Raw genomic sequence first — 55,877 nt, 5'->3', positions numbered from 1 at the left:
AAAGATCTTTCAGTTGCAAGATAGGTAAAATAAAAAAGGCAGTACGGAAAACTTGCGTTTTCTCGTCCTACCCTTTGACTGCATCCCATATTCGCTGCCCGCCATGACGCCAGTCATCCTCCGCAATGGTAAGCGGACTTTTTGAACGACCACATAAAATGAAGGTTCAAAAAGTTTGGTTTCCAGTGCCAAGAAGATGGGAAGAAGCTAGAAATCGAGGACCGGAGCGTAGTCTAAGCTACGAGAGGACCTCAAATGTTTCTGAAAGAAACATACTTCGTAAGCATTTGCTTATTTCGGCTGAATCCCATATTCGCCGCCCGCCATGACGCCAGTCATGCTCCGCAATGGTAAGCGGACTTTTTGAACTACCTCTCAATGGTATTTGGGGGTTTCGTCGTCGTCCTTGCCACCCTCTATAACCCGGAATGGGACAGTTTTGGAGCGCGGGCGGTCTCTGCGCGTTTTGCTGGATGTCGGCTTCTGGATAACCTGGGCGCGCCCTCCACGCTGTTTTGTAACAAAGGACGGCGGAAACTTGTAGAGCAGAAAAATAGCGCCAAGAATGACAATCGGAAGCCACAAGTTTTTGAGACTAAAAAATAATCCGATAACCAGCAATACCAACAGTACCATCTCAAGAGCCGAAACGCCTTTAACGTTTTTCATGGAATTCACACCTTTCGTTCCAAAAATGGACCACCTGTTTTCACCCGAGCATGGTTTAGCTTGCTTTAATGCCGGCTGATTCTGCCAGCTTGCCATCCAGCTCCAGCATGCGCTTGAAGGAAGCAATGGAAACTTCAACCTGCTCATTGTTAGGCTCTTTGGTGGTCAGCAACTGAAGCCAAAGTCCCGGATAACCAAGGAATCGAAGCACAGGAATATCACGGAGCGCGTTTGTAAAGCGCAGCACCTCATAGGAGATGCCCAATACGACAGGAAGCAGCGCAATCCGGATCAGGATGCGGTCCCACAGACCTTGCCAAACAAAAATGGGCAGGGAATAGAGAACAACGCCAACGATAACTGTAAATACGATAAAGCTGGAGCCGCAGCGATAATGAAGCCTGCTGTACTTTTGTACATTGGCGACCGTTAATTCCTCCCCTGCTTCGTAGGCGCTAATGACCTTATGCTCTGCGCCGTGGTATTGAAACAGGCGCTTGATAAGCGGTGTTAAGGAAATAAAGTAAAGATAACACAGCAATAATATGATTTTTATAAGGCCCTCCAGCAAATTATGACCGATCGAGCTTTCAAATAAGCCTTTAAACAGCATTTCCTCCAACGCCGCCGGAGCAGCGGTAAAAATCAGCTTGCCGAAAATAAACGACAAGACGCCTGCGACCGCTACGCTGACAACCATGCCCAGGCTAAAGCCGCTTTTTTTCTCCGCCTTTGGCGCTTCGACAGGCTTGCTGCCGTTTTTGGCCGCATCTTCTTCGGTTTCGTCCTCTGCATAAGCTTCCATTGAAAAATTCAAATGCTGCGAGCCTTTGGCGCTGGATTCGATTATGCCAACAACGCCCCGCAGAAGCGGTATTTTTTTGAGCGGCTGGACCCAGCTTTTAGTGGTGCGCGGCACTTCATAATATTGGATTTCTTCGTTTTTTCGGCGAACGGCCGTGACGTTGACATGTTTGCCGGCAAACATAACGCCTTCGATAACGGCTTGTCCGCCGTAAATGTTTCGGGATTCCTGAGGCAAGTGCTTGTCACCATCCTAATGTATACGTATTGTTTTCTTCTTATTGTACTTGATATGGCGGAGGTTTGCCAACGGAGAGGGCAAGGAGGCCGGTATGAACGGCGTATCAGCCTGCATTGCCTCATTCAGTTGGCGTGGGCCCATATCACCCGGAATTGTTTGCATTTCAAATGAAGAGCTGTCTGTTTTTGGATTATGAAACGCCTCAAAGCGTCATACTAAAGCGAGAGCGTAAAGCGCGACTGTAAAAAAGCCTGGCTTTTAGTTGCATGAAGACGGGATATAGATGAGGAAGGTGCATTGGTATGAAGGAGCAAAGTGGAGGAGAAGCATTAAAAGGCGGTACAAATCCTTTTGCATACAGCTTGAAGATCGGACTGTTTGCAGGGGTGTTCGGAGGTTTGTTGCGTTGGGCCTTTTATGAAATGAAGTTTACAACCATGGTGCCGGGATATATGCTGGAGCCTTTTTTTCGGCATAACTACCTGCATACGATATGGGGCATCGTTATCGGTTTTGCAGCTTATGTTTTGTTTTCTGCCGCTGCCGCGCTGCTTTATCAGTTTACGATGGGCAAGCTGCGCGGGCCATGGCCGGGTCTTGCTTACGGGGCGGTATGGGGGCTGATTGTTTTTGTGCTGGGCCCGATTTTCGGCATGATGGAAAAAATTAATATCATCGGTTGGAACACCTTGATTACAGAGTTTTGCGTTTTTCTTATATGGGGGTTGTTTATCGGTTATTCCATCGCCTTTGAGTTTACGGACGAGGCCTCTCGCGAGCCAATGGGCGCGAAGTAATAGTTGCTGCTTCTCAAGGTGCTGCCATTTGTGGTAAAATGTCTAATGATTCGGGGAGAGGTTGAACGGAGGAAGACTGGGAGGGGCAAGTGTGAACAAAATCGCAGTTTTAAACGGGCCCAACTTGAATATGCTTGGCATCCGGGAACCTGGCGTATACGGAAGCGAAAATCTGGCTTCCATTGAAGCGCTGGTTGCCGCCAGAGCTGACGAGCTGGGGGTAGAGGTGTCCTTCTTCCAGAGCAATCACGAAGGCGAGATGATCGACAGGATTCATGCCGCTTACGGCAAGGAAGACGGGATCATCATCAATCCCGGCGCATGGACGCATTACAGCTATGCTATTCGCGACGCGCTTTCAGCCGTTGCGCTGCCCATAGCGGAGGTGCATTTGTCCAATATCCATAAGCGGGAAGCATTCCGCCATGTATCGGTCGTAGCTCCTGTCGCTGTGGGACAAATCGCCGGCTTTGGAGCGCATGGCTATGTGCTGGCGCTGGAGGCGCTGTACTGGCGGCTTCAGGAATAATCCGGCTTTTAAGGAGAGACTGAGAATGACGATGGAACGAGTGGAAAAGCTGCGCTCGGCAATGAACGAAGCGGGAATTGAGGCCTTGCTGCTTGGAAGCCAGTACAACCGGCAATACATAAGCGGATTTTCGGGTTCATCCGGGTATGTGCTGATTACAGGATCAAAAAGCATTTTGTTGACCGATTTCAGGTACACGGTGCAGGCGGCAAGCCAGGCGGCCGGTTTTGAAATTGTGGAGCATGGCACAAGCCCGCTGCAAAACGTGCTTGAATTGTTGAAAGGCGAAGGGTTGTCCAGTCTTGCTTTTGAGCAGGATCATGTGACCTACGCCGAATATCTTTCCTGGAGCAAAACGCTGGAGGGCATAAAGCTTGTCCCTGCCGCCGGTCTCGTTGAAAATCTGCGGATGTTCAAGGACGAAGCGGAGCTGGCAATTATGCAGGAGGCGGCTGTATTGGCTGACCGTACCTTCAAGCATATTTGCGGAATTATTGCCCCAGGCATTTCCGAAAACGATGTAGCGCTTGAGATGGAAGTGTTTATGCGCAGCAATGGCGCAACGAGCTCCTCCTTTGATACAATCGTGGCATCAGGCGAACGCTCCGCGCTGCCTCATGGCGTAGCCAGCGATCGCATTATTGGCAACAACGAATTTGTTAAGCTTGATTTTGGCGCCTATTACAAGGGCTATTGCTCCGATATAACTCGTACTGTAGTTGTTGGAAAGCTAACCGACAAGCATCTTGAAATTTACAGCATCGTGCTGGAAGCGCAGCTTCATGCGCTGGAACATATCAAGCCTGGCATGACGGGCATGGAAGCCGACGCGCTTGCGCGCGACGTCATCGCCAAGTATGGATATGGCGACCATTTTGGCCACAGCACCGGTCACGGCCTTGGCATGGAAGTGCACGAAGCGCCGCGGCTGTCACGGCTTAGCGACACGATTTTAACCCCCGGCATGGTCGTAACTGTGGAGCCCGGCATTTACCTTCCCGGCTTTGGCGGCGTAAGGATTGAGGACGACGTCGTTATTACGGAATCCGGTATTAAAATATTAACCTCATCCCCGAAGGAGCTTATCACTCTGGGATAGGAATCATCACTCAGGAGGGAATCAGCAATGATTTCAGTTAACGATTTCAAGACAGGCTTGACCGTGCAAGTAGACAACGATATTTTTACCGTACTGGATTTCCAGCACGTTAAACCAGGCAAGGGAGCCGCGTTTGTCCGCTCCAAGCTGAAAAACCTGCGCAACGGCAACGTTGTGGAAAAAACCTTCCGCGCAGGCGAAACAATCGGCCGCGCCTTGATCGAAAACCGCGCCGTGCAATACCTGTACAACTCCGGTTCTGAATATTCCTTTATGGATAATGAGACGTTTGACCAATTTTCGCTGGACAAAAAACAGCTGGAATGGGAAGTTAATTTCCTGAAGGAAAACATGACGGTGAACATTACTAGCTATCAAGGCGAAATTCTGGGCATTCAATTGCCAAACAGCGTTGAGCTGGCTGTTACGGAAACCGAGCCGGGCGTTAAAGGCAATACGGCTCAAGGCGCAACAAAATTCGCAAAAGTGGAAACGGGCCTGAACGTTCAAGTTCCATTGTTTATCAATGAAGGCGATGTTTTGCTGATCGACACGCGCGAAGGCAAATACATTTCCCGCGCGTAGTATTTCTTTGAAAGCCGTCCGATACTCTCGGGCGGTTTTTTTTGTTGCGAGTCTGCATTTGATCTATACCCAAGTCAAGCATAATTGTGATATAATACGATCTTGTATGTATATGTCAGGGCTTAGGGAGTGAGACCGCTTTGTCTTTGATCGTGATGAAGTTTGGCGGCAGTTCTGTAGGGACGCCGGAAAGAATGGAAAGAGTTGCAAAACGTATTATTGATCGTCAGTCGGAAGGCCACGATATCATTGTAGTCGTGTCTGCCATGGGAGATACGACGGATGACCTGATCGATCAATCCAAAAAGCTGAATCCCAATCCGCCGGCGCGGGAGATGGATATGCTGCTCACCGTCGGCGAACAAATATCGATTGCGCTGTTGTCCATGACGATTCATGGATTAGGCGGAAAAGCCATGTCGTTTACCGGCTGGCAAGCTGGCATCCAGACAGATCAGGTGCACGGTAAGGCCAAAATTAGCGATATTGATCCGCAGAAGCTTCGCCAGGCGCTCGCGGACGGCAATGTTGCCGTTGTTGCGGGCTTTCAGGGAAGCGACGAAAACGGACAAATTACGACGCTGGGACGAGGCGGCTCCGATACGACGGCTGTTGCGCTGGCGGCGGCGATCAAGGCTGATCTTTGCGAAATTTACACCGATGTGGACGGCATTTACACCACCGATCCCCGCATCGTTAAAAATGCGCGCAAGCTGAATGAAATTTCCTATGATGAAATGCTTGAGCTGGCTCATCTTGGTGCGGCCGTTCTTCACCCGCGCGCAGTGGAATACGCCAAGCATTACAATGTAAAGCTTGTTGTGCGTTCCAGCTTTACCCAAAATGAAGGGACCATTGTGAAGGAGGAAGCAAATATGGAGCAGGGAGTCGTGGTTAGCGGAATTGCTTTTGAAAAAAACGTGGCCAGAATCAGTATTATGGGCGTAGAGGATGAGCCCGGGGTATTGGCGCATGTATTCGGCGCGCTTGCGGACCGCAGCGTCAACGTTGATATTATCGTGCAAAGCGGCGTTGAAGGCGGCAAAGCCGATTTTTCCTTTACAGTGTCCGGCGATGACCGTGAAAAGGCTATTGCAACAATCGAATCCATTCGCGAAACCGTGCCTTACCGTGAAACAACCTCGGAGGACGGCCTGGTGAAGGTTTCCATCGTTGGCGCCGGCATGGTCAGCAATCACGGTGTTGCGGCTACCATGTTTGAAACGATCTCCAATCTGGATGTCAGCATCAAAATGGTCAGTACTTCTGAAATCAAGGTATCCTGCGTCATTGCTTCGGAAAAGCTGAACGAGGTTGTTATTGCGCTTCATACCGTTTACGGTCTTGATGCCTCTGAGCAAGCTTTTGTCGGCGGTCCGTCTGAACGCAGATAAAGAGAGAGTTCTTTATTCATATGGAATGAAGCAATGCCCCCTGACTTCCAACTGGAAGCGCAGGGGGCATTTTTGTTGTGCTGCAGGGCGTATATGCAAAACTGCTTGAACAGCTTCGGGTTTGCATATACACCCTAGCAAAGGGGGGCAGCTGTCTGCGCAATCGTTCCCGGCAAACGCTGGATCAAGCTGCCGCCGTTTAAGTAGGGTACAGCTTGAAGCACGTTTATTTGACTGCAGCTGACAATATCCTCGCGTTGCCCTAGTCGCAGCAGCTTTTTACCGGTTTGGCTTTGGGCCAGCGTTTCCATAATGACGTTTGCTTTGTTCCGATACAGAGCTTCCATGGCTGAACCAAAGTCATCCACCTGCAGCATGCCTGAGCGATCATGCTGACGCAGGCAATGAACCAGCAATCCGGCGCATAAGCCATCCTCCAGCGCAAAGCTGTCCCGGCTTCCCGCACACAGGATAACAACATCGCGTCTAAGCTCCCATGCAAGCTGCGCGCATGCTTCGGCGTTCAGTAGGCTGGCGGCAATGATGTGGTCGGCTCTCATGGCTTTGCATAAAGCTCTGGTGCCGTTGGAGGTTGTCAAAATAATCCGTTTGCCCTCGATTTGCTTCCCTCTGTATTGCCCCGGCGAGTTGCCGTAGGAAAATCCCGAAATTTGTCGGCAAAAGCGGTCCCCGCCAGCAAGATCCCCCTCCTTTGTCAATTGTTTGGCATCCTGAACCGTTTCGGCCGGAATAACGCAGGACGCCCCCGCAGCCAAAGCTGTTGCAATCGTTGTTGTCGCGCGCAGGACATCAACCACAATGGCCGTTCGGTGTTGAAGCTTGCCGGAGCAGGCTTCATTAACGCTGGAAATAACCTCGACCTGCATGTCCCGATTCCCCATTTCTTCTTCTGCTTATACATTATATGCCGGGGCCGTCCGTCATGTGTCCGTCATGAAATTAGGACAAGGCCGCATATAGATGGAGAAAGGGGAAAAGGGCGGGAGGGATGGAATTGCTGAGCAAAATCGTATTGGGCATGGCAATGCTTAGGCTGCTGTCGGGCAGTATGGAAATTGCGGCGGCGCTATTGATGCTCAGGTTTAACAATATCGAAAAGGCGCTGATCGTAAATTCGTCCTTGGCGCTAGTGGGACCGCTTATTCTCATCGCTACAACAACAATTGGACTTGTTGGCTTATCGGACAAGCTGTCTCCCTCCAAGTTTGCTTGGGTTGCGATCGGCGTGGTTTGTTTGATGATCGGCATCCTGAAAAAATAGGGTCAGAGATTCAAGCAAACGAATCTGAATCAACTCTATCAAATGGCTCTCTATAGACATACTTTTGCAAGACAAGCATACATATGTAACGTCAAAGGACAAACCGCCGGGAGTGATGAACATATGCTGACAAACGTATTTCAGCTGCTGCCGCTGGACATTCGCAGTTTGCTTGAGAGAATGCCGCAGGAGCCGCTGGAGAGTCTGGAGGAAATACGTATCAGGGAGGATCGTCCGCTTGAAATATCGTGCGGCGGCGAATCCCGTTTCGTCGCTGCGGACGGTTGTCTGGTCCAGGAGCCGGACGGCGCTTACAGGCCTTCTGCCGAGCATTGCCGCAAGCTTCTGGAAAAAATAACAAACTATTCGCTTTACGCTATGGAAGAAGAGCTTCGGCGGGGCTATATTACGGTAGCCGGCGGACATCGCATCGGACTTGCGGGACGAACCATTCTGGAAGGCGGCGCGGTTCGGGGCATTCGGGATATCGGAGGTTTCAACATTCGGATTGCCCGGGAAAGAATCGGCGCTGCCTCCTTCCTTATGCCAAAGCTGATGGACCGCAATCGCGACAGAGTGTTTTCGAGTCTTCTGCTGGCCCCGCCGCAGCAAGGAAAAACAACGCTGGTCCGTGATATTGCCCGATCATTGAGCTATGGCTTCTGGAAGGGCGGTGATACAGGCCGCCGAAGGGGAAGGAAGGTCGGCATTGTGGACGAGCGTTCCGAAATCGCTGCTTGCGTCAGGGGAGTGCCTACCTTCGATGTTGGCCCGCGAAGCGACGTCATGGACGCTTGTCCTAAAGCAGAAGGGATGATGATGCTTCTCCGCTCCATGTCGCCTGAAGTGCTTATTGCGGACGAGATCGGGCGGCCCGAGGACGGGGCAGCCATTACGGAGGCCAGCCATGCGGGCGTTAGCGTTATTGCCACGGCCCATGCCTTCGACCTGAGCGATGCCAGGGGGCGGCCGGAGCTTAAAAAGCTGCTTGAGCAAGGAGCATTTTCACAAATCGTGGAATTGCGGCGCACCCGGGAAGGCGTCATGCATCGCGTTATTCAGCTTCAAATGAGGGGAAGCCCGCAGGGGAGCCTGGACTCTGGCAACGGCTGGAGCAGCCTCGCCGGAGAACAGCTGATGCGGGCAGGTACACCATGATCAAGCTGCTGGGCGCCGTCCTGATCCTGGTTGCGGGCACGCTCATTGGCTTTCAGCAGGCTTCTAGATTTGCAGAGCGTCCCCGGCAGCTAAGATCCGCAGCCCACGCGCTAAAGCGGCTGGAAACCGAAATCAGCTATGGCCACACGCCGCTTCCGGACGCGCTCGCCCGCACAGCCGCTGCTTCGCCGGAGCCGATTGCCGCTATTTTAAGAAAGGCTGCACAGGGCATTAGCAGTGCGGAGGGGCTTTCTTTTCAGGAAAGCTGGGAAAATGCGGTTGCCGAGGAGTGGCGAAATACGGTGATGACCGGAGGCGAGCGGGCAGTTTGGCTGAGGCTGGGTACAACGCTGGGGATTAGCGACAAGGAGGATCAAAGCAAGCATCTCAAGCTGGCCTTGTCGCAGTTAAAGTCAGAAGAGGAAAATGCAAGAGACGATCAGGCGAGATATGAAAAAATGTGGAAAAGCCTAGGCGTGCTGCTCGCTGTGCTGATCGTCATTTTGATGGTGTAAGAGGGTGCCCTGCTTATGAATATCGACGTTAGCGCCATCTTCCAAATTGCCGGAATCGGCATCATTATCGCAATGATCCATTCGGTGCTGAAGCAGATGGGCAAGGAGGATATGGCGCATTGGGTAACGGTAATCGGATTTGTTGTTGTCCTGTTTATGGTGGTGCGGCTGCTTAACGAGCTTTTTCAGGAGATCAAGACGATTTTTCTGTTTCAGTAGGTGAATGCGGTGGACATGATTCAAATCGTCGGACTTGGCTTGATGGCGACTGTGCTGATCCTGGTGGTCCGGGAGCAAAAGCCGATGTTTGCTTTTCTTCTGGCGGCATTTACCGGCTTATTCATTTTCCTGTACGTGATCGGAAAAATCGAATCGATCATAACGGTATTGGAGGATTTGGCAAACCGCTCCGGCATACCTTCCATCTATCTCAAGACGGTGTTGAAAATAATCGGAATTGCCTATATTGCAGAGTTCGGAGCACAAATTGTCAGAGACGCGGGGCAAGAAAGCATCGCATCCAAAATCGAATTTGCCGGCAAGGTGTTTATTCTCGTCATGGCGATACCGATCATCAGCGTTATAGTTGAAACGGTAATCGGCCTGCTGCCGGCGGGGAGCTGAATATGATGAGGGAAGCCCGCACGGAGCGGGAGAGAACCAGACTGCTGCTGATTCTCTTGTTCACCGCTTTCCTGCTCCAATGGGCGACGGTCGTTAATGCAGCGCCTTCCGGACAAAGCGTTGAATCGGATAAACGAGAGCTGCTGCAGGAGCTGTCGGGTGAGCAATTGACGGAGCTGGGCACTGACGGCGTGGAGCAGTATTGGGAAGGACTGCGGAAGACATATGGGGGTTATTTTCCGGAGGGACAGGTCCCGGCTTTGTCCGACATGCTGCTGCCAGGGGGGGGCATCGGTCTTGGCGACAGCTTGACGGCGCTGCTGCGATTTATGTGGCATGAGGTGTTGTATAACGGAGAATTGCTGGTAACGATTGTCATGCTTGCGGTGTTCAGCATGGTGCTGGAAAATCTGCAGTCCGCCTTCGAGCGAAACACCACCAGCAAGGTCGCTTACGCCATCACTTATATGGTGCTTCTGATCATCGCCGTCAATAGCTTTAATGTAGCGATCGGATATGCAAGAGACGCCATTACCGGGATGATCTCCTTTATGCTGGCGATGGTTCCTTTACTTCTCACGCTGCTGGCGTCGATGGGGAGTCTGGTAACCGTTTCGGTGCTTCATCCGCTTATTATTTTTATGATTCATGCGGTGGGCACGGCTATTTATATGTTTGTTTTCCCGCTGCTGTTTTTTTCGGCGGTCCTGCATATTGCCAGCGCGCTAAGCGATAAATTCAAGGTTACAAACCTGGCTAACTTGTTGAGATCGGTAGCAGTTGGCGCGCTTGGCGTTTTGGTCACCATTTTTCTTGGGGTCATCTCCGTTCAAGGAGCGACGGGCGCGGTTACGGACGGGGTAACGCTCAGAACGGCTAAATTCGTTACAGGCAACTTTGTGCCGGTGGTGGGGCGAATGTTTTCCGATGCGGCGGATACCGTCATCTCCGCGTCGATGCTGGCCAAAAACGCCGTTGGGCTTGCGGGCGTCATTATTTTGCTTTTTCTAAGCGCTTTTCCCGCAATCAAAATATTGACCCTGGCATTGATCTATCATCTCTCGGCTGCGGTGATGCAGCCGCTTGGTGAATCGCCCATTGCCAAATGCCTGCAAACGATCGGCAAAACGATGATTTACGTCTTTGCTTCGCTTGCAGCGGTAAGCCTGATGTTTTTTCTGGCTGTAACGATCATTTTAACGGCGGGAAACGCGGCATTGATGGTTCGATGAAAAATGCGTAGACGTGCAGTTGAAAAGGAGGTGAGCTGAATGTGATCGGTTGGTTAAGCCAGTGGCTGCGCGATATTGTCGCCGTTATTCTGCTGGCCGCTATCGTGGAGCTGCTGCTGCCGAACAAGGCAATGCAGCGGTATGCCAGACTGGTGGTAGGGCTCATTATTCTGCTCACGATCCTGTCTCCCGTGCTCAGGCTGCTGCAAGAGGATATAGGAGGCAGGCTGGAAGCTGGCATTATGCTATGGGACGAGCGGGCCATTCAGAAAAAAACGGGAATGCCAAGCTTGGAGGAAATTACGCAAAAGGCCGCAATGCTGCAGGAGCAACGCAACATCGAAGCGGCCAGAATGGCACAAAAAGCAATGGAAGACGATATATCGGAGCTGTTGGCGGTTGAGGCGAATCTGGATGTTGAAAAGGTGGATGTCGATCTGGAATGGAAGCCGGGAGAAAACGGAAAAGGCCCTGCAGTCGGCAAGGTGACGATTACGCTGGCTGCTCCAGCCAAAGCAAAACCTCGAAATGAGGCAGGCAGCATTGTGCCGGTCGAACCGGTTTCCGTTTCCGTCAAGGTTGAGCCAGTCAAGGATGCGGAGGGCAAAACGCAGCTGCGGGGCGGTGAAGCCGAGAAATACGTATGGCTCAAGGAACAGGATTTGCCTGAGGTATGGCAAATGCTGCGGCAAGTGTGGGGCATCAGACGGGGAAGCATCGAGGTGCGCCGGATAAATGAGGAGAGCGTTTGAAGCAAGGGAATCCGGGGAAGGGGACTGGCGGAATGGCAAAATGGCTGGAAGGGCTGGAGGCGGCGTTTGGCGGAGGGCCGGGCGGCCCAAAACGGGTGAAAACGTTGCGTATTCTGCTTATTTTGGGCGGAATCGGGGCTGCCCTCATGCTGTTAAACTCCTTTTTGCCCTATAAGGATGTGGAGCCATCGGCACAGGACCCCAGTCAGCTGCCTCAGGTTGCGGAAACCTGGAATAGCAACGGAGCATCGGCGACGCCTTTTGAGGGCATCGAACGGACGCTTGAAATCAGGCTGAAGGAAATTTTGGAGAAAATTGTGGGAGTCGGGAGCGTGGATGTTCTGGTAACGGTTGAATCGACGGAAGAAGTGGTGGTGGAGCGCAATAAGCAGGAAACGCAGTCCACAACCGATGAAAATGACAAAAACGGCGGAACAAGGCATATGACCTCCGTCAGCAGGGACGGGCAGGTCGTGTTATATGAGGTTTCAGGAGAACAGAAGCCGATTGTTGTAAAAACGATCAGCCCGCGCATTCGCGGTATTCTGATTGTCGCCAAGGGCTCGGAGAATGTAACCGTGCGGCGGCTGATCGTCAATGCAGTGGAGAAGGGGCTAAGCGTTCCGGTCAATCGCATATCGGTTGTACCGAGCAAACAATAATTTTTTGAAAAATAGGGAGGCTGTGTTGACATGAATACAAAAAAACAAACGGTATGGCTGGTATCGATGCTGAGCTTGATGGTGGTGCTGTCCGCTTATTACTTGTTCACTCAGGATCTGGACGATGCCGATAAACTGACGGAATCGGGAACCCCGGTTCAAAATGTAACGGAAGCAACAGGCGAAGGCGGCTTGGTTGTGAACGGAGAGGCGGCTAACGGAGAGGAACTGGCAGCCCGCAATCAGGAAGTTCTGGAGCAGCTGGAACGCGAAGGCTTTGTAGCCGGCGGTTTGTTCAGCGAACTGCTTGCTAAACGAGAGCTGCAAAACAAAGCGGAAGAGGAGCGGATTATGGCCATTATCGCCGATGTATCCAACGATGTCGAAGCCGCAACCGCCGCTTGGAGCGAGATGGATCAACTGGAGGACAAAAACTCCCGCATTCAGGAACTGGAGTCCGCACTGATGGAGCAATACAAGATGGCGCTGATTTCACAGGAAAATGACCGTTACAAAGTTGTGGTGACCAGCCAAAAGCTGGAGAAAAGCGAAGCGGCCGGCATTATCGAGCAGGTGCTGAAAGGGCTTGAGGTCAAACCAAGCCAGGTGACCGTGCAGTACGTGCAAGAGCCGTAACCCCGGACAGAATCGCTGCTTCTCAAACCGGGCGTTAAATAACGCAAAGCTCCGGCTGCTAAAAGGTTAACTCCTTAAGCATCCGGAGCTTTTGCCATTTCCAAAGAGGGGTTGCGCCGGGCTATAAACGCTGATATCCCTTCTCTTGCGGGCCTTGAACGGAGTTTGAATAAAAATGGTTCGTGTTCACGGAGGTTTGTGTTATAATACTAAACGTTATGTGAAGAAGAGGAGTGATTACGTCCATGTTCAAATTGAGCGAGATCAAAGAATTGATCAAATTGGTTGATCAATCATCTCTCCAAGAGGTCGAAATTGAAAATGAAGGGGCTCGCCTGCTTATTCGCAAGCCGGGCAAAACCGAAGTTGTAAGCGTACAAGCAGCTCCAATCACGCATACATATCCGTCAGCGGGTCTGACTTCCGTTCCACAGCAACCGGCTCTTCAGCAGACGGGACAAGCAGAGGCCGGAGAGCCTGCGGCGCCAGCCAAAACCCCTGCAGCGGATTTGCACCCAATCGTTTCGCCAATGGTAGGCACGTTCTACAGCTCGCCTTCCCCTGACGCCAAGCCGTTTGTGGGCATTGGCGATCGCGTAAACAGCAAAACGGTTGTATGCATATTGGAAGCCATGAAACTTATGAATGAGCTGGAAGCCGAAATTAACGGCGAGATCGTGGAAGTTCTTGTAAGCAACGGCCAACTGGTGGAATACGGACAGCCGCTCTTCCTGGTCAAAGCAGACTGATTTATTTTCTGTCCCGGCTTGGGAAAACTGTTTGTTGAAAGGGGTTCCTGCGTGAAATTCCAGAAAATATTAATCGCTAACCGCGGTGAAATCGCGGTGCGGATCATACGGGCTTGCCGCGAGCTCGGCATTGGCACGGTTGCAGTATATTCCGAGGCAGACCGTGATTCCTTGCATGTACGACTCGCTGACGAAGCGTATTGCATCGGTCCAACGGCCTCGAAGGACAGCTATTTGAATTTGACCAACATTATGAGCATCGCTACCATTACGGAATGCGACGCCATTCATCCCGGCTATGGCTTTTTGGCCGAAAATGCTGATTTTGCGGAGATTTGCGAATCCTGCAATATCACGTTTATCGGGCCGTCGCCCGAAGCGATCAGCAAGATGGGCGACAAAGCCGTCGCCAAATTGACGATGAAAGAAGCCAACGTTCCCGTTATTCCCGGCTCCGACGGCCTTGTCGAGGACCTGGACGAAGCGATCGAGGTTGCTCGCGCTATCGGCTACCCTGTCATTATTAAAGCGACGGCGGGCGGCGGAGGCAAGGGAATACGCATCGCGGAGGATGAGGATTCCCTGATCAGCCAGATTACAACGGCTCAGCAGGAAGCGCAAAAGGCGTTTGGCAATGCCGGCGTTTATCTTGAAAAATATTTGACCGGCATGAAGCATGTTGAAATTCAGATCATGGCGGACAAGCATGGCAATGCCGTACATCTGTTTGAACGTGATTGCTCCGTTCAGCGCAGACGTCAGAAGCTTGTAGAGGAAGCGCCTTGTCCGGTGCTGACCCCCGAGCTGCGGGATAGCATGGGCCAGGCTGCCGTAAGAGCGGCTTTGGCTGTTCAATATGCTGGCGCCGGAACACTTGAGTTTTTGCTCGGGCAAGACGGTCAGTTTTATTTTATGGAAATGAATACCCGGATTCAGGTTGAGCATCCTGTAACGGAAATGATTACGAATGTGGATCTCATCAAGGAAATGATCAGCGTGGCGGAGGGCAATCCGCTTTCCATCAAGCAAGAGGACATTTCCATTAACGGCTGGTCCATTGAATGCCGGATCAATGCGGAGGATCCTGAGCGCGGCTTTATGCCTTCGGCCGGCAATATTCCGTTTTATTTGCCGCCTGGCGGGATCGGCGTCCGCGTCGATAGCGCTGTATACCCTGGGTACACCATTTCGCCGCATTATGATTCCATGATCGCCAAGCTGATTGTTTGGGCTCCGACCCGCGAGGAAGCTATTGCGCGTATGAAGAGGGCTCTTGCGGAATTTGCGATTGATGGCATCCGCACGACGATTCCTTTCCATTTGCGGCTGTTGAACCATCCCAAATTTGTGGAAGGCGATTTCGACATCAAATTCCTGGAAGAAAATGATGTGTATGCTTCTGCTGAAGGCGCAGGATAAGGCTCGTTTTGGATTTTGCGGCTTGTCAGGCATAGTTTGTCATAATTTCGGCAGGATGTTATAGTATAGAAATAAGATGCGGATCAAGGCTTGGCTTGATGTCAAGCGCACGCAACTTTAGGGAGGTGTAGAACGCGCATGAGTACAATTGCTGCGGATTACGAGAAAACGGAGATTGGCACGATTCAGATTGCACCTGAGGTTATTGAAGTCATTGCCGGTTTGGCTACTGTTGAAGTGGATGGCGTAGCCGGCATGAGCGGCGGTTTTGCAGGAGGCATCGCCGAGCTGCTGGGCCGCAAAAACTTGTCCAAGGGTGTCAAGGTTGAAGTAGGTCAACGCGAGGCGGCGGTAGACGTATCCATTATTGTTGAATATGGAAACAAGATTCCCGAAGTCGCATCCGAAATTCAACGCAACGTCAAACGCTCCATTGAAATGATGACAGGTTTGCATGTTGTTGAAGTGAACGTCCATATCCATGATGTCTATTTTAAGCCTGCCGAGAAGATTGAAGAAGACGATAACGCAAACCGCGTCAAGTAAAAAAATAGCTTTATTCTGTACAACCCCCTCGTGATTGGGCAGGGCATGCCGCTTAAGCGCAGGGGGTTTTCATTCGGTTTTGCAGGAGGAATGGGTCTATTGATGAGAGTAGTGGACAAGCTGCTGTTGTTCCTATACAGTCTGGCTATTGGCGTCGTATCGGTTTTTATGATCTGCCTTGGTTTTGGCTGGATTACAAAGTCGCTGCTTAGCAATTGGCTGACTCAATTTTACGAATTCAAATCCATAGCTTTTGCGTTCGGAATCGCAGGGATTATTCTGCTGTTGATCAGTTTCCGCTTCTTTATCGTGTCGCTGAGCCGTGGCGCGGCCAACGCGCAATCCATCGATCAGCGAACAGAGTTCGGCGATATCCGCATTTCCATTGAAACCATCGAAAACCTGGCGTTGAAGGCTGCTTCCAGACAACGCGGCGTCAAGGAATTGCGTGCGCGCGTGCGCGCGACCGACGCGGGACTTGAAATTGTGCTGCGCGCGGTAATTGACGGGGAAAATCAGATTCCGGTGCTGACGGAGGAAATTCAACGCGCGGTCAAAGAGCATGTTGAGGATATAACGGGCATACCGGTTATCAACGTTGCTGTATTTGTCGCTAACGTCGTTTCGGCTGGCGCATTCAAGAGCCGTGTAGAATAGAGGTGGATGGTCCCATGTGGAGGGAGTTCTGGAACACCTATTGGAGGCGCCTGACGGGTGTCGCCGCTGGGTTAGGGCTAAGCATTGTTTATTTGGCATTTGGCTTTTGGGACATGCTATTTGTTGCCCTTATCGTTTTTACTTGTTACTGGTATGCCAAAAGAAAAGAAACCTCAAACGAACCGGTTATCCCGTGGCAGCGATTATGGGATGGCATAATGGAGCGATTCCGTCCATTTCGTTAATACTGTGGTCTCCTCCGTATTCCGGATTTGTGACAGCCGCTAATTCGGAACAGGGAGGAGATCATCGTTTTTTTATGATAAGTTCAACTAATGAGTGTTGGCAGGGGGGGAGGCCGCCGTGAGGAGGGTTCTTCCGATCGCAGTTGTTTCCAGATTTCCTTTTTTCTATAAGATCTAATGTTGGAATCCGGAAACACAAGCGAGCGCTTGAAACGTTCTGAAAGAACGTACATCGTAAGCATATGCTTTTCTCCAGAACCATTCACACTCTGGCCAAGTCCTGAAGTATCTTTAGTTCAACTTATCTAGGTTTATAATTTTGTAGAATCGGATGTGTGTACAGATGAAGCGTAGGTTGGCGAGAGAAATAGCGATATCCAGCCTGTATCAAATGGAAATGAATGAAGTTTCGGCCTCTGATGCCGTTGATATGCTGATGGATGAATTGCAAGAGGAAAACGAGATTGGAGCCGATCCCAAGGAAGCAGGGGGAACGGCGGATTTTGCCCGGGAGCTGGTGCATGGCGTTATGGAATCCAGACAAGCCATTGACGGCATGCTGCAGCAATATTTGACGGGCTGGCAAGTGGACCGTTTGTCGCGCGTCGACCGTCAAGTGCTCAGACTGGCTTGCTACGAAATGGTATTTCGCAACGATGTGCCGCCAAAAGCAGCTATTAACGAGGCGATTGATCTCGCCAAACATTTTGGCACGGATGAATCCGGCAAGTTTGTAAACGGGGTGCTTGGCAAGCTGCTTCAAGAAATTGATGAATTAAAAGCTTAAGGCGGAGTATCCCGCCTTTTGTTGTCTAAATGCGCTGAAATAGAGTTCCATTAGTTCAAATGATAAAAGATTCATCAATCGTTAGCCTAACTTCCAAGAGGGGATGTTGTTCATGAGCTCATTAATTATTGACGGAAAACAGATTTCTGCTGAAATTCGCAACGAGCTGCTTCAAGAGGTTGCTTCGCTGAAGGAACAAAACGTTGTTCCCGGCCTTGCTGTCGTGCTGGTGGGAGAAGATCCCGCCTCCAAGGTATACGTCGGCTCCAAGGAAAAGGCTTGCCAGCAGCTCGGCATTTACTCGGAAGTACATAAGCTCGCTGCGGACACGACGGAGGAAGAATTGCTGGCCCTGATCGGAAAGCTGAACAGTCAAGCCAGCATTAACGGTATTCTGGTGCAGCTGCCGCTTCCTGGACATATTAACGAAAAAGCGGTCATCGACGCAATCAGCGTTGAAAAGGATGTTGACGGCTTCCACCCGCAAAGCGTAGGCAATCTCAGCATCGGCGACGACAGCCTGCTGCCTTGTACGCCGGCCGGCGTGATTGAGCTTATCAAGCGCAGCGGCACATCCATAAGCGGCAAACATGCCGTTGTTATCGGACGCAGCAATATTGTGGGCAAGCCTGTAGCGATGCTTCTGCTGCGGGAGCACGCAACGGTGACGATTTGCCACTCACGTACCGCCAATATGGAAGAGCTTGCGCGCTCCGCCGATATTCTGGTTGTTGCTATCGGTAAAGCAAAAGCCATTGGAAAAAGCTATGTTAAGCCCGGCGCAGTCGTTATTGATGTTGGTATTAACCGTCTTCCGGACGGGAAGCTGGCAGGCGATGTCGATTATGAGGATTGTCTGGGAACAGCGGGAGCGATAACTCCGGTGCCCGGCGGAGTGGGCCCGATGACTATCACCATGCTGATGAAAAATACAGTTAAAGCAGCAAAAAGGGCACACGGAATCGAGGTGTAGAGCCCGCAATGGCAGAGAAGCCCCGTATTTTATCTATAAAAGAAGTGAACCGCTATATACGTATGAAAATGGAGCAGGACGAGCTGTTGTCTGATGTATGGCTTCGCGGCGAAATCTCCAATTTTACACATCATTCCAGCGGTCATATGTATTTTACGCTTAAAGACAGCGACAGCCGTTTGAAATGCGTCATGTTCGCTTCCCATAATTCCCGGTTGCCTTTCCGCCCGAAGGAAGGGGCGAAGGTTATGGCCAGAGGCAACGTTTCCGTTTTTGAACGCGACGGGAACTATCAATTTTATGTGATGGCCATGCAGCCTGACGGTATAGGGAGTTTATATCTGGCTTACGAGCAATTAAAGGAAAAGCTGGCGGCGGAAGGCCTTTTTTCACAAGAACGCAAACGTTCCTTGCCGTCTTACCCAAAAGCAATTGGCGTTATAACGTCGCCCACGGGAGCAGCGGTTAGAGATATATTGACCACGCTGCAGCGCAGATATCCGCTTGCTGCCGTAACGATCTATCCCGTATTGGTGCAAGGCGCGGGAGCGGCGCCTTCCATCGTAAAAGCAATTGAAGATATGAACAGCCTTGGAGAATGCGATGTTTTGATCGTGGGCAGGGGCGGCGGATCGTTGGAGGAGCTGTGGGCTTTTAACGAAGAAGCGGTTGCCAGAGCGATCGTCGCTTCCTTAATACCCGTCATTAGCGCTGTTGGCCATGAAACGGATTATACGATTGCCGACTTTGCGGCTGATTTGCGCGCGGCAACGCCAACGGCTGCTGCTGAATTGGCCGTTCCCCACATTCAGGAATTGCGGCAGCAAGGGGAGAGGCTGGCTTCACGGCTTACAGCCGCCCTTTCTTCGACTCTCCGTGAAAACAGGGAGAGACTTGTCCGAGCGCAGCGTTCGCCGTTTTTTGTTCATCCACGCAAATATTTGCTTGAGCAGGCGCAGCGTGTAGACCGTCTGGAGGAGCAGCTACACCGGAGCATGGAGCTTTCTCTAGAACGCAAAGCTTCGTTGATGGAAAAGCTGCAATCCAGATTTTTGACTCAACATCCCGGCGAAAAAGCGGCACATGCCTCAAAACAGCTGAGTGATATAGAACGACGTATAAAGCTTGCGGCGTCCGGCTTGCTGAAGGAGCGCGGAATGAGACTAAATGGAGCAGTACGCCAATTGGATGCGCTCAGTCCGCTTAAAGTCATGTCCCGCGGCTATGGTTTGGTGTACGGGGAAAAACAACGCTTGGTCAAATCCGTACAGGATATTTCCGAAGGGGAACAAATTCAAGTGAAGCTGGCGGACGGCGAGCTGGAATGCCGGGTTCTGTCGCTGAAAGGAGATCAACGGTGAGCGAGCAAGAGAAGGATCAATTATCGTTCGAGGAAGCCATGCAAAAGCTGGAAGAAATCGTAGGACGTCTGGAGAGCGGAGATGTGCCCCTGGAGACTGCGATTGAGCTGTTTCAAGAGGGTATGACGTTGTCCCGCCTCTGCGGCAGCAAGCTGGAGCAAGTGGAAAGCCGGATACAGATGCTTGTCGACAACGGACAAGGACTGCAGAAAAAACCGTTTGCCCATGCAAACGATGATAAAGGGGAATAAGCTTGAGCGCCAGCCCAACCATAACGGACTATTTAAAGCAATGCGCCGCCGAAACGGACAAGGCGCTGCTTGAAAGCTTGCCGCAGCACTGGGAGGTTCCCGGTACGCTGCGTGAATCCATGGCCTATTCCTTGTCGGCCGGAGGCAAAAAAATCCGGCCGGCCCTCGTTCTGACCGCCGCGGAAGCAGTGGCAGGGAGCCTGGAGGCGAGAAGGCAAGCGCTGCCAATTGCATGCGCTGTCGAGCACATACATACGTATTCTTTAATTCATGATGATTTGCCTGCCATGGATAATGATGATTACCGTCGCGGCCGGTTAACCAACCATAAAGTTTTTGGCGAAGCGATGGCGATTCTGGCGGGGGACGCTTTGCTTACTCACGCGTTTTACCTTATTTCGCGAGGCGGCCGAGAGGCTGGTCTTGAACCCTCCACGATGCTTGCTATCGTTGAGGATCTGTCGATGCTTGCGGGCGCTCCCGGCATGGTGGGCGGCCAGGTGGCGGATATGCAAGGGGAGCAAGGGATTACGGGTTTGTCGCAGCTTGAATATATTCATCTGCATAAAACCGGCGATCTGATTGCTTTTTCCGCAATGGCCGGAGGCAGAGTCGGGGGAGCTACGGAACGGCAGCTGGAGCTTCTTGGCCGATACGGCCGGACTCTTGGGCTTGCTTTCCAGATTCAGGACGACATACTTGATCTTGTCGGCGATGAAGCCAAGCTTGGCAAGCCGGTCAACAGCGATATCGAGGGACAAAAGGTTACTTATCCGTTCCTGATTGGACTGGAGGAGAGCAAACGCCTTGCTTCCAAGCTCACGGAAGAGGCCAAAGGCTGCATTCAGGAAGCTGGTTTTACCCGCCCGGAAAGACTGCTTCAATTGGCTGATTATCTTATAAAACGCGACCATTAAGCTTTTGCTGCGTAAAGCTAATTGGGCATTGGTTGCCAATGTGGTATACTAGTGGAAATGTAAACGTTTATAGGACAGCCATCATGAAAGAAAAACTGTCCCTGAAAGCGAGGAAGCAACGTGCTGCTGGATGGAATTAACAAACCCGAGGATCTGAAGGAGCTAACCATAGACCAGCTAGAGCAGCTGGCGGAGGAGATACGTTCTTTTCTGATTCAGAAGCTGTCGGTGACAGGCGGTCATTTGGCGCCTAATTTAGGCGTTGTTGAGCTGACATTGGTGATGCATTATTTATTTCATAGCCCGCACGATAAATTTATTTTTGACGTGGGACACCAATCCTATGTCCACAAAATATTGACCGGCCGCAAGGATCAATTCGATACATTGCGCATGTACAAAGGATTATGCGGCTTTGTTAAACGTTCCGAAAGCCCGCATGACGTGTGGGAGGCAGGCCACAGCAGTACTTCGCTGTCGGCTGCAATGGGGATGGCGCTTGCGCGCGACTTCAAAGGGGATACCAATCGCGTAGTGGCTGTTATCGGAGACGGGGCCCTTACCGGCGGAATGGCGCTGGAGGCGCTTAATCACATTGGACACGAAAAGCGCAACATGATTGTTGTTCTCAACGACAACGAAATGTCAATTGCTCCTAATGTCGGGGCTCTTCATCACTATTTGGGCAAAATCAGAACGGACCGTCACTACCAGAAGGCCAAGGATGATCTTCAGCATCTGCTGAACAAAATCCCGGCGATCGGGGGCAAGCTTGCCAAGACGGCGGAGCGCTTCAAGGACAGCTTGAAGTATTTGCTGGTGAGCGGTATCCTGTTTGAGCAATTTGGCTTGACCTATCTGGGGCCTGTGGACGGCCATGATATCGAAGGTTTGATCGATATTATGAAGCAGGCGGATTCCATGCCTGGACCCGTCCTCGTTCACGTAATAACGGTAAAAGGAAAGGGCTACACGCCGGCGGAAAGAGATTCCCATGCCTGGCATGGCGCTTCTCCTTACAAAATTGAGTCGGGACAAATGGTCAAGGCTGTCGGCCCTCCGATGTATACGAAGGTTTTTGGCGATATATTGATTGAGCTGGCTGAAAAAGACGAGCGAATCGTCGCTGTAACTCCGGCTATGCCGGGCGGATCGGGGCTTCTGGAATTTGCCGCACGTTTTCCGCATCGGATGCTGGACGTCGGAATAGCGGAGCAGCATGCAGCAACGATGTCTGCTGCGCTTGCGCTTGAGGGACTGAAGCCCGTTTATGCCGTTTATTCCACATTCCTGCAGCGCGCTTACGATCAGGTCGTGCATGATATTTGCCGCCAGAACCTAAACGTTGTTTTTGCCATTGATCGTGCCGGCTTTGTAGGACCGGATGGCGAAACGCATCAGGGCGTATACGATATTGCTTATTTACGGCATATTCCAAACCTGGTGCTGATGATGCCAAAGGATGAAAATGAATTGCGCAGAATGATGGTGACGTCGCTGCAATACAATGATGGGCCAATAGCCGTCCGTTATCCCAGAATTCATGGGGTTGGCGTTGAATTGGAGAAAGATCCTCAGCCGATACCGATCGGAAGCTGGGAGACGCTGCGCGAAGGCGATGCCTATGTTATTTTGGCGGTAGGCCCCATGATTAGCGTTGCGGAGGACGCTGCTGAAGCGCTGAAGCGTGAAGGCGTTAACGTCGGCATTGTCAATGCAAGATTTATTAAGCCATTGGATGAAGCTATGCTGGTTTCCCTGGCGGAAAGCGGCAAAAGGATCATCGTGCTGGAGGAGGGCTCGCAGCTAGGCGGGCTTGGCAGCGCGGTGCTTGAGTTTTATTCCCTCAAGGGCATTTACAACACGGCTGTCCGCATCATCGGCATACCTGACTTTTTTGTGGAGCACGGCTCCATACAGCAACAACGCACAGAGGTTGGCTTGACCGGCGAAAGGGTAGCATCTGAAATTAGAGGCATGCTGCCGCGAGTGATCAAGAGGGTAACCGGGCAAGTATAGAAACGGAGAGCAATATGACAACATCAGGCAAGGAACGAATTGACGTGCTGCTGGTAGAGCTTGGCTATTTTGATAGCCGCGAAAAAGCAAAGCGGGCATTAATGGCGGGGCTTGTGCTGGTCAATGAGGAGCCGGTTGACAAAAGCGGCATGAAGGTCAGCCGGGAGGCAAGGATCAAGGTGAAGGGCTCCCTTCACCCTTATGTCAGCCGAGGCGGGCTCAAGCTGGAAAAGGCGATAGCCGCGTTCGGCATCGAGATGAAGGATCGGGTCATGCTGGATATCGGGGCGTCCACGGGCGGTTTTACGGACTGCGCCCTCCAGCACGGGGCGGCCTACGTATACGCTATCGATGTGGGATATAACCAGCTGGATTGGAGTCTTCGCAACCATCCCCGCGTAGCCGTCATGGAAAGAACCAATTTCCGTTATACAGAGCCACAGCATCTGGAGGGACCGTCTCCGGATTTTGCCAGCATTGACGTTTCCTTTATTTCGCTTCGCCATATTTTGCCTGCGCTTTATAACCTTCTGCCCGAAGGCGCTGAAGTCATGGCGCTCATCAAGCCGCAATTCGAGGCGGGCCGTGAGAAGGTGGGCAAATCCGGCGTTGTGCGAGAGCCTTCCGTACATTTGGAGGTGCTGCGCAATGTATTGGGTTTTGCCTCCGAGATGCGTTATACGCTTCAGGACATCACCTTTTCGCCTATTACGGGCGGTGAAGGCAATATTGAATTTCTTGCGCTTTGGCGCAAGGACGAGGCGGTTGGAACGGTACCGGATGACGCGGTATTGCGCGCTCTTGTTGAAGAGGCAAACCAGACGTTCAGGGGAGATCCCAAATAATGCAGCCAGGAAGGATGCCGGACAGCGGGGAACTGCACCGGCATCTTTTTGCTTTACAGGGAAGCCTACTATTTGATACACTATAACCAAACAGATGTTCGCTTCCTTAACCTTGCTTGGAATGAGGTGCGGCGAATTGGACAAGTACGGTGATTGGTTCGTAATGGGACTTGCCGGCTTATTGCTTGCGATATGGCTTTACCGGGCGTTCTACAGATGGCTGCATGAGCCGGTGAACCTGAATAGGGTCAAGCTTGGCAAAGGCGGCTCCATTAACGATCAGGACGAAAATGTACAGCTGCTTGAGAAAAAGGGGTATACCGTAACATCGGGAAAACACGTTATTCCCATACCCATCGAGCTGGATGATGCTCCGCTCGGCAATGGCTCAAGACTGTACATTGATTATATGGCAGAAAAAAAGGGCTTTACCTACGTTGTCAAAGCGGCAAGGGAACGCAAGCCTATGGAATGGACGGCAAGCGGTGTCCGGGACAGGCTGCTCGTATATGCGCTGCTGCTGCCCCACTGCAATGGAGTGCTTTATGTCGACGCCAAGGAAGGCATCGTGAAGAAAATAGAATTCCATCTTTCCGACTAAAGGATTTGGAGGACGGTTTATGAAGGCAATCAGGCAATACAAGATAAAGGAAATTATCGGATCTAAGGAAATTGAAACACAAGAGGAACTGGTGGAGGCGCTGCGCGCTTCCGGGATGCAAGTTACCCAGGCAACCGTTTCACGGGACATTAAAGAGCTGATGCTGGCGAAAGTGCCCATTGCGGAAGGACGGTACAAATATTCCTTGCCCATAGAGCAGCAGCGGCAAAATCCCATTCATAAGCTGAAACGGGCTATAGTGGATCATTTCGCCAGCATTGACTTTACTGAAAATCTTGTGGTTCTCAAATGTCTTCCTGGAACGGCCAATACGATTGGAGCCTTGATCGACAATATGGAGTGGGATGAGGTCATGGGTACAATTTGCGGCGACGATACCATTTTGATTATTTGCCGGACTAAGGAGCAAAGCTCCGCTATGGTGGAGCGTTTACTGGAAATGTTGAATTAGTAAGCAAAAATTTGAAAGCACGCACTAGAAGGGAGAAATCAATCATGCTGCAGGAAATGTCCATCCGAAATTTGGCTGTTATCGAAGAAGTAAGCGTATCTTTCCATCGCGGATTTCATGTGCTTACCGGTGAAACGGGAGCAGGAAAATCTATACTGATCGACGCCCTTAGCCTAATTGCCGGAGGACGCGGATCTGCAGATATGGTGCGATATGGCTGCGATAAAGCGGAGATGGAGGCCATGTTCGATTTGCCGGTTTCACATCCGGCATGGAAAACGCTGCTAGCTCTGGGCATTCATCATTCTCCGGAGGAAAAGCTTGTTATCAGGCGCGAGCTGTCCTCCAATGGCAAAAGCACCAGCCGAATCAATGGGCAAATGGTAACGCTAACGATGCTTCGCGAGGTAGGCGAATGCCTTGTAAATATTCATGGTCAGCACGAGCATCAATCGCTGCTGAGAAGCGAACGGCATCTGGAATGGCTGGACCTGTTTGGCGGCGATTTGCTTCAGGAGCGCAAGGAGCAATACCGGGCAGCTTATCATCGTCTTCAAGGCATCAAAAGCGCTTTAAGGGATTTGGAAAAATCCGCAAGACAAAGCGTGCAGATGCTGGACCTGTACCGTTTTCAAATCGAAGAAATCAGCGCCGCGGCCTTAAAGCCCGGCGAGGACGATGAGCTGGCGGAGCAGCGCCAGCGCCTGATGTATGCTGAAAAACGGCTGGACACCGTTTCGGAGGCGTATGCGCTTTTAAGCGGCAGCAAAGGGCTGGATGCCCTTAGCAAAGCCATTGTACGGCTGGGGGATGTGCGCGGTTTTGATGTTTCTCGGCTTGGTCCGTTAGTGGAGCAGCTCCAGTCGGCATTTTATCAAGCAGAGGATGTTGCCTTCCAGTTGCGGGATTATCGCGATAATATCGAATCCGATCCCGGCGCTTTGGATGCCGTTGAAGAACGGCTGGATATGATTAATGGATTGAAACGTAAATATGGGGAAACCATATCTGATATATTGACGTATTTGGACAAAATTACTGTAGAGCGCGACAGTATAGAAAATCGGGACGAATTGCTTGAAACGCTGAGGTCGCAGGAGGTTGAAGCCTTCGCGGCAGCGGAGCAGCTGGCCAGAGAGCTGTCCATGCTTAGGCAACACGCGGCGGCCACATTGGCTGGTTCAGTAGAAGCGCAACTGAAACATCTTCAAATGCCATCTGCGCGCTTCCAGGTTAGTCTTCAATGCACGGAGCAGGACGGTACAGCAGTGCTTCATATAAACGGTATGGACGAGGCTGTATTTATGCTTACAACAAATCCGGGCGAGCCGCTTAAGGCGTTGAGCAAAGTCGCCTCAGGCGGGGAGATGTCGCGCATCATGCTTGCGCTTAAAAGCATTTTCGCTGAAATCGATCAAATACCTGTGCTTGTTTTTGACGAGGTAGATACGGGTGTGAGCGGCCGGGCGGCACAAGCTATTGCAGAGAAGCTGTCTGCATTGTCCGATCGCTGCCAGGTTTTTTCGATTACTCATTTGCCGCAAGTCGCCTGTATGTCAGATCATCATTATGAAATCAAGAAGCAAGTGATTGGACAGAGAACCTGCACCTCCGTCAAGCAGCTGCTTGGCGATGGACGAATCGAGGAGCTGGCCCGGATGCTTGGCGGAGTTGAAATTACGGAAAAAACAAGGCATCATGCTCAAGAAATGCTTGATTTGGCACATGGTTTAAAGGGAGCGTAATGGAAGGGTTTCTGGGAAGGTTTTTGCGGACATAAAAGATGGGGGTCGGGGTAACTTAAAGGTACGCCAATGGCGACATAACCTTTTTCGTCATGCGATGGAATGACAGGGAGCGTGAAATCATTGAATTCCACTGAACGGAAGCGATGGTTTGGCCTGGTCCTGGTTATCCTTCTGTGCCTGATTGGTTTCTCCGGACCGTTGCAGCAGTTTGCCGCCTTCCCGAATGAACTTCGTTTATTCTCCGGCCAAATGAAACGTCTGCAATACGGAGTTCCCGTTTATGCCGAGGTAACGGTGGACCCCTCGATGCTTCAAGTCAACGGCAAAGCACAACAATCCTTAAAGGTAAATTTGGGCGAGCCGTTGTCCTTGCAGCCAAGCCAGATCGGTCAAAGCAGCATGAAAGTGAAATTATTCGGTAAAATTCCATTCCGAACGGTTAAAGTGAATGTAATGCCGGATCTTCGCGTCATTCCCGGCGGACAAACAATTGGTGTTAAAGTGAAATCAGCGGGAATACTTATTGTGGGGCAACATCAGGTTGTAGACGGGGGAGGCGTTAAGCATTCACCCGGTGAAGCAGCAGGTCTCAAGCTGGGCGATTACATTATGAGCATTAATAATGTGCCCATTAATGAAGTGCATAAGATCAGCAAGTGGTGCGAAAAGTTCGGTCAAGACAAAAAGCCGCTGCAGATTACCTACAAACGAGGCGGCAAGCTCTCCACAACTTCCCTAAGTCCCGTTTACGATGCGGAGGATAAAGCATGGCGGCTGGGATTGTATATACGCGATTCCGCAGCAGGGGTTGGCACATTAACCTTTTATGCTCCAGATCAAGGCGTTTACGGCGCATTGGGCCACGTCATTACGGATATGGATACCGGTACGCCTATTGAAGTGGGAGAAGGTCAAATCCTGCAATCCAGTGTAACCTCGATTAACAAAAGCCAATCCGGCGATCCCGGTGAAAAAAGAGCGCAGTTTTTACGTGAGGGTAGAATTTTAGGCAGCATTGAACGTAATACGCCATTTGGCATCTTCGGAAAAATGAAGGAAGTGCCGGAGCACGGCTTTAATGGTCGAGCATTACCTGTAGCTTTTGCGGAAGATGTAAAGGAAGGTCCTGCACAAATTTTAACGGTGCTTAACGGTCAAAAGGTCGAACGCTTTGACATTGAAATTGCACATGTTTCCCGGCAGGAAGGCCCGGCAACAAAAGGCATGGTTATCAAAATTACCGATAAGCGGCTAATCAGCAGGACAGGTGGAATAGTACAAGGCATGTCCGGCAGCCCCATTATACAGGACGGCAAGCTGGTTGGCGCGGTTACACATGTTTTTGTTAATGATCCTGCATCGGGATACGGCTGCTTTATTGAATGGATGCTCCAGGATGCTGGTGTGCTGGTCAAAAACAAAGTCAACAAAGCAGCAAATGCAAAGGCAGTTTAAGACTAAGGCTTGGATGAAACGTCGCCGCCCATCATTAATTGCGGCAGGCGTTTCTTTTCTTTTTCGACAATTTTTTGTCGAAGGGGAACGAAATCACTCATTTCATGAAATAAATTATTAATTATATCGAACTCCAATAAAAAAATAAAGAAAAAAAATATTCGACAGAAGGAATTCGCTTCTTGATGTCGAAAACCTATGTCAGACAGCTCAAGTTCGATCAGATCATTATATCCATTAAGGGAGGACTGGACTTTGCACAAGATTGAAGTTTTGTTGGCAGATGACAACCGTGAGTTTACAAATTTGTTATCGGAATATATTTCGGAACAAAGTGATATGCATGTAAACGGGGTGGCCTACAATGGTGAAGAGGTGCTAAGGCATCTGGAGCAAGCCCGCAATATCCCTGATGTGCTCATTCTGGACATCATTATGCCTCATCTCGACGGACTTGGCGTACTTGAGCGCTTGCGTGAAATGAATTTATCGCCTATGCCTAAAATCATTATGCTTACGGCGTTTGGTCAAGAAAATATTACACAAAAGGCTGTTCAACTGGGTGCTTCCTATTACATATTAAAGCCATTTGATATGGATATTTTGGCTAATCGTATTCGCCAGCTTGTAGGAACGGGCAATTCGGCAACTTCATATTCATCGCCAGGCTTTAGCTCGTCATCTTCTTCCCTGAAATCCAATGTGGTGCCTTTAGCCAAAGGCAAAAACCTGGATGCCAATATTACAAGCATCATTCACGAAATTGGCGTTCCGGCTCATATCAAGGGTTATCAATACTTGCGCGAGGCCATAACGATGGTGTACAACAACATCGAAATATTGGGTGCAATCACTAAAACATTGTATCCGGCGATTGCCGAAAAATTCAAAACGACGCCATCTCGCGTCGAACGCGCCATCCGCCATGCGATCGAAGTCGCCTGGACGCGCGGCAACATCGACAGCATCAGCCATCTGTTCGGCTATACGATCAACATCAGCAAGTCGAAGCCTACTAATAGCGAGTTTATCGCGATGGTTGCTGACAAGCTGCGGATTGAGCATAAGGTGTCTTGAAAGCCTTAGTGGCGCGGGTGAACTAACCCCTGTCAATAAAAATGCTTTGGTGCGATAAATATCCATAAACGGATGTATTAAGCCGATGATCTTCGAATAACAACCCAACGAATGCCGCTTATTGATGGTTTCCAAAAAACCAATCGATGAGCGGTATTTTATTTGAAATCCAATTGACACCAATCCATATATGGATTAATGTGGAATTAAACTATTTAGGGAGGTTTAATATGACTGTTCTCACAGACTTTGTTCAAACTCGTATTTGTGAAATGGATGACATTGCACTCGTAGGCTTTACAGGTGAAGGGCTGGAGCAAGAAAATGCTTTATTTGATCAGCTTAACGCAAGATCGAATGAAGTAGCTAATAAAAAAAATGATTATGAGTATATGGTTATTGAAGGAAATCCCCCAACTCTTGTGGTCGCGGTTGAGGTTGCAGAAAACGGCGCTGTACCGGAAGGAATGGTTAGCTACACTATCCCGCAAGGAAGTTATGTCGTCTTTTCATTTGAGTCAAGATTTATCGGTGATTTCTGGGCGCATGTCTGCACTCCGGAAAATCAAGCTGCCTATAAGATTGACTTGTCCAAACCAAGATTCGAAATTTTCACAAAAGAACTCCAGGCTCAGAAAAGAATAGAATGGTACATTCCTGTTCGCTAAAAACAGCATTAAAAAGCTATCATACTTCATTCATCCATCCATTCATTCTTTCTTTCTTTCATTTTCTTCCTTCCGGTAGTGAAAGGGCAATGCCGTTCCATTATGGATAGTCCTCATGCTCCCGCTTCTCTGACGAGCTGAAGGAACGCCTTCATCTGAGGAGACATCCAGCGCTGAGGATGGTAGCACGCATAAATCATTCGAGGCGGGGCGGAGTGGCTGGGGAGATCGGCGTAAGCCAGTTTTCCCGAGGTCACCTCTTCTGCGATTGCCATGTGCGAAATAAAGGTAATGCTTCCGCCAAGCAGCAAGGAGCGTTTAATCGTTTCGAGAGAATCCAGCTCCATACCATTATGAAAGCGGATTCCATGCTCATTGGCCCAATGCTCAGTAAGCTCGCGCGTCGTAGATTGAACTCCATGGAGCAGGAAGGGATGACAGGCGAGCTCCTCCGGCTCAAGCTTACCGTTGCGGCCTGCCAGGGGGTGGTCGGCGGAAAAAGCGACAACAAGCCGATCCTCGCAAATGGCTTCTGTGCGGAGCCCGTCGCTGCCAGCTGCTCCCGTGGCGGCAATAAAACCAACATCTAGATGTCTTTCTTCAAGCAATTGACGGATAACCGGAGCAGTTCGTATCGTTAGACGAAGCTCTACCTCCGGGTAAATGGATCTGTAATAATGCATCCATGCTGGCAGAAGATAGGTTCCCGCTACATAGCTGGCTCCGATATGAAAAACTCCGCGCTCTGGCGAGCGCTGCTCGGCCATGACTCGGCCGGCTTCCAGACCCAAGGCGCGGATTTTTCTGGCATAATGAAGCAGCGCCTGGCCTGCTCGCGTCAGCTCGTATTTGCCGCCGTACACCTCGAACAAAGGCACGCCGTAAAGCTCCTCCAAACTTTTGAGATGGAACGTAACCGTTGGTTGCTTGACGCCTAATGCGTCTGCAACGGCGGTTATTTTTTTGTGCTGATGGAGCAGCACCAGAATGTCCAGCTTAATAAAGTTCATAACCTTGTTCCTCCCGCTGTTGATTACACCAGAAGTATAGAATAAATCTATGGAAATGAATAGATTGTAATAGTTTATTTAATAAACACTTAACACTACGAAAATACCGCTCGCATCAAAGGGAGCTATTCTATAACAGGCAGGACAAACAAGTCCATGATGAATCAGAAAAATGAAAGGCGGGAGTGAAAAGCATGGAGGTGGAAATACGCGGCGTCACCAAATCGTTTGACGGCACTACCGCGCTGCATCCGCTAAATTTGACAATAACGTCTGGCTCCTTTACAACGCTGCTTGGTCCGTCAGGCTGCGGAAAAACAACTCTGCTGCGCTTGATTGCAGGTTTGGAGCAGCCCGATGCAGGCAGCATTGCAATAGGCGGCAAAGCAGTTTGCGATATTGGCAAGCGAATTTTTTTGCAGCCGCAGCAACGGGATCTAGGCATGGTATTTCAGGATTTTGCCTTATGGCCGCATATGACCGTTTATGAAAATGTAGCTTTTGGACTCAAGGCGAGAGGGCGGCGCAAGGAGACGGCTGAACAGGTGGCTGAGGCAATCGAGGCTGTTCGCTTGAAGGGGTTCGAGAAAAGGTATCCACATCAGTTGTCGGGCGGACAGCAGCAGCGGGTGGCCTTTGCCCGTGCCATTGCCGCTCGCAGCGGCCTGATTCTTTTTGATGAGCCGCTTAGCGCTCTGGATGCTCTCCTTCGCGATGAAATGAGAGACGAGCTTGTTCAGATGGTCCGCAAGTTAGGTCTAACGGCTGTTTACGTTACTCATGACCAGACGGAAGCAATGTCGATGTCGGACAGCATAATTGTTATGCAGCAGGGGAAGGTGCTTCAGAGCGGAAGACCGGAGGAAATTTATCATTACCCTGATCACCATTTTGCAGCTCAATTTGTAGGCCGTTCCAACTGGGTAGAGCCGGAGGTCAAAATGGTCAGACCGGAGAAGGTCCGGTGGAGCAAGGAGGCCGGAGATGTTGGCTTTGAAGGCATAGTCCAGCGCGTATCCTACATGGGCGACCGTTATGAAGTGGCGGTTAAGCTGCATAACGGGGCTGTCTGGACGGCTTATCACAGCGACCGGGTAGCGCTTGGCCTTCCCGTTTCACTATTTGTTGCAGAGCGGCACATCCATACACTGGGTCAAAAGCAGCCTGCTAAGGACAGCAACACAATAGAAAACACGCACTACCAACTCAAGGAGGTTATTAACTAATGAAAGCCGTAAAAAACAGCTCTTTTAAGAAATGGTTATCGTGGCAAGGAACGCTCGCAATGGTGGTTTTGATGAGCGGCATGCTGGCTGCTTGTGGAGGAAATGGCGGACAGGCCAATAGCAATTCAACTGGAGCGGCAGCAGGGGCTACCCAGGAGACGACGACCTCGCAGCCGTCGGAACAGCCTGTCAGCGAAAAGCCGGCGCCGCCATCCGGTAAAGTTGTTGTTTATACGGCAGGGCCAGAAGGATTGGCGACAAAAATCAGAGAAGGCTTCGAGGCGAAATACGGCATTACTGTTGAGCAATTCGACGGTACGACAGGCAAAGTGCTGGGACGTCTTGAAGCGGAAAAAGGCAATCCGGTAGCGGATGTTGTTGTTCTGGCATCCTGGCCGTCCGCCATGGCGATGAAAGCCGAGGGCTGGACGCAAGGTTATCCGGAAGCCGCTAATGCCGACAAGCTGCAGGAGGGCTGGCTGGATGCAGATTCGCATCTGTTTGGTTATAGCGCTTCCGCACTTGGCATTACGTACAATACAAAGCTGGTTTCCGAGCCGCCAACGGACTGGTCCGACCTGACTGATCCAAAGTGGAAAGGGGTCGTCAACATACCGGACCCATCGCTTTCGGGCTCCGCGCTTGATTTTATTTCCGGTTATTTGAACGATAAAGGCGATGGAGGCTGGGACTTCTTTCAAGAATTGAAGGCTAACGGGGTAGCGATGTCCGGTGCCAACAAGGAGGCGCTTGATCCCGTTATTACCGGCGCCAAAAGCGTAGTAATGTCGGGTGTTGATTATATGGCATACAGCGCAAAAGCCAAAGGCGAGCCTGTTGATATCGTGTATCCGGCGAGCGGAACGGTGATCAATCCTCGTGCTGCTATGATTATGAAAACCTCGCCGAACCTTGACAATGCCCGCCTTTTTATCGACTATTTGCTTTCCGATGAGGCGCAAAGCCTTGTGACCGGCGCTTATTTACTGCCAGGGCGCGCCGACATTAAAGCCGATAACCGGGTTAATACCGATGAAATCAAATTGTTGAATTATGATTGGAACTGGATGAGCGAACAGGGCGAAGAAATTAGCGCCAAATTTCTGGAGATGTTCAAATAAGCCATGAAAAACCTGTATCGCGGCGGGGGGCTCAGACTCCCCGCTTTCTCTTGGCGCTTGCAGCTGGGCCTTATTTTGCTGGGCCTGCTCATTGTTGTCCCGCTCATTATGGTGCTGCTGCGAAGCGTTATGCCGGACGGCCGCCTCGATGCGCTCGCTCCGCTGAAGGTAATGTCAGATCCGGGCTTGTTTACGATTTTCTGGAACTCGATAGCGTTGGGGGGCTGGGTAGTCCTTGGCTCTACGCTGCTTGCTTTGCCGATGGCATTTTTGTCCGCAAGAACCACGATTGGACGCCATGCCTGGCTGGATGTTGTGTTGATCATCCCTTTTATGACGCCGCCTTATATCGGCTCCATGGGTTGGATTTTATTTATGCAGCGACGCGGCTTTTCTGAACAAATCCTCCCAATGACAAGTCATATCACGCCATATTTTTTTAGCCTGTTTGGCATGGTTGCTATTATGAGTCTGCATTTGTTTCCCTTCCTCTACCTCATCTTGCGTAATTCGCTTATGCGGATCGGGGGTTCGCTAGAGGAGGCGGGCAGCGTGCATGGGGGGAATTTTTTTTATTTGCTTCGCCGGGTTATTGTGCCTTTGCTGCTGGGAAGCTACGTAATGGGGGCGCTGCTCGTATTTGTCAAAACGATTGCGGAGTTTGGAACCCCGGCTACCTTTGGGCGGCAAATCGGCTATTATGTGCTGACCAGTGAAATTCATCGCTTTACTTCCAGCTGGCCTATTGATTTCGGAAAGGCGACCTCGCTTGCCTCTATTTTGCTGGGCGCTTGCTTGCTGTTCTGGTACGTCCAAACGATTATTAGCAGACGTTATCAATACAAAACGCTTGGCGGGAAAGGGATGCGCCTCCGTATCGCACCGCTTAAAGGCTGGAGAGCAATTGCAGGCTGGGGATATGTGCTTCTGCTGCTTCTTTTTTCGATTGGCGTTCCTTATTTCTCGATTATTGCAACGTCTCTGCAAAAGCTGCGCGGGGACGGCCTTGCCTGGGGCAATGTGACATTGGCCCATTATGCGGAGCTTCTTAGTCCCGGGTCAAAAGGCTGGCAGGCGTTGTCCAACAGTTTGGGGCTGGCTGCTCTTGCCGCAACAGCCGCCGTACTAATCGGCACCTTTCTGGTGCTGCAGATGGGCAATTTCAAAAAAATATCACAGCGAAGTCTGGACCTGTTCAGCTTGCTGCCCAATACAGTGCCTGGCATCGTCATTGTGGTTGGCCTTATTTTGTTCTGGAACGCGCCATGGATGCCGGTTAAAATCTACAACACATATACGATGGTTGTGCTGACGTACGTCGTATTCTTTCTGCCCTATTCGGTGCAATACATCAAGGCGTCGGCGTCGCAGATCGACGGAAACCTGCTGCAAGCAGGCAAGGTTTTTGGCGCTAAGCCGTTTTACCTATTCCGCAGGATCATGCTGCCGCTCCTGATACCGGGCGTTTTGGCGGGCTGGATGATGACATTTACGATTTCGGCGCGCGAGCTGGTTGCATCTCTGATGGTGCTGCCTCCCTCCATGCAGGTGAGCGCTACGTATATTTTCAGCCAGTTCGAGCAGGGCGAGGTATCGCTTGGCATGGCGATGGCGGTTGTTTCCGTTGGCATGACAACGCTGGTGCTGGTAGTGATGAATCAACTCGGCGCAGACAGAAAGTGAGTGAAGCAATTCATGTCTCAAGAAATAAAACTGGATGTATGGGGAGGAGCGGGCGAGCATGGCAGGTCGTGTTACCGGCTTCAGGCCGGGACAATTTCTGTCTTGCTGGATTGCGGCGGAAAAAAAGAAAATGGCGGCTTATACCCCCGATTGTTCAAGGACCAGATTCAAGGTTTAAACGCCGTTTTCCTCTCTCATGCCCATGAGGATCATATGGCGGCGCTGCCGCTTTTGCTTCAGTATGGTTACAGCGGAGAGGTATGGCTGACAAAAGAAACCTACCGCCAGCTCCCGGCATATGCCAAGGCATGGGAAAATTATGTTTATGCGCAAGGCGGCGATTTGCCCTATGAAATGGACAGCTGGGAAAAGCTGCGGTATCGGTACATGGATGAGGAAACGACGGAGCATCAATGGCTGACGGTTTTGCCTGGACTGCGCTTCTGCTGGGGACCCAGCGGACATATGCCGGGTTCTGTGTGGCTGCTGCTTGAGCTTGAGGGGGAGCTTGCTTTTTATTCCGGAGATTATAGCGGGGAATCAACGCTGTTGCAAGCAACGCTGCCAAAGGCATCACTGCTGGCAGGTCGAGAAATTCAGCTTGCCATTATAGATGCCGCTTACGGCGACGCCCCTCATTCTCAAGAGCAAAATCTTTTGGAGCTGATACAAAAGCTGGAGGAGGTGCACCGTCGCGGGGGACATGCGCTGCTGCCTGTTCCTGTTAGCGGGAGGGGGCTGGATTTAATGGTTGAGCTAAAAGAGAGGCTTCCCGGCATTCCTCTTGCAGCGGAATCTTCATTGGTGCATCAATGGGAAAGCTGCCTTCGCCCTGAGTTTGCTCATTTATGGCTGCGCAATAATATGGAACGCAAATTAAGTGAGGCGTTAAGCGGCATCAGGGTCATTGATACCCCGGAGGAGCGCGTGGGCTTGGTCCATCAACGTTCACATATTATTTTTTCCCCGGATGGGATGATGCTGGCAGAGCCTGCGCGAACATACGGCATGCTGCTGCAGAACGACCCCCGCCACGGTGTCATATTCACCGGTCACCTGAGTGCTGATGCAGCCGTGCAAGCCCAAAGAGCATATGAAATAGCTTATTGCCGCTACAAGGTGCATCAGGGGCTGCCGGATGTGATGGCAATGCTGCAGCGGCTAAAGCCCCGCCAAGCGCTTCTGGTCCATTCGGGAGCTGAAGCGACCAGGCGCCTGGAAGCGCAATTGGAGCGTGCCGGCCTTTTTTCGCCGATCGCACGTTTACCGTATTGAACGCACAAGACAACGCATTTCAAGCGTTGTCCTGTGCGTTTTTTGATAAGGACTATACCCTTACATCTACAATTGCCCCAGGCTCGGCGGAGCGGGTTTGCGTTAAAGGCTGCACGCCGCCGGCAGCGGGCTGAGAAACGGCTGGAGCTTCGCCGATGCTTTCAGCTGCCCCTGTGATTGGGGCGGCGTCAGACTTGTCGTTTGTGTTGCCGCTTTCCTTCACAGCCTCTTCATCTTCTTCCTCGTTAGCTGTCGCCGGAATTTCCTCCGGCCCTTTGCCGGATACCAGCTTGGAGATCTGCTCGTCGGTTATGTCGATTTGCTGCTCAATATCAGCGACCATTTCCCGTTTCATTTGAAACACTGTATGTTCGGCATTTTCAAGCATCATGCTTACACCTTCGTCCTCCCCCATATTGGGAGAAAACTCAAGATTTTTGCGGTCGTTGGCAACTTCATTCTCCAGCGCTTTTGCCGATCCCTCCAAGCGGTTGCGAACGCCCGTCAGCTTGCCAAGCTGATCATAAAGCACATTGCCTTTTGTAACAGTTTCCATAAGCGCGGCCTCTTGGCTTTTGGGCTCTTGCTTCTTAGGCTGCTCAGGTGCTGTTGTTTTGCTTTTTTCTTTCATTTCTTCGTTGCGGATCTGGTTAATCTGCGAATCGATTTCCTGAATGGATGCGGTAAGAGTCTTGACCCGCTCCATCTTGGTTTTGGAGTCCATCTCATCATTGGCCTTGACGCTTTGCAGCTCTTCCTGAATCCGGCCGCGCTGCTTCATCAAGTTTTGAATCTCCTTGTCCCTAGGGGATGAGGTTGGTTTGTTTATTGGAGTGCTTTTGCTGATAGGTGATAGGGAAGTCAATGAAATCTCCTCCGGCAACATACAAAATGGTGTTCTTTTCCTTTATCGGCATTTTAAATGGGAATATTAGGGGAGGAATACCCGTTTTCGACCCAGTTGCAAAAAAAAATACGCCTCAACGGCTGAATACCGTATCGGGCGTCGTTTATGTTGGGTGTCCGTATTAAAGGAGTTGTATTCCCTGAAAAAGGGAGGTTGGAAGGCGCCAATTGTTTCTGTTACAAGGGGGGAGTTCTTTTGCAATTTGTATTATTTATAATGGACTCTTCGATTCAAGTAAACATTGTTGCCGTATAGAGCGATCAGGCGCGTGCTTTCATTGGAAATAAACTGGCGCAATTCCTGAAGGCGACCGGTGCGCGGAGTTAATGTTTCCTTCTTCATGCCGTCCACTAAAACATCAAATACAATAACCATGCCTACACCTCATTTGCTTGGGATGTTTCCATCATAACGCCCAAGCATAAAGGCAGTATCAAAAGAAAGGACAACAATTGTAAAAAGTTGAGGCGTTGCGTTAACGGAAGGCTAAAGCAGCCTAAAGGAAGCTGCAGCCGGGATCAGGTCCGCGTGTTTTAGGCGAAGGAGTGAGCGCTTCGCAGCCAGCCTTTAGCTCCGAGGTTTTGGCGGGCGCGGCCTTTTTTCCTTAAAGCGCGGGGCGACATAATTTCGCTTGCGGTCCCGAAAAAAAGTCCAGCCGCCGATAAAGCCGGCCCCGGCAAAAAACATAATAAAGCCTAACAAAAACTTCAGCCATTGAAATTGCGGCACAACGGCTTCATTTCCGAAGTCGGAAAAATAAAAAAACAAGGCGTCCTTCATTTTAAGAAATCCGATACAGGCGATCACTCCGGGAATGACCAGCATCAATATCGCTATAAATCGCGAAACAACCAATTTCATATCTGCAGCTCTCCCGATTTCATATGCTTTGTATTTTGATATCCTTTAAAAATCCTCTTCAATCATACCTTTTTAAGCTGCGACTGTCTATTTCATCCGGCTGAAGTGAAAATGATAGAAAAAAGCGTTACAATAGGAGGGTGGCTGCAGACGTGATATTGCCAACAGCTTCATGCTGCGGTAGTCATTATACTTAATGAAAAATTTAAATGGTGGATATAAAATGGAGGCGACTATATGGCGATTCAAGTGGATGTAGCTGTGCTGGGAGGCGGGCCGGGGGGGTATACCGCGGCGATAGCCGCCGCACAAAGCGGCAAAACCGTAGCGATAGTGGAAATGGACAAGGTTGGCGGCACCTGCCTTCATCGGGGCTGCATTCCCAGCAAGTCCATGCTTCGCAGCGCGGAGGTATATCGAAATCTTCTGCATGCCGGTGAATTCGGCATCAAGGTTGCGCCTGAGAACATAGAGCTTGATTTCGGCGGCGTTCGCGCCCGCAAGGATGCTACTGTCAATCAATTGTATCGCGGCTTGCAGGGTTTAATGAAGAAGCACGGAATTACAATTGTTAAGGGCAAGGGACGTGTCATTGGGCCATCCATTTTTTCGCCAAAAAGCGGCTCGCTTGCCGTTGAGCTGGATAACGGAGAAATGGAATCTGTCGTATCGAGCAACCTCATCATTGCAACGGGTTCACGTCCCAGGACGCTGCCGGGGCTTGTGCCTGACGGCTCGCTTATTCTGAGCAGTGACGATGCGCTCCAGATGGATGAGCTGCCTCAGCAAATGCTTATTGTCGGCGGAGGCGTGATTGGTGTGGAATGGGCCTCCATGCTGCAGGATTTTGGCGTAAAGGTGACGCTGGTGGAAGCCGGTGCAAGGCTGCTGCCTGGTGAAGACGCAGAGGTGTCGGCCGAGCTGGCCAAAGGACTGCGGAAACGCGGCGTTCGCATTTTGACCAGCGTGCAGCTGAATACGGAATCGTTAAAGCTTGGAGAAGCGGGATTAACTATCGAAGCGTCCACTCCGGATGGCGGCGTTTTGCTGGAGGCGGATAAGCTGCTGCTTTGCGTGGGACGTCAAGCCAATATTGAAGGGCTTGGGTTGGAAAACACCGATGTCAGCACCAGCAACGGATTTATTGCGGCAAATGAATTTGGACAAACCTCGGAGCCGCATATTTATGCGATCGGCGATGTGACAGGAGGCGTACAACTGGCGCATGCGGCGGCCCACGAAGGAATCATTGCCGTACAGCACCTGAGCGGAGGCAATCCTCTGGCAACGGCCCAGCATCTTATACCGCGCTGCATTTACTCCAGTCCCGAAATCGCATCCTACGGCCTTACGGAAGAAGCGGCAAGACGGAACGGTCATGACGTCAAGGTGGGCAAGGTTCCGTTCCTTGCAATCGCCAAGGCGCTGACGCTGGGTGAAAGCGACGGATTTGTAAAGGTTGTCGCCGATCGCCAAACGGACAATCTATTAGGCGTACATATTGTTGGTCCGCATGCAACGGATCTGATCTCCGAAGCATCGCTTGCAGGCTGGCTGGATGCGGCGCCGTGGGAGGTAGGGGCGATGATCCATCCGCATCCTACGCTTGCAGAAGCAATTGGCGAAGCCATGCTGGCCGTTGATGGAAAATCCTACGTATTTTAACGGCTGATGCCCCAAGGAGAGGCTTTGGCCGGGGGTGTGACAAGTGGCATTTCCTTTTGCGCCAAAAGAGGTTATAATAAGTTTGATGAGGTCTTAGTACCAGGTTTTAAAAGCTGGTCTAACTACCAGCAAACAAGGAGGTATCCTTTATGACCAACCTGTCTTCCGCAGGACAGCAGCTCCGCCATCTGGAGCTGGGTCTTAGCGACGAGCAAGTTATCGATATGTATAGCACGATGGTAATGGCAAGGAAGTTCGACGAACGTATGCTTTTGCTGCAGCGTGCGGGGAAAATCAACTTTCACGTGTCCGGCATTGGGCAAGAGGTAGCTCAGGTTGCCGCTGCTTTTGCGCTGGATCGGGAAAACGATTATTTTCTGCCCTACTACCGCGATTACGGCTTTGTGCTTTCTGTAGGGATGACGCTACGCGACCTTTTGCTTTCCGTATTTGCGAAGGAGGAGGACCCTAACAGCGGCGGACGCCAGATGCCGGGGCATTTTGGCTCCAAGCGCCTGCGCATTGTTACTGGCTCCAGCCCTGTTACGACGCAGGTTCCGCATGCCGTAGGCATTGCTCTTGCTGCCAAGATGAAAGGGAAAAGCATTGTCAGCTTTGTCACCTTCGGCGAAGGCTCAAGCAACCAGGGCGATTTTCATGAAGGCTGCAACTTTGCGGGCGTTCACAAGCTTCCCGTCATTCTCATGTGTGAAAACAACCAATATGCCATATCTGTGCCGATAGCCAAGCAACTTCGCGGCAAGGTATCCGACCGCGCCTTGGGTTATGGCTTCCCCGGCGTTCGGGTAGACGGCAACGATGCGCTTGAAGTGTTCAAGGTCGTCAAAGAGGCTCGTGAGCGCGCTGTCGCCGGAGAAGGTCCAACTCTGATTGAAGCAATGATGTATAGACTTTCGCCTCACTCTACCTCTGACAATGATCTGGTTTACCGGACGAAGGAAGAGGTTGAGGAAAACCGCGCCAAAGACGGCATTCCGAAGTTTAAGCAATATTTGATGGATTGCGGCATATGGGACGAGGAGAAAGAAGAAGCCCTTTCAGCAAAAATCAAGGATTTGCTAAACGATGCAACGGATTATGGCGACAAGGCTCCATTCCCGAGCCCGGAGTCCACGCTTCTGCATGTTTACGGCGGAGACGGCCAAGGAGGTACAGCATAATGGCGGTTATGAACTATATTGACGCAATCCGTTTGGCGATGAAGGAAGAGATGGAGCGCGACGAAGACGTGTTTGTCCTTGGCGAGGATGTTGGCGTCAAAGGCGGCGTCTTCAAAACAACAACGGGTTTGTACGAGCAATTCGGCGAAGCGAGGGCGCTGGATACGCCGCTTGCTGAATCGGCCATTGCAGGCGTAGCTATCGGAGCGGCTATGTATGGCATGAGACCGATTGCGGAAATGCAATATTCCGATTTTATGTTCCCTGCAACGAACCAAATTATTAGCGAGGCGGCCAAAATCCGCTATCGCTCCAACAATGACTGGAATTGCCCTGTTGTTATCCGCGCGCCGATCGGCGGGGGGGTTTTTGGCGGCTTGTACCATTCGCAATGCCCGGAATCGGTTTTTTTCGGCACGCCCGGCCTCAAAATCGTGGCGCCATACCGGCCTTACGATGCCAAAGGCTTGCTGAAGGCGGCAGTGCGTGATGAAGATCCCGTTATCTTTTTTGAGCATAAAAAAGAATACCAGCTAGTTAGCGGAGAAGTACCGGAGGAAGATTACATCGTGCCGATCGGCAAAGCTAATTTGCTTCGCGAGGGCGACGATATTACTGTTATCAGCTACAGCATGCCGCTTCGGTTTGTCGAGCAAGCAGCGGAAGAGCTCCAGCAGGAAGGCATTAGCAGTCATGTGCTGGACCTCAGAACACTGCAGCCGCTTGATAAGGAGGCTATTCTGGAGGCCGTCCGCAAAACAGGCAAAGTGCTCATCATTCATGAGGATAATAAAACCGGCGGCGTAGGAGCCGAGGTTGCAGCCATCATCGCGGAGGAGCTGCTTTTTGAGCTGGACGCGCCGATTATGCGCCTATGCGGACCGGATGTGCCGGCTATGCCAATTAACCCGCCGGGCGAAAAGTTTTTTCTTCTGAACAAGGACAAAGTTAAGGAAGCAATGAAGAACCTTGCATTATTTTAAAGCCATCTGTAAAGGCCTGAATCAGTTGGGAGTGGATTGGATTGAGTAAAATTACGGAAATTGTCGTACCGCAGCTCGCGGAATCGCTGGTCTCCGCAACCGTTGACAAATGGCTGAAGCAGCCTGGGGACAAAGTGGAAATGTATGAGCCCATCTGCGAATTGCTCACGGAAAAAGTGAATGCCGAATTGCCGTCAACCGTGTCTGGAACCTTGGTCAAAATTTTGGTGGGCAGCGGAGAAACCGTGCCTGTGGGAGCCGCTGTTTGTCTGATCGAGACGGAGGAGGCTGAAACGGCGCCTTCTCTTTCGCCATCGCAAGCATTGTCCCACGACGCAGCAGCGTCCAGCGTTGCAGCCGTTCAAAGCGCAAACCCGGATGACGCGCCTATGCGAGGACGGTTTTCGCCAGCTGTGCAGCAGCTCGCAGCCGAGCATGGCGTCAAGCTGGCCGATGTGCCAGGCACGGGTCTTGGCGGGCGCATCACGCGTAAGGACGTGTTGGCCTACGTTGCAGCAGGACGTCATAAAGGAGGAGCTGCAGCGCCTGCATCGGCAGCGCTGGACACCAGTATTCCCGTACGTTCATCCGGCATCCATTTGTCGGAAACGCCGCGTATTCCCAAAATCGAGATTGAAGGAGCGGCCATTCCGGGACGCGGCGAAACGTTTATTGATGTGACGCCAATCCGCAGCGCGATTGCCCGCAATATGCGGCAAAGCGTCAGCGAAATTCCTCATGCATGGACGATGATCGAAGTGGATGTAACCAATCTGGTTGTGCTCCGCAATAAGCTGAAGGACGAGTTTATGAAGCGGGAAGGCATCAACCTGACTTATTTGTCGTTCCTGCTCAAAGCGGTGGTCAACGCCATCAAGGATTTTCCCATCATTAATTCCACATGGGCCGTGGACAAAATTATTGTGAAGCGTGACATCAATATTTCGCTTGCCGTCGGCACGGAGGATTCCGTCCTGACCCCGGTCATCAAAAACGCCGACCATAAAAATATAGCGGGACTGGCAAAGGAAATTGATGAATTGGCTCGCAAAACGCGGGAAGGCAAGCTGACGCTTTCGGATATGAACGGCGGCACCTTTACCGTAAACAATACGGGTTCCTTTGGCTCCATCCTTTCGTACCCAATCATTAATTATCCGCAAGCGGCTATTTTGACCTTCGAATCCATCGTTAAGCGGCCGGTTGTCATTAATGACATGATTGCGGTTCGCTCTATGGCTAATCTTTGTTTGTCGCTTGACCATCGCATTTTGGACGGCGTTATTTGCGGCCGTTTTCTGCAACGAGTCAAGGATAATCTGGAAAGCTTTAATCAGGAAAGCAAGCTATATTAAGGTCTGAGGAGAACGAGTCATGACGGATGCTGGACGGCCTAAAAGACCCAGAGTGCTGCGTACCCGTTATATGGACATGATGGCGTACGGCGAGGCGTGGGATCTGCAGAAGAGTTATGTCAAGGAAATCGATCAGGGGGAGCGCGAAGAAACGCTGCTCCTTCTTCAGCATCCTCCTACATATACAATGGGGTCGGATCGTCATCCGGAGCATTTGCTGCTGGGTCAAGAGGAGCTGGAAAAAAGGGGGATTTCCTTTTATCAGATTGATCGCGGCGGGGATATTACCTATCACGGGCCCGGGCAGCTGGTTGGTTATCCCCTGCTTTATCTGGATGCAGTAGGGCTGGATTTGCATGCTTATTTACGCAATCTGGAGTCGGTCATTATTGACTGGCTGGCCCAATACGGAATTCAGTCGGGCAGAAAGCCGGAGTATACCGGCGTTTGGGTGGGCGATGAAAAGATAGCCGCAATCGGTATTAAATTCAACAAAGCGAGACAGCGTGGAGGTTTTATTACCAGCCATGGCTTTGCGCTTAATATTGCTTCCGGAATCGCTGACGAAGGATTTAGCGGAATAGTGCCCTGCGGCATTGGACAATACGGCGTAACCTCCTTTAACGACCTGACGGGTTATTCCATGACAGTCGAAGAGGCGGCTTCCGGCTTGCTGCCGATATTTGCCGAGCGTTTTGGATACGACATTTTCCCGGACTGAGAACTTGTCCGAAAAGCCGCGGGGCATCATGAGAGGCATTTGGCCCGCCCACACTGGCGGACATAAGCCTAAGCGGGTGTCAACCCATTACGAGCGAGCCAACTCCGGCAAGCAGTGTAGTGACCAGTAGAGTGGCGATAATAACGATAGCAACAATACGTATCAGTTTTTGTTGACGCATACCAGTATAAATCTCCTTTCACATGAACAACCTTGAATCATATTATAAACGAAATATTGGGATGGAGGAAATGGTTATGGTGCAAAACGAACGATTAATTAATCTATTTATGGAATTGGTGCAGGTGGACAGCGAAACAAAGCATGAGGCGGAAATCAGCAAGGTGCTGAAGGAAAAGTTTGGCGCTTTGGGTCTTTCTATTGAAGAGGATGAAGCTGGCCCCAAAATCGGCCATGGCGCAAACAATTTATTTGCTATTCTGGAAGCGACAGAAGGCAGGGAGGATGAGCCGACCATTCTGTTTACCTGCCATATGGATACCGTTGCTCCGGGCAATGGCATCAAGCCGACTCTGCATGAGGATGGGTATATCCGCAGCGACGGCACTACGATTCTGGGCAGCGACGACAAAGCGGGCATTGCCGTTATGCTGGAAGCTATCGCCGTAATCAAGGAGCAGGCTATTCCCCATGGACGCCTTCAGTTTGTTATTACAGTTGGCGAGGAATCCGGACTGCTAGGAGCGCGCAACATGGATGCCTCCAAGCTGGAGGGCAAGCTTGGTTACGCGCTGGACTCTAACGGCTCCATTGGCGACATTGCGGTTGCAGCGCCAACCCAGGCAAAAGTATTTATTAAGTTTTATGGAAAATCGGCTCATGCGGGCGTTAATCCGGAGGATGGCATCAGCGCCATTCAGGTTGCATCCAAGGCGATTGCCAAAATGCCGCTTGGCCGCATTGACCATGAAACAACTGCCAATATCGGAAAATTCGAAGGCGGCGGCGAAACCAATATTGTTTGCGATTATGTGATGCTTTACGCTGAAGCCCGCAGTCTGAGACAAGACAAGCTGGACGCCCAGCTTGCGGCGATGAAGGAGGCGGCGGAAAAAGCGGCTGCCGAGCATGGAGCAAAGGCGGAATTCGAAAGCGACGTCATCTATCCTGCGTATTGCTACGATGAAAATGACCATGTTGTCCAGCTTGCGCAAAAAGCGATTAAGGCGATTGGCGCTACGCCAAAAACATTCCACTCCGGCGGCGGCAGCGACGCTAATATTTTCAATGGTCTTGGCGTTCCTACCGTAAACCTTGCAGTTGGCTACGAATATATTCACACGACAAAAGAGCAAATCAAGGCGGAAGATATGGTCAAGCTGACATCGCTTGTGCTTGAAATCGTCAAGCAAGGTGCCAACTGAGGTTAACCGTTGACTGTGGGAGGGTAACAAAATGAGTGATCAGAATGAACGCGATATCTGGCATGAACCGACTGTATCCACGGAGCCGATTTTTCAAGGCAAAATCATATCCCTGCAGGTCGATACGATCGAGCTGCCGGACGGACGAACCGCGACGCGTGAAATTGTAAGGCATCCCGGCGCGGCGGCTGTTATCGCGCTTCTGGACGGCAAGCTGCTCGTTGTGGACCAATATAGAAAGCCGATGGAGAAAACGCAGATTGAAATTCCTGCGGGTAAGCTGGATGGCAACGAGGACCCTATGGAAGCTGCGGCGAGAGAGCTGGAGGAGGAGACGGGTTACCGGACCGATAGCTTGAAGCTCGTCAGCGCATTTTATACTTCGCCGGGTTTTGCCGATGAAAAGCTTTATTTGTATTTTACGGATCAGCTAAAGCCCGGCCGCGTCAATCCTGACGAGGATGAAGATCTTGTGATCAAAGCGATCACACTGGAGGAGGCGGAGGCTTACATGGCGGAGGGACGCATAAGCGACGCCAAAACCATAATGGCTATATACGCCTGGAAGCTGTATTTGCATACCGGCTCCATTTCCTGACAAGCCGTCATACCCTGTTACCGTTCTTCATACATATGTAAGGAGAACGGTAACGGAGGCGCGGGATGAAAAGCCAACTTCATTTGTATCTGTTTGTGTCGGTTCTAATGGGAGCGGGAGCGTTATTTGGCGCGCTGCTGGTCGGGGCGTTGACGCTGGAGCAGCAGCAAAATCTGGCTGCCGAAATGTCGCGTTACATGGGCGCTGCCGGAAATGGATTTTCGCCTGACGCCCGCGAGTGGTTTTGGGACAAGTTTTTTTTCTATTTTAAATGGCTGATGCTGATCTGGGTGCTTGGCATAACGGTAGCCGGAATCCCCGGTATCCTGGGCCTTAATTTTCTCAAGGGTGTGCTGGTCGGCTTTTCGATCGGCGTACTGGTGCAGCAATACGCCTGGAAGGGCGTTTTGCTGTTTTTTGTAACGGTAGCGCCGCAAAATATCATTGCTCTGCCAGCCATGATTATGGTTAGCGCGTCCTCCTTGTTTTTTGGCATCTATGTCATCAAAAACCGGGTGCTGAGCCATCAAGGCGATCTGCTCCTTGCCTTTGGCTCGCTGGTTTCATCGGTGGTTGTCGCGTTATTCCTGTTTGCAGGAGCTGCATTTGTCGAAGCCTATTTCTCACCGCAGCTGCTCGGCTGGAGCGTCCCCCGCCTGCTCGCCATTGGCGGCGGCTGAATGCTTCATGGATTTTCGATTTTAGGGCCCATTTGTAAGATAGACCGTTCAAAAGAACCCGGTCTCAAAATAAAGCCGACAAATAGGTATGAGCTTCCATGACGCCCTTTTCCTGCAGGTACCGGTTTTGCTGAATATTTATTTACCGAAATAGACTTTCCGGAGAGCCCCTTTCATCCCGGGATTGATGTTTTTCCCCACCCGAAGTTGACTTGTGGGAAGTTAGTGTTATAATTTGTTTGAACGTTCATTCAATATTGGGAGGTTATATGGGACCAAAAACAGATAACAACACCAAGATCAGACTTGTTGCAGCAGCCTTGAAAGTGCTTGCCGAGCAAGGATATCATAAAACCTCGATGAAGGAAATTGCCAGAGAGGCTGGCGTCGCGCAAGGCTTGATCAATTATTATTTTCCCAGCAAGGACGATCTGATGTTTGAAGTATTCCAGATGGAGAGTCTTAAATATGCGGAGGAGATGCAACGAATCGCGGACATCCCGAAGGGCGAGCATTTCATACGGCATGCCCTGGAGGTTCCCAAGGGGATGGTGAATGCCTACCCGGACTGGCATCGATTGCGTTACGAGCTGTTTGCAATCGGACTTCGCAGCGAGGCTGGCAGACAAAAAATAAAAGAAAGCCTGGCTGCAGGACGTCGTCTTGTCCATCAATCTTTGGATACTTTTTCGAATACCGACCATGTCAACAAATCGGCACTGGCCTCGATAATAAACGTGGTCATCGATGGACTTGCGCTAGAGCTTATGGCGGACCCGAATTATGATATTGAAGCCGCCTATCTTACATTCGCAGAGCTGCTCGAAGCTTATTTGTCGGAGGGAAGGAGATGATTTTTTTTTGAAATATTATTGAATGAACGTTCAAACAAATAAGGAGGGGATAAGTAATGCTGGAGTATGCAAGCCTGGTTTTATGGCTGCCTTATATCGCTTTATTGGTACACACAATAGAGGAACTGCCCGAATTCTCATCGTGGTCGACCCGTCATTTTCGAGAGATGTCTGCCATACAGCATGCCGTCATCCAATCTATTATGTTGATTGTTTTGTTAGTATGCTCCGTCATGGCAACGGCCGAGGAGAGCGATAGCGTCTGGATCATTATAGTTGCAGGATTTCAGCTTCATGTCGGTCTTAATGCATTGTTTCATATCGTCATGGCCGTTCGTTTTCGTGAATATTCTCCAGGGATGCTGACGGGCATCGCGGTGTCTCTTCCGACGACCCTCGTGTTTTTTGGTTATGTGAGCCAGCATGCCATCCTGACAGGGACAGCATACGCGATTGCTATAACGGCCGGAGTGCTGCTGGCCGCTGCTGCTGTCGGAACTTTATTTCTACCCCGCAAGTCCAACAAAAAAACGATGAGGGCGGAGATATAATATGATTTTGTTCCTTGTAGTGCAAATGCTTCTCGCTATTCTTTTCCTTTTCTCCGGCTCTGGCAAGCTACTCGGCTGGTCTTCATACAAAAAAAGCTTTAAGCATTTGCGATTGCCAAAACGCATTCGCATCCTGGCAGGAATTGTTCAATTAATGGGGAGCATTGGATTAATTATAGGCTTTTGGTTCTCCTCGGCGACGGCAGCATCTGGCCTATTATTGTCGTTTACGATGTTTGCGGCCATTGCCTCGCATATTCGAGTCAAGGATACACTGGCTCAAACCGCGCCTGCGATCTTTGTATGCATGCTCACCGTTTTACTGCTCTTCAAATAGGTAGCGTTGCATCTGATAACCGGTCTCAAAAAGAGCTTTCAAAAACTATGAGGTGTGCCTTTTTTGCGAAACGAGCCTCTGCATTCAAGTATTCTACCCTGAGCATAACGTGCGTTTTGTAGCCGTCAGCGAAAACATTGATACCGCCAAGGGCGGCTATCGCCAACGAGCCTTGAATGGTGATTACACGGGTGTTTCGCTCCTTAAGGTTATCGCAAGGACGAGGAGAATAAACATAAGCTTGTGCCGGACGAACAGGTTGTGCCCGTTGTTCACCGAATCTTTCAACTGGCGGTAGAAGGTTACAGCTCTTATAAAATTGGCATGTTATTGCGAGCTAATCAAATCCTGATTTCGCGGGGCTATCTGGCCCAGCAACATCAGCGTTATCTGAAGGTGGTCAATGCCAAGCATCCCTATGATTGGCGGGCAAGGACGATCGCAATAATTCTTCAAAATCGTGCCTATCTTGGACAATTGGTGAGTCATAAGGCGACGAAGCCCTCCTTCAAGATACCAAGAAGATGGTATGAAGCTAGAAAATGAGTAGCGGAGCTTAGTGGGAGCTAAGTGAGTAACGGAATTTTCGGCTGAATGCCATATTCGCCGCTGGCCATGACATCTAGTCATGCCCCGTAATGGGAAGCGTACATTTTGAACTACCAAATTAAAATGAAGTTCAAAAAGTTCGGTTCTCAGTACCAAGAAGATGGGATGAAGCTAGAGATCGAGAACCGGAGCGTAGTGGAAGCTACGTGAGGATCGGAGATTTCGGCTGAATGCCATATTCGCCGCTGGCCATGACATCTAGTCATGGCCCGTAATGGGAAGCGTACTTTTTGAACGACCTTATTAAGGATGTTAAACATTGACTTTCCCGGTTATTACCGCCTATAATTAAAGGGACCGTTTATTGAATATGGCGCGACAAACGGCAGGGGGGAAATCATGGAAAGCCGTATTGACAAAATCAAGCAGCAGCTGCAATCGCACGGCTACAAGCTTACCCCTCAACGGGAAGCAACCGTTACCGTATTGCTGGAAAACGAAGAGGATCACCTCAGCGCTGAAGATGTTTTTATGCTAGTGAAAGACAAAGCTCCTGAAATCGGTTTGGCTACGGTTTATCGAACCCTTGAGCTGCTCAGCGAAATGCATGTCGTTGAAAAAATGAATTTTGGCGACGGAGTTGCCCGTTACGACCTGCGTACGGACAGCAGCAAGCATCACCATCACCATTTGATTTGCGTGCAATGCGGATCTATGGAGGAAATCAAGGACGATTGGCTGCTCCCGCTGGAGGATAGGCTGGAGAAGGATTATAATTTTTTTGTAGTTGATCACCGGTTGGATTTTCAAGGCGTATGCCGTCGGTGCAGAGATAAAAACGAACATCACCCCACAAATGAAACGGCCCCGTAATCCACTTGTTGGAGAGCAAGGCCGTTTCAACGTTTTACAAGCATCCCGCATCTGCGGCTCTTATGCAGCAGTGCTTGCGTTAGCCGTCCGACCGTCATAAAGAGCATCCACCCTTCATATGGTTTACGGACAGCCTCGCGGCACGGCGAGGCGAAGGGAGGAACTGATATGGTTGTTTCACTGCGCAAGTGGCTGGACCGGGCGTTGTTTGTTGGGTTGTTTGTGGTGCTGCTTATTATAGCAGCCGGGGGATACAAATGGCTGGTGGATGTTTTTGCTCCTGTCCATCCGTACAGGGAGCCGGCCGGCAACGCCGTCAAGGTGTTTGTAACCGATCCCGCCGTTCCCGATGAAGGAAGCGGGGCCGACCAGCTTAGGTGGTTTTTTTGGTACGGCGGATAAGTCTTCTTTTGGTACAAGCACGTTCGGCAGGAATTGGAATACAAGGCGTTGAATTTTTGTTGTTGAGAGGGAAGCGCATGAAGTCATATTTGAAGCAATACATGATGCATTTGCAAATGCATCGCAAGCTATCGGCCAATTCCTTGTCCTCCTATGAGCGGGATTTGAACCGGTTTGCAGCCTATCTGGAGCACAGCGGGGTTGGAGCCGTCAAGGATGTCCAAAAGCATCATTTGGGCCGGTACGTCGCCATGCTGAAGGAAGAAGGACGCAAATCGGCGACCATCACCCGCCATATCGTCTCTGTGCGGGCTTTTTTTCATTATCTTTTTGATGAAGGCGTTATCGAGCAGGACCCGTCGCTGCGGATGGAATCGCCCAAACCGGAGAAAAAACCGCCTCTCGTTTTGACAATGGATGTAACCAATGCGCTTTTGGACGCCCCTGTATGCGACAGCCCTTCCGGCAAACGGGACAAGGCTATGCTGGAGCTGCTGTATGCTACAGGCATTCGCGTTTCCGAGCTTGTGGCGCTGAACATGGAAAATCTAAAGCTGTCGCTTGGCTTTATTCAGTGCGGAGGCGGCGGCTTTCGGGAGCGGATTGTACCTTTTGGCAGTCACGCCAGTGAAGCGCTGAATCAGTATTTGGCCAACGGGAGAGCATATTTTCTGGAGGGAAGGGCGGATTCCGACGCATTGTTTCTGAACCATTTGGGAACAAGAATGACCAGGCAAGGCTTCTGGAAGACGCTCAAAAAATATGCCCGCGCCGCGGGCGCCGGAGAAGAGATAACGCCTCATGCGCTGCGGCATTCCGTAGCCGCTCATCTGCTGGAGAATGGCGCTGACATTCGCTCGGTGCAGGAATTGATGGGCCATGCGGATATCTCGTCCACCTTGAAATACACGCAGCAGTCCCGGGTCCGCCTTAAGGAAGCGTATACCAGCGCTCATCCGCGGGCATAAGCCGCCGTAGCATGGCGTTGGCCTATCCATAATTACACCTGCCCGGACATTAGACTTCTAGAAAGAGGGAAATAAAATGAAATTTGAAAGAATAGCTGTTATTGTGCTGGATAGCGTCGGGATTGGCGAGCTTCCGGATGCCCCCGAGTTTGGGGATGCGGGTAGTCATACACTGGGCCATATTCTAAGGGAGATGCCGGAATTGTCTCTCCCTCATTTGAGGCGTTGGGGCCTTGACCGGATTGCGCCGATCGGGCATTGGCAGCCATCCGGCGAGAAGCCGGCCGCTTATTATGGCAAAATGGCGGAGGTTTCTGTCGGAAAAGACACCATGACGGGGCATTGGGAATTAATGGGCCTTAAGCTGACGACGCCTTTTCAAACCTTTCAGGACGGTTTTCCGGATGAGCTGATTCATGCCTTCGAAGAGCGCACAGGCCGTAAAGTCATTGGCAACAAACCCGCAAGCGGAACGGAAATTCTTGACGAGCTTGGCGCTGAGCAGATGAAGACCGGCGCTTGGATCGTCTATACGTCGGCGGACAGCGTTTTTCAGATTGCAGCTCACGAGGATATCATTCCGCTCGACGAGCTGTACAAGGCCTGTGAAATCGCCAGAGAGCTGACGATGGATGAGCGCTTTACGGTTGGCCGGGTTATTGCACGGCCATATGTCGGGAAGCCGGGCAGCTTCAGCCGCACGCCAAACCGTCATGATTATGCCGTCAAGCCGCCTCAGCCAACCGTGCTGAACGCGCTGAAGGATAGTGGCTACGATGTCATTTCCATCGGAAAAATAAATGATATTTTTGATGGCGAAGGCATTACCCGCAGTCAGCCGACAAAAAGCAACAGCGACGGCATCAGACGTACGGCTGATGAATTGGCCAAGCCGTTTAAAGGCTTGCTGTTCACCAATCTGGTCGATTTTGATTCCCTGTATGGCCATCGCCGCGATACCATTGGCTACGGCAAGGCGCTTCAGGAATTCGATGCCGCTATACCGGAGCTGGAGTCGCTGCTTGGTGAAAAGGATTTGCTCATTGTAACGGCGGATCATGGCAACGATCCAACACATCCAGGCACGGATCATACCAGAGAATATGTGCCGATTCTGCTCTACAGCCCCGCATTTGCCCAAACCGGCGAACTGGCGGTCCGCTCGACCTTTTCGGATCTTGGGGCAACCATTGCCGACAACTTCGGAGTGGCCATGCCTCCTAACGGGGAAAGCTTTTTGGACAAGCTGTAGGGTCGGTGCATCAGTGATTTTTTGCGGACACGGAGGTTCAAGGCGATCGGCTAAAGTGGATCGCTTTGAGTCTGCCTTATGAGAACAAAGTGTTGCCTTAACTAAGCTCAGCGCTTAACCTACAATCGAACAGGAGAGATAAAAAATGCAACAATTGACTTCGGTACAAATCAAGGAAGCAGCGCAATACATAGCGGGAAAAATCGCAATCAAGCCTGAAATCGGCCTTATTATGGGCTCCGGCCTCGGCGTGCTTGGCGATTTGATTGAAGAGGCGGTTGTTATTCCTTACAGCGATATTCCCCACTTCCCGGTTTCTACGGTAGAGGGCCATGCCGGCGATCTGCTAGTCGGCAAATTGTCAGGCCGCAATGTAGTGTTGATGAAAGGCCGCTTCCATATGTACGAGGGATACGGCCCCGAGCTTACAGCATTCCCTGTTCGCGTTATGAAGGCGCTGGGCGCGAGCTCGCTCCTAGTGACCAATGCAGCTGGCGGCATTAATCTGAACTTTGCATCCGGCAACCTGATGCTGATATCCGACCATATCAATCTGACGGGCAAAAATCCGCTAATCGGACCTAACGACAATGAGCTTGGCGTAAGATTCCCCGATATGTCAGAAGCGTACAGCAAGCGGCTGCGCGGAATTGCTTCCGAAATTGCAAATGAGCAAGGCTTTTCGCTGCAGGAGGGCGTTTATGTCGGCCTACTGGGACCAACGTATGAAACGCCGGCAGAAATCAGGATGCTTCGCGCGCTTGGCGCGGATGCTGTCGGAATGTCGACAGTGGCTGAGGTTATTGCCGCACGCCATTCCGGTATCGAGGTAGTGGGCATTTCCTGCATTACCAATATGGCGGCGGGCATTCTGGACCAGCCGTTGTCCCATGATGAAGTAATGGAAACGGCGGAGCGCGTCAAGTCCCAATTTCTAGGTCTTGTGACAGCGTTAATCGCCAAAATGTAGCGATTTCTGTAACAAAATTGTTTAAAAAGCCTCGACCCAAAGTGACAGCATTTTGCGGCTGTTGCGTCGTATAATGTCCATGATCATTGAAAGATGGAGTGGACAAGGCTATGGAGGAATTACTCGAACAATTGGAGCAGCTGCGTACCGAAATGGTGGAAACGGCGCTGCAGGAGCAAAGTTTGCTGCATCGCGATGTGTTGGTGCTTAGCCAGTCGCTGGATAAAGTCATCCTTCGCGTACAAATTAAACGCAGAGAACTGGAGCTTGCGCGCAAAACCTGACAGTGCTCGGCAAAGGGAGGCGCAATCAGCATGAGAGCAGTTGATCTGATTCACAAAAAAAGGGACGGCGGCGAGCTGTCCGCCGCAGAACTGAATTTTCTAATACAAGGCTACAGCAAGGACGAGGTGCCGGACTATCAAATGTCTGCTTTCGCTATGGCTGTTTTTTTCCGAGGCATGACGGCCGCGGAAACGGCCGCTTTAACCTTGGCTATTGCGGAATCGGGCGATCAAGTGGATTTGACGCCAATTGCAGGTATTAAAGTGGACAAGCACAGCACAGGCGGAGTAGGCGACAAAACCACGCTCATTTTGGCTGCTCTGGCGGCATCGGCAGGAGTACCCGTGGCAAAAATGTCAGGGCGCGGCTTAGGTCATACAGGCGGTACAATTGACAAGCTGGAGTCTATTCCGGGCTTTCGGACAGAGCTGGCCAGGGAAGCTTTCATTAACCAGGTCAATACGATTGGTCTTTCCGTCATCGGGCAAAGCGGCGATCTTGCGCCGGCCGACAAAAAGTTGTACGGCCTGCGTGATGTGACAGCGACGGTGGAATCCATTCCGCTGATTGCAAGCTCCGTTATGAGCAAAAAAATCGCCGCAGGCGCGGATGCGATTGTTCTGGATGTCAAAGCTGGCAGCGGCGCCTTCATGAAAACCGTGGAGGATGCCGAAGCGCTTGCCTCGGCCATGGTTGAGATTGGCACCCAGGTTGGCAGAGTAACCTCGGCGGTTATCAGCGATATGGACCAGCCGCTGGGCTATGCGATAGGTAATGCTCTTGAGGTTATGGAGGCAATAGAAACGCTGAAGGGAAAAGGGCCGCACGATTTGACGGAGCTATGCCTGACGCTTGGCGCCCATATGATAGTGCTTGGCGGGAAAGCGGCGGATATTGCCGAAGCCAAGCAAATCCTGAAGCAAAAGCTGGAAAACGGCGAGGCTTTGGCTAAATTTGCCGAGCTGATCAGCGCTCAAGGGGGAAATCCTGCAGTGCTGGAGCAAACGGAGCTGCTTCCTCAGGCGGCTTTGACCGTTGAGGTAACGGCAGAGGAAGGCGGCTATGTAGGCAGCATTCAGGCGGAGCAGCTAGGACTTGCGGCCATGCTGCTTGGCGCAGGACGAGCCACAAAGGAAGCTCAAATTGATTATGCGGTAGGACTTGTCCTTCGCAAAAAGGTCGGCGATGCTGTTGCTGCGGGAGAAAGCTTGGCGACTCTCCATGTGTCGTCCAATAATGCAACCGTGCAAGAGGTGGCGGAGCGTGTGCGCAAAGCCTTTGGTATTGTATCCTCTGTGCCCGCGCCAAAGCCGCTTCTGCTGTCCATTGTGACGGCCGGAGGCATACAGCGCGTATAACATTAGTCCAGATGGCCGTCCACCTCGTGACGGCCATTCTGCTGTCTTATTCAAGCTGTCGATAGGCTGCTGTAGGCTGCTGGTAGAAACATGAATACTGCACATTATCCAAATGAGCGTATGTCATCCTGAAAAGACGGAGGTAATTGTATGAGCCAAACTTATGGATCAGAATCAGATTTGGAAAAATCCATTCGGACTGGCCCTGCCTATCTGGAAGGGCTGGCGACGCCTTTCAACTCTCAAGACTGGATCGACGAGGAGTGGACCGGAACATTAGACATCCGCGGCCAACGACGTTTTCGCATCCGATATTACGGAGAGTTGTTTGAAGGTCTGATCGTTGGCACAGAAGATGCCCCGCAGCTTGTTTATGGAGAAGATGAGTTTACCGGGGAGCTTTTTTTGCTGTTTGACGGGTGCAGCCATGGCTATAATGCGATGTTGTGCGACGAGTACAATGATGAACAGCGTAATAGAAAGGCTGCTCTTACTTACAGGGATGAAGACGGTGAAGAGTTATTCGAGATTCGCGCTACGGCGTATTACAATATTGACTGGGACGACGAGTTTGGCGAGGAAGTGGATGAGGAAGGCCGTCTGGCACTGATAAGCGGTCAAAAAATTCCTTTTGAAATCGCCAAGCGCAATGGTTTTGATGCTATAGGCATTGTTGCAATCAACAGCAAGGGAAACCAGACAGAAATTTTGCAGGAAGAATTGGCGTAAGCCCGCCGAATAATTGCGGTTTTTAGGCTAGCGCAAATATGTAATCAATCCGGCTTAAAAAGTAAAATGAACTCGTTAACGGCGCTGTGCAAGCAACGCCGTTTTTGTGTTCAGTCGGCAGAGTGCTGCGGTCATAAATGTCCGTTATATGGGCAAAACGTCATTTTTGCCAAAGGTAACGGACACTAATGTCCGGCAGAGCCTCTAACAACGTGGAATTGTGGTGAAAATGGCCTGTAATGGTCATCCGTGACTATGCTTGACCCACAATGCTTCCAAAAAACTGGATGTTGAAAACATAGCTACCCAACGAAGGTTCTCTCCGTTAT

The 55,877-nt window shown here is 50.9% G+C and carries 64 protein-coding genes; 56 read left to right on the top strand and 8 right to left on the bottom strand.

What is annotated here, in order from left to right; genetic code table 11:
- Positions 1-375 precede the first annotated feature (375 nt).
- Together A7K91_RS21970 and A7K91_RS21965 are read right to left on the bottom strand one after the other, a co-directional pair.
- Positions 376-669: a hypothetical protein gene (locus A7K91_RS21970; protein WP_245697749.1), complete on the bottom strand. Its 294-nt coding sequence runs from the start codon at positions 667-669 to the stop codon at positions 376-378.
- Between the two features lie 55 nt (positions 670-724).
- Positions 725-1,711 (bottom strand): DUF1385 domain-containing protein, encoded by a 987-nt coding sequence (locus A7K91_RS21965; RefSeq protein ID WP_068686629.1) that lies wholly within the window; start codon positions 1,709-1,711, stop codon positions 725-727.
- Positions 1,712-2,016: 305 nt separating this feature from the next.
- Between A7K91_RS21965 and A7K91_RS21960 the strand changes: the two genes are divergently transcribed.
- The 5 genes from A7K91_RS21960 to A7K91_RS21940 all read left to right on the top strand — a co-directional run bounded on the left by A7K91_RS21960 (position 2,017) and on the right by A7K91_RS21940 (position 6,118).
- Complete coding sequence (locus tag A7K91_RS21960) at positions 2,017-2,511, top strand: YqhR family membrane protein (protein ID WP_068686628.1); 495 nt, start codon at positions 2,017-2,019, stop codon at positions 2,509-2,511.
- A gap of 91 nt (positions 2,512-2,602) precedes the next feature.
- Positions 2,603-3,040: a type II 3-dehydroquinate dehydratase gene (gene aroQ / locus A7K91_RS21955; protein ID WP_068686627.1), complete on the top strand. Its 438-nt coding sequence runs from the start codon at positions 2,603-2,605 to the stop codon at positions 3,038-3,040.
- Between the two features lie 25 nt (positions 3,041-3,065).
- Positions 3,066-4,139 (top strand): M24 family metallopeptidase, encoded by a 1,074-nt coding sequence (locus tag A7K91_RS21950; RefSeq protein WP_068686626.1) that lies wholly within the window; start codon positions 3,066-3,068, stop codon positions 4,137-4,139.
- Positions 4,140-4,166: 27 nt separating this feature from the next.
- Complete coding sequence (gene efp / locus A7K91_RS21945) at positions 4,167-4,724, top strand: elongation factor P (protein ID WP_068686625.1); 558 nt, start codon at positions 4,167-4,169, stop codon at positions 4,722-4,724.
- Between the two features lie 140 nt (positions 4,725-4,864).
- Complete coding sequence (locus tag A7K91_RS21940) at positions 4,865-6,118, top strand: aspartate kinase (RefSeq protein WP_068686624.1); 1,254 nt, start codon at positions 4,865-4,867, stop codon at positions 6,116-6,118.
- Between the two features lie 134 nt (positions 6,119-6,252).
- On the opposite strand, the gene A7K91_RS21935 is transcribed toward A7K91_RS21940, so the two are convergent.
- Positions 6,253-7,020: a 2-phosphosulfolactate phosphatase gene (locus A7K91_RS21935; RefSeq protein ID WP_245697747.1), complete on the bottom strand. Its 768-nt coding sequence runs from the start codon at positions 7,018-7,020 to the stop codon at positions 6,253-6,255.
- Between the two features lie 107 nt (positions 7,021-7,127).
- Between A7K91_RS21935 and A7K91_RS21930 the strand changes: the two genes are divergently transcribed.
- The 27 genes from A7K91_RS21930 (at position 7,128) to A7K91_RS21800 (ending at position 29,769) form a co-directional block, all read left to right on the top strand.
- Positions 7,128-7,400 carry a YqhV family protein gene (locus tag A7K91_RS21930; RefSeq protein WP_068686622.1) on the top strand — a complete coding sequence of 91 codons (273 nt, stop codon included), beginning with the start codon at positions 7,128-7,130 and terminating at the stop codon, positions 7,398-7,400.
- A gap of 123 nt (positions 7,401-7,523) precedes the next feature.
- On the top strand, positions 7,524-8,558 hold the full coding sequence (spoIIIAA, locus tag A7K91_RS21925) for a stage III sporulation protein AA (RefSeq protein WP_082967670.1): 1,035 nt from the start codon (positions 7,524-7,526) through the stop codon (positions 8,556-8,558).
- Positions 8,555-9,073 (top strand): stage III sporulation protein SpoIIIAB, encoded by a 519-nt coding sequence (spoIIIAB, locus tag A7K91_RS21920; protein ID WP_068686621.1) that lies wholly within the window; start codon positions 8,555-8,557, stop codon positions 9,071-9,073. Before spoIIIAA ends, spoIIIAB begins: the two co-directional genes overlap by 4 nt.
- A gap of 15 nt (positions 9,074-9,088) precedes the next feature.
- A complete protein-coding gene (gene spoIIIAC / locus A7K91_RS21915; RefSeq protein WP_068686620.1) occupies positions 9,089-9,292 on the top strand; it encodes a stage III sporulation protein AC in 204 nt (67 codons plus the stop codon).
- A gap of 9 nt (positions 9,293-9,301) precedes the next feature.
- Positions 9,302-9,697 (top strand): stage III sporulation protein AD, encoded by a 396-nt coding sequence (gene spoIIIAD, locus A7K91_RS21910; protein WP_068686736.1) that lies wholly within the window; start codon positions 9,302-9,304, stop codon positions 9,695-9,697.
- A 2-nt stretch (positions 9,698-9,699) separates the two neighbouring features.
- Positions 9,700-10,929: a stage III sporulation protein AE gene (gene spoIIIAE, locus A7K91_RS21905; protein ID WP_425415669.1), complete on the top strand. Its 1,230-nt coding sequence runs from the start codon at positions 9,700-9,702 to the stop codon at positions 10,927-10,929.
- Between the two features lie 41 nt (positions 10,930-10,970).
- A complete protein-coding gene (gene spoIIIAF / locus A7K91_RS21900; RefSeq protein WP_068686619.1) occupies positions 10,971-11,681 on the top strand; it encodes a stage III sporulation protein AF in 711 nt (236 codons plus the stop codon).
- 32 nt (positions 11,682-11,713) lie between these two features.
- On the top strand, positions 11,714-12,343 hold the full coding sequence (spoIIIAG, locus tag A7K91_RS21895) for a stage III sporulation protein AG (protein ID WP_068686734.1): 630 nt from the start codon (positions 11,714-11,716) through the stop codon (positions 12,341-12,343).
- Positions 12,344-12,373: 30 nt separating this feature from the next.
- A complete protein-coding gene (locus A7K91_RS21890) occupies positions 12,374-12,979 on the top strand; it encodes a SpoIIIAH-like family protein (protein ID WP_068686618.1) in 606 nt (201 codons plus the stop codon).
- Between the two features lie 245 nt (positions 12,980-13,224).
- The gene (accB, locus tag A7K91_RS21885) at positions 13,225-13,728 is read left to right on the top strand and encodes an acetyl-CoA carboxylase biotin carboxyl carrier protein (RefSeq protein WP_068686617.1); all 504 of its coding nucleotides are present in this window, start codon (positions 13,225-13,227) and stop codon (positions 13,726-13,728) included.
- Positions 13,729-13,779: 51 nt separating this feature from the next.
- Positions 13,780-15,147 carry an acetyl-CoA carboxylase biotin carboxylase subunit gene (gene accC, locus A7K91_RS21880; protein ID WP_068686616.1) on the top strand — a complete coding sequence of 456 codons (1,368 nt, stop codon included), beginning with the start codon at positions 13,780-13,782 and terminating at the stop codon, positions 15,145-15,147.
- A 138-nt stretch (positions 15,148-15,285) separates the two neighbouring features.
- Positions 15,286-15,693, top strand: a complete 408-nt coding sequence (locus A7K91_RS21875) for an Asp23/Gls24 family envelope stress response protein (RefSeq protein WP_068686615.1) — start codon at positions 15,286-15,288, stop codon at positions 15,691-15,693.
- A 99-nt stretch (positions 15,694-15,792) separates the two neighbouring features.
- Positions 15,793-16,350 (top strand): alkaline shock response membrane anchor protein AmaP, encoded by a 558-nt coding sequence (amaP, locus tag A7K91_RS21870; protein ID WP_068686614.1) that lies wholly within the window; start codon positions 15,793-15,795, stop codon positions 16,348-16,350.
- 14 nt (positions 16,351-16,364) lie between these two features.
- The gene (locus tag A7K91_RS21865) at positions 16,365-16,595 is read left to right on the top strand and encodes a DUF2273 domain-containing protein (RefSeq protein ID WP_068686613.1); all 231 of its coding nucleotides are present in this window, start codon (positions 16,365-16,367) and stop codon (positions 16,593-16,595) included.
- A 343-nt stretch (positions 16,596-16,938) separates the two neighbouring features.
- Positions 16,939-17,382 carry a transcription antitermination factor NusB gene (gene nusB / locus A7K91_RS21860; RefSeq protein WP_068686612.1) on the top strand — a complete coding sequence of 148 codons (444 nt, stop codon included), beginning with the start codon at positions 16,939-16,941 and terminating at the stop codon, positions 17,380-17,382.
- Between the two features lie 112 nt (positions 17,383-17,494).
- Positions 17,495-18,355, top strand: coding sequence for a bifunctional methylenetetrahydrofolate dehydrogenase/methenyltetrahydrofolate cyclohydrolase FolD (gene folD, locus A7K91_RS21855; protein ID WP_068686611.1), 861 nt, complete (start codon positions 17,495-17,497; stop codon positions 18,353-18,355).
- 8 nt (positions 18,356-18,363) lie between these two features.
- Positions 18,364-19,716: an exodeoxyribonuclease VII large subunit gene (gene xseA / locus A7K91_RS21850; protein WP_068686610.1), complete on the top strand. Its 1,353-nt coding sequence runs from the start codon at positions 18,364-18,366 to the stop codon at positions 19,714-19,716.
- Positions 19,680-19,967 (top strand): exodeoxyribonuclease VII small subunit, encoded by a 288-nt coding sequence (gene xseB, locus A7K91_RS21845; protein ID WP_068686609.1) that lies wholly within the window; start codon positions 19,680-19,682, stop codon positions 19,965-19,967. Before xseA ends, xseB begins: the two co-directional genes overlap by 37 nt.
- A gap of 2 nt (positions 19,968-19,969) precedes the next feature.
- Positions 19,970-20,884 (top strand): polyprenyl synthetase family protein, encoded by a 915-nt coding sequence (locus A7K91_RS21840; RefSeq protein WP_068686608.1) that lies wholly within the window; start codon positions 19,970-19,972, stop codon positions 20,882-20,884.
- Between the two features lie 120 nt (positions 20,885-21,004).
- Positions 21,005-22,903 (top strand): 1-deoxy-D-xylulose-5-phosphate synthase, encoded by a 1,899-nt coding sequence (dxs, locus tag A7K91_RS21835; RefSeq protein WP_068686607.1) that lies wholly within the window; start codon positions 21,005-21,007, stop codon positions 22,901-22,903.
- A gap of 14 nt (positions 22,904-22,917) precedes the next feature.
- A complete protein-coding gene (locus A7K91_RS21830; protein WP_068686606.1) occupies positions 22,918-23,748 on the top strand; it encodes a TlyA family RNA methyltransferase in 831 nt (276 codons plus the stop codon).
- Between the two features lie 136 nt (positions 23,749-23,884).
- Entirely contained in the window at positions 23,885-24,349 is a 465-nt protein-coding gene (locus A7K91_RS21825) for a glycosyltransferase family protein (RefSeq protein WP_156739752.1), read from the top strand.
- A 19-nt stretch (positions 24,350-24,368) separates the two neighbouring features.
- A complete protein-coding gene (gene ahrC, locus A7K91_RS21820) occupies positions 24,369-24,821 on the top strand; it encodes a transcriptional regulator AhrC/ArgR (protein WP_068686605.1) in 453 nt (150 codons plus the stop codon).
- Positions 24,822-24,865: 44 nt separating this feature from the next.
- A complete protein-coding gene (gene recN, locus A7K91_RS21815; RefSeq protein WP_068686604.1) occupies positions 24,866-26,566 on the top strand; it encodes a DNA repair protein RecN in 1,701 nt (566 codons plus the stop codon).
- 123 nt (positions 26,567-26,689) lie between these two features.
- Positions 26,690-28,024, top strand: coding sequence for a SpoIVB peptidase (spoIVB, locus tag A7K91_RS21810; RefSeq protein WP_068686603.1), 1,335 nt, complete (start codon positions 26,690-26,692; stop codon positions 28,022-28,024).
- A gap of 255 nt (positions 28,025-28,279) precedes the next feature.
- Positions 28,280-29,101, top strand: a complete 822-nt coding sequence (gene spo0A / locus A7K91_RS21805) for a sporulation transcription factor Spo0A (protein ID WP_068686602.1) — start codon at positions 28,280-28,282, stop codon at positions 29,099-29,101.
- 230 nt (positions 29,102-29,331) lie between these two features.
- The gene (locus A7K91_RS21800; protein ID WP_068686601.1) at positions 29,332-29,769 is read left to right on the top strand and encodes a GyrI-like domain-containing protein; all 438 of its coding nucleotides are present in this window, start codon (positions 29,332-29,334) and stop codon (positions 29,767-29,769) included.
- Positions 29,770-29,882: 113 nt separating this feature from the next.
- On the opposite strand, the gene A7K91_RS21795 is transcribed toward A7K91_RS21800, so the two are convergent.
- Positions 29,883-30,779 carry a LysR family transcriptional regulator gene (locus A7K91_RS21795; protein ID WP_068686600.1) on the bottom strand — a complete coding sequence of 299 codons (897 nt, stop codon included), beginning with the start codon at positions 30,777-30,779 and terminating at the stop codon, positions 29,883-29,885.
- 194 nt (positions 30,780-30,973) lie between these two features.
- On the opposite strand from A7K91_RS21795, the gene A7K91_RS21790 reads away from it, so the two are divergent.
- Genes A7K91_RS21790 through A7K91_RS21775 form a run of 4 tightly spaced genes read left to right on the top strand, consistent with a single transcriptional unit; the run spans position 30,974 to position 36,084 of the window.
- The gene (locus tag A7K91_RS21790) at positions 30,974-32,005 is read left to right on the top strand and encodes an ABC transporter ATP-binding protein (RefSeq protein WP_068686599.1); all 1,032 of its coding nucleotides are present in this window, start codon (positions 30,974-30,976) and stop codon (positions 32,003-32,005) included.
- Positions 32,005-33,126 (top strand): ABC transporter substrate-binding protein, encoded by a 1,122-nt coding sequence (locus A7K91_RS21785; protein ID WP_068686598.1) that lies wholly within the window; start codon positions 32,005-32,007, stop codon positions 33,124-33,126. Before A7K91_RS21790 ends, A7K91_RS21785 begins: the two co-directional genes overlap by 1 nt.
- Positions 33,127-33,129: 3 nt before the next feature.
- The gene (locus A7K91_RS21780) at positions 33,130-34,809 is read left to right on the top strand and encodes an ABC transporter permease (protein ID WP_068686597.1); all 1,680 of its coding nucleotides are present in this window, start codon (positions 33,130-33,132) and stop codon (positions 34,807-34,809) included.
- A 12-nt stretch (positions 34,810-34,821) separates the two neighbouring features.
- Positions 34,822-36,084 carry an MBL fold metallo-hydrolase gene (locus A7K91_RS21775; RefSeq protein WP_082967666.1) on the top strand — a complete coding sequence of 421 codons (1,263 nt, stop codon included), beginning with the start codon at positions 34,822-34,824 and terminating at the stop codon, positions 36,082-36,084.
- A gap of 52 nt (positions 36,085-36,136) precedes the next feature.
- Here the strand turns inward: A7K91_RS21775 and A7K91_RS21770 are convergent, their stop codons facing one another.
- The 3 genes from A7K91_RS21770 to A7K91_RS21765 form a co-directional block, all read right to left on the bottom strand.
- Positions 36,137-36,970, bottom strand: a complete 834-nt coding sequence (locus A7K91_RS21770; protein WP_082967665.1) for a FlxA-like family protein — start codon at positions 36,968-36,970, stop codon at positions 36,137-36,139.
- Between the two features lie 228 nt (positions 36,971-37,198).
- Entirely contained in the window at positions 37,199-37,366 is a 168-nt protein-coding gene (locus A7K91_RS26585; protein ID WP_156739748.1) for a hypothetical protein, read from the bottom strand.
- Between the two features lie 192 nt (positions 37,367-37,558).
- Entirely contained in the window at positions 37,559-37,852 is a 294-nt protein-coding gene (locus A7K91_RS21765; RefSeq protein WP_068686595.1) for a DUF2627 domain-containing protein, read from the bottom strand.
- 237 nt (positions 37,853-38,089) lie between these two features.
- On the opposite strand from A7K91_RS21765, the gene lpdA reads away from it, so the two are divergent.
- The 5 genes from lpdA (at position 38,090) to lipB (ending at position 43,757) form a co-directional block, all read left to right on the top strand.
- The gene (gene lpdA / locus A7K91_RS21760) at positions 38,090-39,517 is read left to right on the top strand and encodes a dihydrolipoyl dehydrogenase (RefSeq protein WP_068686594.1); all 1,428 of its coding nucleotides are present in this window, start codon (positions 38,090-38,092) and stop codon (positions 39,515-39,517) included.
- Positions 39,518-39,666: 149 nt separating this feature from the next.
- Complete coding sequence (locus A7K91_RS21755) at positions 39,667-40,698, top strand: thiamine pyrophosphate-dependent dehydrogenase E1 component subunit alpha (protein ID WP_068686593.1); 1,032 nt, start codon at positions 39,667-39,669, stop codon at positions 40,696-40,698.
- Entirely contained in the window at positions 40,698-41,681 is a 984-nt protein-coding gene (locus A7K91_RS21750) for an alpha-ketoacid dehydrogenase subunit beta (RefSeq protein WP_068686592.1), read from the top strand. The genes A7K91_RS21755 and A7K91_RS21750 overlap by 1 nt, the downstream gene beginning before the upstream one ends.
- Positions 41,682-41,722: 41 nt before the next feature.
- Entirely contained in the window at positions 41,723-43,036 is a 1,314-nt protein-coding gene (locus A7K91_RS21745) for a dihydrolipoamide acetyltransferase family protein (RefSeq protein ID WP_068686591.1), read from the top strand.
- Between the two features lie 19 nt (positions 43,037-43,055).
- A complete protein-coding gene (gene lipB / locus A7K91_RS21740; protein ID WP_082967664.1) occupies positions 43,056-43,757 on the top strand; it encodes a lipoyl(octanoyl) transferase LipB in 702 nt (233 codons plus the stop codon).
- 79 nt (positions 43,758-43,836) lie between these two features.
- Here the strand turns inward: lipB and prli42 are convergent, their stop codons facing one another.
- Entirely contained in the window at positions 43,837-43,938 is a 102-nt protein-coding gene (gene prli42 / locus A7K91_RS26580) for a stressosome-associated protein Prli42 (protein ID WP_156739746.1), read from the bottom strand.
- Between the two features lie 76 nt (positions 43,939-44,014).
- Between prli42 and A7K91_RS21735 the strand changes: the two genes are divergently transcribed.
- From A7K91_RS21735 to A7K91_RS21670, 15 genes are all read left to right on the top strand, one after another.
- Positions 44,015-45,142, top strand: coding sequence for a M20/M25/M40 family metallo-hydrolase (locus A7K91_RS21735; protein WP_068686590.1), 1,128 nt, complete (start codon positions 44,015-44,017; stop codon positions 45,140-45,142).
- A 31-nt stretch (positions 45,143-45,173) separates the two neighbouring features.
- Positions 45,174-45,740 (top strand): NUDIX domain-containing protein, encoded by a 567-nt coding sequence (locus tag A7K91_RS21730; protein ID WP_068686589.1) that lies wholly within the window; start codon positions 45,174-45,176, stop codon positions 45,738-45,740.
- A 65-nt stretch (positions 45,741-45,805) separates the two neighbouring features.
- A complete protein-coding gene (gene spoIIM, locus A7K91_RS21725; protein ID WP_068686588.1) occupies positions 45,806-46,420 on the top strand; it encodes a stage II sporulation protein M in 615 nt (204 codons plus the stop codon).
- A gap of 269 nt (positions 46,421-46,689) precedes the next feature.
- Positions 46,690-47,274, top strand: a complete 585-nt coding sequence (locus tag A7K91_RS21720; RefSeq protein ID WP_068686587.1) for a TetR/AcrR family transcriptional regulator — start codon at positions 46,690-46,692, stop codon at positions 47,272-47,274.
- A gap of 56 nt (positions 47,275-47,330) precedes the next feature.
- Positions 47,331-47,825 carry an HXXEE domain-containing protein gene (locus A7K91_RS21715; RefSeq protein WP_068686586.1) on the top strand — a complete coding sequence of 165 codons (495 nt, stop codon included), beginning with the start codon at positions 47,331-47,333 and terminating at the stop codon, positions 47,823-47,825.
- A gap of 1 nt (position 47,826) precedes the next feature.
- A complete protein-coding gene (locus A7K91_RS21710; RefSeq protein ID WP_068686585.1) occupies positions 47,827-48,162 on the top strand; it encodes a DoxX family protein in 336 nt (111 codons plus the stop codon).
- Between the two features lie 243 nt (positions 48,163-48,405).
- A complete protein-coding gene (locus tag A7K91_RS26890; protein ID WP_068686584.1) occupies positions 48,406-48,708 on the top strand; it encodes a recombinase family protein in 303 nt (100 codons plus the stop codon).
- A 402-nt stretch (positions 48,709-49,110) separates the two neighbouring features.
- On the top strand, positions 49,111-49,584 hold the full coding sequence (gene fur / locus A7K91_RS21700; protein ID WP_068686583.1) for a ferric iron uptake transcriptional regulator: 474 nt from the start codon (positions 49,111-49,113) through the stop codon (positions 49,582-49,584).
- A gap of 168 nt (positions 49,585-49,752) precedes the next feature.
- Positions 49,753-49,986, top strand: coding sequence for a DUF4227 family protein (locus tag A7K91_RS21695; RefSeq protein WP_068686582.1), 234 nt, complete (start codon positions 49,753-49,755; stop codon positions 49,984-49,986).
- A gap of 77 nt (positions 49,987-50,063) precedes the next feature.
- Positions 50,064-50,954 carry a site-specific tyrosine recombinase XerD gene (gene xerD, locus A7K91_RS21690; protein WP_068686581.1) on the top strand — a complete coding sequence of 297 codons (891 nt, stop codon included), beginning with the start codon at positions 50,064-50,066 and terminating at the stop codon, positions 50,952-50,954.
- A 76-nt stretch (positions 50,955-51,030) separates the two neighbouring features.
- Positions 51,031-52,206, top strand: coding sequence for a phosphopentomutase (deoB, locus tag A7K91_RS21685; RefSeq protein WP_068686580.1), 1,176 nt, complete (start codon positions 51,031-51,033; stop codon positions 52,204-52,206).
- 145 nt (positions 52,207-52,351) lie between these two features.
- On the top strand, positions 52,352-53,176 hold the full coding sequence (locus tag A7K91_RS21680) for a purine-nucleoside phosphorylase (protein ID WP_068686579.1): 825 nt from the start codon (positions 52,352-52,354) through the stop codon (positions 53,174-53,176).
- A 110-nt stretch (positions 53,177-53,286) separates the two neighbouring features.
- Positions 53,287-53,460 carry a Spo0E family sporulation regulatory protein-aspartic acid phosphatase gene (locus A7K91_RS26220; RefSeq protein WP_082967663.1) on the top strand — a complete coding sequence of 58 codons (174 nt, stop codon included), beginning with the start codon at positions 53,287-53,289 and terminating at the stop codon, positions 53,458-53,460.
- A gap of 30 nt (positions 53,461-53,490) precedes the next feature.
- Positions 53,491-54,819, top strand: coding sequence for a pyrimidine-nucleoside phosphorylase (locus A7K91_RS21675; RefSeq protein WP_068686578.1), 1,329 nt, complete (start codon positions 53,491-53,493; stop codon positions 54,817-54,819).
- Positions 54,820-54,969: 150 nt separating this feature from the next.
- Complete coding sequence (locus tag A7K91_RS21670; RefSeq protein ID WP_068686577.1) at positions 54,970-55,548, top strand: hypothetical protein; 579 nt, start codon at positions 54,970-54,972, stop codon at positions 55,546-55,548.
- Positions 55,549-55,877: the final 329 nt, after the last annotated feature.

Origin of the sequence: Paenibacillus oryzae, assembly GCF_001675045.1 — a bacterium.
Lineage (GTDB): Bacteria > Bacillota > Bacilli > Paenibacillales > Paenibacillaceae > Pristimantibacillus > Pristimantibacillus oryzae.
This window is presented reverse-complemented; position numbering and strand designations above follow the sequence as displayed.

Excerpts from the sequence above, each read along its gene's own strand:
- efp (WP_068686625.1), top strand. The coding sequence starts at position 4,167 with ATGATTTCAGTTAACGATTTCAAGACAGGCTTGACCGTGCAAGTAGAC.
- A7K91_RS26585 (WP_156739748.1), bottom strand. The coding sequence starts at position 37,366 with ATGGTTATTGTATTTGATGTTTTAGTGGACGGCATGAAGAAGGAAACA.
- A7K91_RS21730 (WP_068686589.1), top strand. The coding sequence starts at position 45,174 with ATGAGTGATCAGAATGAACGCGATATCTGGCATGAACCGACTGTATCC.
- A7K91_RS21795 (WP_068686600.1), bottom strand. The coding sequence starts at position 30,779 with ATGAACTTTATTAAGCTGGACATTCTGGTGCTGCTCCATCAGCACAAA.
- A7K91_RS21720 (WP_068686587.1), top strand. The coding sequence starts at position 46,690 with ATGGGACCAAAAACAGATAACAACACCAAGATCAGACTTGTTGCAGCA.
- xseB (WP_068686609.1), top strand. The coding sequence starts at position 19,680 with ATGCCGGGTTCTGTCGCTGAAAGGAGATCAACGGTGAGCGAGCAAGAG.
- A7K91_RS21875 (WP_068686615.1), top strand. The coding sequence starts at position 15,286 with ATGAGTACAATTGCTGCGGATTACGAGAAAACGGAGATTGGCACGATT.
- A7K91_RS21770 (WP_082967665.1), bottom strand. The coding sequence starts at position 36,970 with ATGTTGCCGGAGGAGATTTCATTGACTTCCCTATCACCTATCAGCAAA.
- spoIIIAG (WP_068686734.1), top strand. The coding sequence starts at position 11,714 with ATGGCAAAATGGCTGGAAGGGCTGGAGGCGGCGTTTGGCGGAGGGCCG.
- A7K91_RS21675 (WP_068686578.1), top strand. The coding sequence starts at position 53,491 with ATGAGAGCAGTTGATCTGATTCACAAAAAAAGGGACGGCGGCGAGCTG.
- spoIIIAE (WP_425415669.1), top strand. The coding sequence starts at position 9,700 with ATGATGAGGGAAGCCCGCACGGAGCGGGAGAGAACCAGACTGCTGCTG.
- A7K91_RS21715 (WP_068686586.1), top strand. The coding sequence starts at position 47,331 with ATGCTGGAGTATGCAAGCCTGGTTTTATGGCTGCCTTATATCGCTTTA.
- A7K91_RS21790 (WP_068686599.1), top strand. The coding sequence starts at position 30,974 with ATGGAGGTGGAAATACGCGGCGTCACCAAATCGTTTGACGGCACTACC.
- fur (WP_068686583.1), top strand. The coding sequence starts at position 49,111 with ATGGAAAGCCGTATTGACAAAATCAAGCAGCAGCTGCAATCGCACGGC.
- A7K91_RS21670 (WP_068686577.1), top strand. The coding sequence starts at position 54,970 with ATGAGCCAAACTTATGGATCAGAATCAGATTTGGAAAAATCCATTCGG.
- recN (WP_068686604.1), top strand. The coding sequence starts at position 24,866 with ATGCTGCAGGAAATGTCCATCCGAAATTTGGCTGTTATCGAAGAAGTA.
- A7K91_RS21710 (WP_068686585.1), top strand. The coding sequence starts at position 47,827 with ATGATTTTGTTCCTTGTAGTGCAAATGCTTCTCGCTATTCTTTTCCTT.
- ahrC (WP_068686605.1), top strand. The coding sequence starts at position 24,369 with ATGAAGGCAATCAGGCAATACAAGATAAAGGAAATTATCGGATCTAAG.
- A7K91_RS21775 (WP_082967666.1), top strand. The coding sequence starts at position 34,822 with ATGTCTCAAGAAATAAAACTGGATGTATGGGGAGGAGCGGGCGAGCAT.
- spoIIIAC (WP_068686620.1), top strand. The coding sequence starts at position 9,089 with ATGAATATCGACGTTAGCGCCATCTTCCAAATTGCCGGAATCGGCATC.
- accB (WP_068686617.1), top strand. The coding sequence starts at position 13,225 with ATGTTCAAATTGAGCGAGATCAAAGAATTGATCAAATTGGTTGATCAA.
- prli42 (WP_156739746.1), bottom strand. The coding sequence starts at position 43,938 with ATGCGTCAACAAAAACTGATACGTATTGTTGCTATCGTTATTATCGCC.
- A7K91_RS21830 (WP_068686606.1), top strand. The coding sequence starts at position 22,918 with ATGACAACATCAGGCAAGGAACGAATTGACGTGCTGCTGGTAGAGCTT.
- A7K91_RS21735 (WP_068686590.1), top strand. The coding sequence starts at position 44,015 with ATGGTGCAAAACGAACGATTAATTAATCTATTTATGGAATTGGTGCAG.
- A7K91_RS21865 (WP_068686613.1), top strand. The coding sequence starts at position 16,365 with ATGTGGAGGGAGTTCTGGAACACCTATTGGAGGCGCCTGACGGGTGTC.
- deoB (WP_068686580.1), top strand. The coding sequence starts at position 51,031 with ATGAAATTTGAAAGAATAGCTGTTATTGTGCTGGATAGCGTCGGGATT.
- lpdA (WP_068686594.1), top strand. The coding sequence starts at position 38,090 with ATGGCGATTCAAGTGGATGTAGCTGTGCTGGGAGGCGGGCCGGGGGGG.
- A7K91_RS21755 (WP_068686593.1), top strand. The coding sequence starts at position 39,667 with ATGACCAACCTGTCTTCCGCAGGACAGCAGCTCCGCCATCTGGAGCTG.
- A7K91_RS21935 (WP_245697747.1), bottom strand. The coding sequence starts at position 7,020 with ATGGGGAATCGGGACATGCAGGTCGAGGTTATTTCCAGCGTTAATGAA.
- spoIIIAB (WP_068686621.1), top strand. The coding sequence starts at position 8,555 with ATGATCAAGCTGCTGGGCGCCGTCCTGATCCTGGTTGCGGGCACGCTC.
- A7K91_RS21680 (WP_068686579.1), top strand. The coding sequence starts at position 52,352 with ATGCAACAATTGACTTCGGTACAAATCAAGGAAGCAGCGCAATACATA.
- xerD (WP_068686581.1), top strand. The coding sequence starts at position 50,064 with ATGAAGTCATATTTGAAGCAATACATGATGCATTTGCAAATGCATCGC.
- nusB (WP_068686612.1), top strand. The coding sequence starts at position 16,939 with ATGAAGCGTAGGTTGGCGAGAGAAATAGCGATATCCAGCCTGTATCAA.
- lipB (WP_082967664.1), top strand. The coding sequence starts at position 43,056 with ATGACGGATGCTGGACGGCCTAAAAGACCCAGAGTGCTGCGTACCCGT.
- A7K91_RS21800 (WP_068686601.1), top strand. The coding sequence starts at position 29,332 with ATGACTGTTCTCACAGACTTTGTTCAAACTCGTATTTGTGAAATGGAT.
- A7K91_RS21785 (WP_068686598.1), top strand. The coding sequence starts at position 32,005 with ATGAAAGCCGTAAAAAACAGCTCTTTTAAGAAATGGTTATCGTGGCAA.
- A7K91_RS21930 (WP_068686622.1), top strand. The coding sequence starts at position 7,128 with ATGGAATTGCTGAGCAAAATCGTATTGGGCATGGCAATGCTTAGGCTG.
- A7K91_RS21750 (WP_068686592.1), top strand. The coding sequence starts at position 40,698 with ATGGCGGTTATGAACTATATTGACGCAATCCGTTTGGCGATGAAGGAA.
- A7K91_RS21960 (WP_068686628.1), top strand. The coding sequence starts at position 2,017 with ATGAAGGAGCAAAGTGGAGGAGAAGCATTAAAAGGCGGTACAAATCCT.
- A7K91_RS21780 (WP_068686597.1), top strand. The coding sequence starts at position 33,130 with ATGAAAAACCTGTATCGCGGCGGGGGGCTCAGACTCCCCGCTTTCTCT.
- folD (WP_068686611.1), top strand. The coding sequence starts at position 17,495 with ATGAGCTCATTAATTATTGACGGAAAACAGATTTCTGCTGAAATTCGC.
- A7K91_RS26220 (WP_082967663.1), top strand. The coding sequence starts at position 53,287 with ATGGAGGAATTACTCGAACAATTGGAGCAGCTGCGTACCGAAATGGTG.
- spoIIIAA (WP_082967670.1), top strand. The coding sequence starts at position 7,524 with ATGCTGACAAACGTATTTCAGCTGCTGCCGCTGGACATTCGCAGTTTG.
- A7K91_RS21890 (WP_068686618.1), top strand. The coding sequence starts at position 12,374 with ATGAATACAAAAAAACAAACGGTATGGCTGGTATCGATGCTGAGCTTG.
- A7K91_RS21950 (WP_068686626.1), top strand. The coding sequence starts at position 3,066 with ATGACGATGGAACGAGTGGAAAAGCTGCGCTCGGCAATGAACGAAGCG.
- spoIIM (WP_068686588.1), top strand. The coding sequence starts at position 45,806 with ATGAAAAGCCAACTTCATTTGTATCTGTTTGTGTCGGTTCTAATGGGA.
- xseA (WP_068686610.1), top strand. The coding sequence starts at position 18,364 with ATGGCAGAGAAGCCCCGTATTTTATCTATAAAAGAAGTGAACCGCTAT.
- A7K91_RS21970 (WP_245697749.1), bottom strand. The coding sequence starts at position 669 with ATGAAAAACGTTAAAGGCGTTTCGGCTCTTGAGATGGTACTGTTGGTA.
- A7K91_RS21765 (WP_068686595.1), bottom strand. The coding sequence starts at position 37,852 with ATGAAATTGGTTGTTTCGCGATTTATAGCGATATTGATGCTGGTCATT.
- A7K91_RS21695 (WP_068686582.1), top strand. The coding sequence starts at position 49,753 with ATGGTTGTTTCACTGCGCAAGTGGCTGGACCGGGCGTTGTTTGTTGGG.